At 60.3% G+C, this 54,935-nt stretch carries 56 protein-coding genes and 1 pseudogene (1 of these 57 cut by a window edge); 23 read left to right on the top strand and 34 right to left on the bottom strand.

Annotated elements, in window-relative coordinates; all coding sequences use genetic code 11:
* Positions 1–37: 37 nt before the first annotated feature.
* Positions 38–1,072 carry a dihydroorotase gene (gene pyrC, locus IP81_RS09255; protein WP_054107671.1) on the top strand — a complete coding sequence of 345 codons (1,035 nt, stop codon included), beginning with the start codon at positions 38–40 and terminating at the stop codon, positions 1,070–1,072.
* On the opposite strand, the gene rarD is transcribed toward pyrC, so the two are convergent.
* Complete coding sequence (gene rarD, locus IP81_RS09250; RefSeq protein ID WP_054107771.1) at positions 1,052–1,945, bottom strand: EamA family transporter RarD; 894 nt, start codon at positions 1,943–1,945, stop codon at positions 1,052–1,054. The genes pyrC and rarD overlap by 21 nt on opposite strands.
* A gap of 207 nt (positions 1,946–2,152) precedes the next feature.
* On the opposite strand from rarD, the gene IP81_RS09245 reads away from it, so the two are divergent.
* Together IP81_RS09245 and IP81_RS09240 are read left to right on the top strand one after the other, a co-directional pair.
* Positions 2,153–2,584 carry a glycine zipper 2TM domain-containing protein gene (locus IP81_RS09245; protein ID WP_054107670.1) on the top strand — a complete coding sequence of 144 codons (432 nt, stop codon included), beginning with the start codon at positions 2,153–2,155 and terminating at the stop codon, positions 2,582–2,584.
* Positions 2,585–2,689: 105 nt separating this feature from the next.
* A complete protein-coding gene (locus tag IP81_RS09240; protein ID WP_054107669.1) occupies positions 2,690–2,920 on the top strand; it encodes a hypothetical protein in 231 nt (76 codons plus the stop codon).
* A 3-nt stretch (positions 2,921–2,923) separates the two neighbouring features.
* Here IP81_RS09240 and astD read toward each other — a convergent pair whose 3' ends face one another.
* Both astD and IP81_RS09230 read right to left on the bottom strand, forming a co-directional pair.
* A complete protein-coding gene (gene astD, locus IP81_RS09235) occupies positions 2,924–4,339 on the bottom strand; it encodes a succinylglutamate-semialdehyde dehydrogenase (RefSeq protein WP_054107668.1) in 1,416 nt (471 codons plus the stop codon).
* A 122-nt stretch (positions 4,340–4,461) separates the two neighbouring features.
* A complete protein-coding gene (locus tag IP81_RS09230) occupies positions 4,462–5,871 on the bottom strand; it encodes a protein adenylyltransferase SelO (RefSeq protein ID WP_054107667.1) in 1,410 nt (469 codons plus the stop codon).
* Between the two features lie 84 nt (positions 5,872–5,955).
* Here IP81_RS09230 and IP81_RS09225 point away from each other — a divergent pair, with 84 nt between their 5' ends.
* The 5 genes from IP81_RS09225 (at position 5,956) to IP81_RS09205 (ending at position 11,754) form a co-directional block, all read left to right on the top strand.
* Positions 5,956–6,813 carry an alpha/beta fold hydrolase gene (locus tag IP81_RS09225; protein ID WP_054107666.1) on the top strand — a complete coding sequence of 286 codons (858 nt, stop codon included), beginning with the start codon at positions 5,956–5,958 and terminating at the stop codon, positions 6,811–6,813.
* A complete protein-coding gene (locus IP81_RS09220; protein ID WP_054107665.1) occupies positions 6,810–7,964 on the top strand; it encodes a glycosyltransferase family 4 protein in 1,155 nt (384 codons plus the stop codon). Before IP81_RS09225 ends, IP81_RS09220 begins: the two co-directional genes overlap by 4 nt.
* A 149-nt stretch (positions 7,965–8,113) precedes the next feature.
* Positions 8,114–8,881 carry a tetratricopeptide repeat protein gene (locus IP81_RS09215; RefSeq protein WP_054107664.1) on the top strand — a complete coding sequence of 256 codons (768 nt, stop codon included), beginning with the start codon at positions 8,114–8,116 and terminating at the stop codon, positions 8,879–8,881.
* Positions 8,882–8,901: 20 nt separating this feature from the next.
* The gene (locus IP81_RS09210) at positions 8,902–10,248 is read left to right on the top strand and encodes a PQQ-binding-like beta-propeller repeat protein (protein ID WP_054107663.1); all 1,347 of its coding nucleotides are present in this window, start codon (positions 8,902–8,904) and stop codon (positions 10,246–10,248) included.
* 171 nt (positions 10,249–10,419) lie between these two features.
* Entirely contained in the window at positions 10,420–11,754 is a 1,335-nt protein-coding gene (locus IP81_RS09205; protein WP_054107662.1) for an isoprenylcysteine carboxylmethyltransferase family protein, read from the top strand.
* Between the two features lie 3 nt (positions 11,755–11,757).
* On the opposite strand, the gene IP81_RS09200 is transcribed toward IP81_RS09205, so the two are convergent.
* The 3 genes from IP81_RS09200 to IP81_RS09190 all read right to left on the bottom strand — a co-directional run bounded on the left by IP81_RS09200 (position 11,758) and on the right by IP81_RS09190 (position 14,272).
* Entirely contained in the window at positions 11,758–12,057 is a 300-nt protein-coding gene (locus IP81_RS09200) for a putative quinol monooxygenase (RefSeq protein ID WP_054107661.1), read from the bottom strand.
* Positions 12,057–13,430 carry a glutamate--cysteine ligase gene (locus IP81_RS09195; RefSeq protein WP_054107660.1) on the bottom strand — a complete coding sequence of 458 codons (1,374 nt, stop codon included), beginning with the start codon at positions 13,428–13,430 and terminating at the stop codon, positions 12,057–12,059. The genes IP81_RS09200 and IP81_RS09195 overlap by 1 nt, the downstream gene beginning before the upstream one ends.
* Before the next feature lie 89 nt (positions 13,431–13,519).
* On the bottom strand, positions 13,520–14,272 hold the full coding sequence (locus tag IP81_RS09190; protein WP_054107659.1) for a 16S rRNA (uracil(1498)-N(3))-methyltransferase: 753 nt from the start codon (positions 14,270–14,272) through the stop codon (positions 13,520–13,522).
* A 47-nt stretch (positions 14,273–14,319) separates the two neighbouring features.
* On the opposite strand from IP81_RS09190, the gene ubiA reads away from it, so the two are divergent.
* Positions 14,320–15,234, top strand: a complete 915-nt coding sequence (ubiA, locus tag IP81_RS09185) for a 4-hydroxybenzoate octaprenyltransferase (protein WP_082356060.1) — start codon at positions 14,320–14,322, stop codon at positions 15,232–15,234.
* Here ubiA and IP81_RS09180 read toward each other — a convergent pair.
* Positions 15,213–16,046, bottom strand: coding sequence for an arylamine N-acetyltransferase (locus IP81_RS09180; RefSeq protein ID WP_082356059.1), 834 nt, complete (start codon positions 16,044–16,046; stop codon positions 15,213–15,215). The two genes, ubiA and IP81_RS09180, sit on opposite strands and share 22 nt — an antisense overlap.
* Before the next feature lie 142 nt (positions 16,047–16,188).
* On the opposite strand from IP81_RS09180, the gene soxR reads away from it, so the two are divergent.
* Positions 16,189–16,629, top strand: coding sequence for a redox-sensitive transcriptional activator SoxR (soxR, locus tag IP81_RS09175; protein ID WP_054107656.1), 441 nt, complete (start codon positions 16,189–16,191; stop codon positions 16,627–16,629).
* Here the strand turns inward: soxR and IP81_RS09170 are convergent.
* From IP81_RS09170 to IP81_RS09150, 6 genes are all read right to left on the bottom strand, one after another.
* On the bottom strand, positions 16,626–16,907 hold the full coding sequence (locus IP81_RS09170; RefSeq protein ID WP_054107655.1) for a BrnA antitoxin family protein: 282 nt from the start codon (positions 16,905–16,907) through the stop codon (positions 16,626–16,628). The genes soxR and IP81_RS09170 overlap by 4 nt on opposite strands.
* Positions 16,867–17,139 carry a BrnT family toxin gene (locus IP81_RS19620; protein WP_082356058.1) on the bottom strand — a complete coding sequence of 91 codons (273 nt, stop codon included), beginning with the start codon at positions 17,137–17,139 and terminating at the stop codon, positions 16,867–16,869. The genes IP81_RS09170 and IP81_RS19620 overlap by 41 nt, the downstream gene beginning before the upstream one ends.
* 108 nt (positions 17,140–17,247) lie before the next feature.
* Positions 17,248–20,688, bottom strand: coding sequence for a chromosome segregation protein SMC (smc, locus tag IP81_RS09165; protein WP_054107654.1), 3,441 nt, complete (start codon positions 20,686–20,688; stop codon positions 17,248–17,250).
* A gap of 30 nt (positions 20,689–20,718) precedes the next feature.
* Complete coding sequence (locus IP81_RS09160; RefSeq protein WP_054107653.1) at positions 20,719–21,468, bottom strand: thioredoxin domain-containing protein; 750 nt, start codon at positions 21,466–21,468, stop codon at positions 20,719–20,721.
* Between the two features lie 126 nt (positions 21,469–21,594).
* The gene (locus tag IP81_RS09155; RefSeq protein ID WP_054107652.1) at positions 21,595–22,311 is read right to left on the bottom strand and encodes a thioredoxin domain-containing protein; all 717 of its coding nucleotides are present in this window, start codon (positions 22,309–22,311) and stop codon (positions 21,595–21,597) included.
* Between the two features lies 1 nt (position 22,312).
* Positions 22,313–22,891: a DUF721 domain-containing protein gene (locus IP81_RS09150; protein WP_082356057.1), complete on the bottom strand. Its 579-nt coding sequence runs from the start codon at positions 22,889–22,891 to the stop codon at positions 22,313–22,315.
* A 29-nt stretch (positions 22,892–22,920) separates the two neighbouring features.
* Between IP81_RS09150 and IP81_RS09145 the strand changes: the two genes are divergently transcribed.
* From IP81_RS09145 to nudC, 3 genes are read left to right on the top strand one after another with little or no spacing between them, the layout of a single operon-like run.
* Positions 22,921–23,985, top strand: a complete 1,065-nt coding sequence (locus IP81_RS09145) for an A/G-specific adenine glycosylase (protein ID WP_054107651.1) — start codon at positions 22,921–22,923, stop codon at positions 23,983–23,985.
* 4 nt (positions 23,986–23,989) lie between these two features.
* The gene (locus tag IP81_RS09140) at positions 23,990–25,288 is read left to right on the top strand and encodes a serine hydrolase (protein WP_054107650.1); all 1,299 of its coding nucleotides are present in this window, start codon (positions 23,990–23,992) and stop codon (positions 25,286–25,288) included.
* Positions 25,288–26,169, top strand: a complete 882-nt coding sequence (gene nudC / locus IP81_RS09135; RefSeq protein WP_197274579.1) for an NAD(+) diphosphatase — start codon at positions 25,288–25,290, stop codon at positions 26,167–26,169. The genes IP81_RS09140 and nudC overlap by 1 nt, the downstream gene beginning before the upstream one ends.
* 266 nt (positions 26,170–26,435) lie before the next feature.
* On the opposite strand, the gene IP81_RS09130 is transcribed toward nudC, so the two are convergent.
* Complete coding sequence (locus IP81_RS09130; protein WP_054107648.1) at positions 26,436–26,963, bottom strand: hypothetical protein; 528 nt, start codon at positions 26,961–26,963, stop codon at positions 26,436–26,438.
* Between the two features lie 241 nt (positions 26,964–27,204).
* Here IP81_RS09130 and IP81_RS09125 point away from each other — a divergent pair, with 241 nt between their 5' ends.
* Positions 27,205–27,453, top strand: a complete 249-nt coding sequence (locus tag IP81_RS09125) for a type II toxin-antitoxin system ParD family antitoxin (protein WP_054107647.1) — start codon at positions 27,205–27,207, stop codon at positions 27,451–27,453.
* Positions 27,453–27,755: a type II toxin-antitoxin system RelE/ParE family toxin gene (locus IP81_RS09120; RefSeq protein WP_054107646.1), complete on the top strand. Its 303-nt coding sequence runs from the start codon at positions 27,453–27,455 to the stop codon at positions 27,753–27,755. Before IP81_RS09125 ends, IP81_RS09120 begins: the two co-directional genes overlap by 1 nt.
* A 375-nt stretch (positions 27,756–28,130) precedes the next feature.
* Here the strand turns inward: IP81_RS09120 and IP81_RS09115 are convergent, their stop codons facing one another.
* The 8 genes and pseudogenes from IP81_RS09115 to mgtE all read right to left on the bottom strand — a co-directional run bounded on the left by IP81_RS09115 (position 28,131) and on the right by mgtE (position 32,504).
* Positions 28,131–28,682, bottom strand: a complete 552-nt coding sequence (locus tag IP81_RS09115; protein ID WP_054107645.1) for a hypothetical protein — start codon at positions 28,680–28,682, stop codon at positions 28,131–28,133.
* A 332-nt stretch (positions 28,683–29,014) separates the two neighbouring features.
* A pseudogene (locus IP81_RS09110) lies at positions 29,015–29,290 on the bottom strand (type II toxin-antitoxin system RelE/ParE family toxin); the annotation flags it as partial.
* 22 nt (positions 29,291–29,312) lie between these two features.
* Entirely contained in the window at positions 29,313–29,558 is a 246-nt protein-coding gene (locus IP81_RS09105; RefSeq protein ID WP_054107769.1) for a type II toxin-antitoxin system ParD family antitoxin, read from the bottom strand.
* A 96-nt stretch (positions 29,559–29,654) separates the two neighbouring features.
* On the bottom strand, positions 29,655–29,987 hold the full coding sequence (locus IP81_RS09100; RefSeq protein ID WP_197274578.1) for a helix-turn-helix transcriptional regulator: 333 nt from the start codon (positions 29,985–29,987) through the stop codon (positions 29,655–29,657).
* A 5-nt stretch (positions 29,988–29,992) separates the two neighbouring features.
* Positions 29,993–30,313: a type II toxin-antitoxin system RelE/ParE family toxin gene (locus IP81_RS09095; protein WP_054107642.1), complete on the bottom strand. Its 321-nt coding sequence runs from the start codon at positions 30,311–30,313 to the stop codon at positions 29,993–29,995.
* Positions 30,297–30,563, bottom strand: coding sequence for a type II toxin-antitoxin system ParD family antitoxin (locus IP81_RS09090; protein ID WP_054107641.1), 267 nt, complete (start codon positions 30,561–30,563; stop codon positions 30,297–30,299). The genes IP81_RS09095 and IP81_RS09090 overlap by 17 nt, the downstream gene beginning before the upstream one ends.
* 68 nt (positions 30,564–30,631) lie before the next feature.
* Entirely contained in the window at positions 30,632–31,039 is a 408-nt protein-coding gene (locus tag IP81_RS09085; RefSeq protein ID WP_054107640.1) for a DUF1489 domain-containing protein, read from the bottom strand.
* A gap of 16 nt (positions 31,040–31,055) precedes the next feature.
* On the bottom strand, positions 31,056–32,504 hold the full coding sequence (mgtE, locus tag IP81_RS09080) for a magnesium transporter (RefSeq protein WP_054107639.1): 1,449 nt from the start codon (positions 32,502–32,504) through the stop codon (positions 31,056–31,058).
* A 111-nt stretch (positions 32,505–32,615) separates the two neighbouring features.
* On the opposite strand from mgtE, the gene IP81_RS09075 reads away from it, so the two are divergent.
* Positions 32,616–33,071 carry a peptidylprolyl isomerase gene (locus tag IP81_RS09075; protein ID WP_054107638.1) on the top strand — a complete coding sequence of 152 codons (456 nt, stop codon included), beginning with the start codon at positions 32,616–32,618 and terminating at the stop codon, positions 33,069–33,071.
* Between the two features lie 233 nt (positions 33,072–33,304).
* Positions 33,305–33,616: a UrcA family protein gene (locus IP81_RS09070; protein WP_054107637.1), complete on the top strand. Its 312-nt coding sequence runs from the start codon at positions 33,305–33,307 to the stop codon at positions 33,614–33,616.
* A gap of 63 nt (positions 33,617–33,679) precedes the next feature.
* Here the strand turns inward: IP81_RS09070 and IP81_RS09065 are convergent, their stop codons facing one another.
* The 4 genes from IP81_RS09065 to IP81_RS09050 form a co-directional block, all read right to left on the bottom strand.
* A complete protein-coding gene (locus IP81_RS09065; protein ID WP_054107636.1) occupies positions 33,680–34,078 on the bottom strand; it encodes a cytochrome c in 399 nt (132 codons plus the stop codon).
* Positions 34,075–35,667, bottom strand: coding sequence for a flavin monoamine oxidase family protein (locus IP81_RS09060; protein ID WP_054107635.1), 1,593 nt, complete (start codon positions 35,665–35,667; stop codon positions 34,075–34,077). Before IP81_RS09060 ends, IP81_RS09065 begins: the two co-directional genes overlap by 4 nt.
* Positions 35,668–35,719: 52 nt before the next feature.
* The gene (locus IP81_RS09055) at positions 35,720–36,235 is read right to left on the bottom strand and encodes a Rid family hydrolase (protein WP_054107634.1); all 516 of its coding nucleotides are present in this window, start codon (positions 36,233–36,235) and stop codon (positions 35,720–35,722) included.
* 81 nt (positions 36,236–36,316) lie between these two features.
* Positions 36,317–38,812, bottom strand: coding sequence for a TonB-dependent siderophore receptor (locus IP81_RS09050; RefSeq protein ID WP_054107633.1), 2,496 nt, complete (start codon positions 38,810–38,812; stop codon positions 36,317–36,319).
* Positions 38,813–39,167: 355 nt separating this feature from the next.
* Between IP81_RS09050 and IP81_RS09045 the strand changes: the two genes are divergently transcribed.
* The gene (locus tag IP81_RS09045) at positions 39,168–39,680 is read left to right on the top strand and encodes a Rid family hydrolase (RefSeq protein ID WP_054107632.1); all 513 of its coding nucleotides are present in this window, start codon (positions 39,168–39,170) and stop codon (positions 39,678–39,680) included.
* A gap of 50 nt (positions 39,681–39,730) precedes the next feature.
* On the opposite strand, the gene IP81_RS09040 is transcribed toward IP81_RS09045, so the two are convergent.
* The 6 genes from IP81_RS09040 to IP81_RS09015 form a co-directional block, all read right to left on the bottom strand.
* Complete coding sequence (locus IP81_RS09040; RefSeq protein WP_054107631.1) at positions 39,731–41,368, bottom strand: NAD(P)/FAD-dependent oxidoreductase; 1,638 nt, start codon at positions 41,366–41,368, stop codon at positions 39,731–39,733.
* Positions 41,369–41,450: 82 nt separating this feature from the next.
* A complete protein-coding gene (locus tag IP81_RS09035) occupies positions 41,451–42,563 on the bottom strand; it encodes an NADH:flavin oxidoreductase (protein WP_054107630.1) in 1,113 nt (370 codons plus the stop codon).
* A gap of 28 nt (positions 42,564–42,591) precedes the next feature.
* Positions 42,592–43,395, bottom strand: coding sequence for an alpha/beta fold hydrolase (locus tag IP81_RS09030; protein WP_054107629.1), 804 nt, complete (start codon positions 43,393–43,395; stop codon positions 42,592–42,594).
* 25 nt (positions 43,396–43,420) lie between these two features.
* Complete coding sequence (locus tag IP81_RS09025; protein ID WP_054107628.1) at positions 43,421–43,897, bottom strand: nuclear transport factor 2 family protein; 477 nt, start codon at positions 43,895–43,897, stop codon at positions 43,421–43,423.
* Complete coding sequence (locus IP81_RS09020; protein ID WP_054107627.1) at positions 43,897–45,201, bottom strand: acyl-CoA dehydrogenase family protein; 1,305 nt, start codon at positions 45,199–45,201, stop codon at positions 43,897–43,899. The genes IP81_RS09025 and IP81_RS09020 overlap by 1 nt, the downstream gene beginning before the upstream one ends.
* A gap of 21 nt (positions 45,202–45,222) precedes the next feature.
* Positions 45,223–45,975 (bottom strand): SDR family NAD(P)-dependent oxidoreductase, encoded by a 753-nt coding sequence (locus IP81_RS09015; RefSeq protein WP_054107626.1) that lies wholly within the window; start codon positions 45,973–45,975, stop codon positions 45,223–45,225.
* Positions 45,976–46,319: 344 nt separating this feature from the next.
* Here IP81_RS09015 and IP81_RS09010 point away from each other — a divergent pair, with 344 nt between their 5' ends.
* From IP81_RS09010 to IP81_RS08990, 5 genes are read left to right on the top strand one after another with little or no spacing between them, the layout of a single operon-like run.
* Positions 46,320–48,584 (top strand): TonB-dependent receptor, encoded by a 2,265-nt coding sequence (locus IP81_RS09010; protein ID WP_197274577.1) that lies wholly within the window; start codon positions 46,320–46,322, stop codon positions 48,582–48,584.
* Positions 48,585–48,607: 23 nt separating this feature from the next.
* Positions 48,608–49,345: an SDR family NAD(P)-dependent oxidoreductase gene (locus tag IP81_RS09005; protein WP_054107768.1), complete on the top strand. Its 738-nt coding sequence runs from the start codon at positions 48,608–48,610 to the stop codon at positions 49,343–49,345.
* Positions 49,333–50,358, top strand: coding sequence for a phosphotransferase family protein (locus IP81_RS09000; RefSeq protein ID WP_054107624.1), 1,026 nt, complete (start codon positions 49,333–49,335; stop codon positions 50,356–50,358). Before IP81_RS09005 ends, IP81_RS09000 begins: the two co-directional genes overlap by 13 nt.
* Complete coding sequence (locus IP81_RS08995; protein WP_054107623.1) at positions 50,358–52,004, top strand: long-chain-fatty-acid--CoA ligase; 1,647 nt, start codon at positions 50,358–50,360, stop codon at positions 52,002–52,004. The genes IP81_RS09000 and IP81_RS08995 overlap by 1 nt, the downstream gene beginning before the upstream one ends.
* Before the next feature lie 23 nt (positions 52,005–52,027).
* Positions 52,028–52,660, top strand: coding sequence for a TetR/AcrR family transcriptional regulator (locus tag IP81_RS08990; protein ID WP_054107622.1), 633 nt, complete (start codon positions 52,028–52,030; stop codon positions 52,658–52,660).
* A gap of 52 nt (positions 52,661–52,712) precedes the next feature.
* Here IP81_RS08990 and IP81_RS08985 read toward each other — a convergent pair whose 3' ends face one another.
* Together IP81_RS08985 and IP81_RS08980 are read right to left on the bottom strand one after the other, a co-directional pair.
* Positions 52,713–54,641: a PQQ-binding-like beta-propeller repeat protein gene (locus tag IP81_RS08985; RefSeq protein ID WP_054107621.1), complete on the bottom strand. Its 1,929-nt coding sequence runs from the start codon at positions 54,639–54,641 to the stop codon at positions 52,713–52,715.
* 16 nt (positions 54,642–54,657) lie between these two features.
* On the bottom strand, positions 54,658–54,935 hold the 3' portion of the coding sequence (locus IP81_RS08980) for a putative quinol monooxygenase (RefSeq protein WP_054107767.1). The gene runs 19 nt beyond the window's last position; the window shows 278 of its 297 coding nt (coding positions 20–297); the start codon falls outside the window, past its right edge; it ends in the stop codon at positions 54,658–54,660.

Here is a 54,935-nt window from a genome sequence, read left to right as displayed (position 1 = left end):
GCTGGAACATAGGCAGCCAAACCGCTAAGGGGAAGGGATGAGTGAAACGCTGACGATCCGCCGCCCCGATGATTGGCACACGCACTTGCGCGATAATGACCTGCTCAAAGGCGTTGCGCCCTTCACTGCGCGCCAGTTTGCCCGCGCAATCGTCATGCCTAACCTCTCGCCGCCGATGACCGACGTTGCGGGCGTTTCGGCCTATCGTGACCGGATTATCGCGGCTCTCCCCGAAGGCAGCGATTTCACGCCGTTGATGACACTATACCTGACCGACGACACCGATCCTGCCGAAGTCGAACGCGGCTTTGCCTCGGGCACATTCGTTGCGGCCAAGCTTTACCCTGCCCATGCCACCACCGGTTCAGCGCATGGCGTGACGGATATCCGCAACATCTATCCCGTGCTGGAAAAGATGCAGGCAATCGGCATGCCGCTGCTGATCCACGGCGAAGTGACCGACAATCATGTCGATATTTTTGACCGCGAGGCCGTGTTCATCGAACGCACGCTGGTGCAACTTGTGGCAGACATGCCCGCGCTAAAGATCGTGTTTGAACACATCACCACGCAAGAAGCGGCCGATTTTGTCGAAGGATCGGGCGAAACGATTGCGGCCACGATTACGCCGCAGCACTTGCATATCAACCGGAACGCCATGCTTGTCGGAGGAATTCGCCCGCACGCATTCTGCCTGCCTGTGGCCAAACGCGAAAAGCACCGTCAGGCTTTGCGCAAATTGGCGACATCGGGCTGCACACGTGTGTTCCTTGGCACTGATACCGCGCCCCATGCCAAGGACCTGAAGGAATCAGCCTGCGGTTGCGCAGGCATTTTTAACGCGCCTTTTGCGCTCGAAAGCTATGTCACCGTGTTTGACGATGAAGGCGCGCTCGACAAGTTCGAAGCCTTCGCCTCGCTTAATGGCCCGGCCTTCTATGGCATGCCCGTGAATGAAACCACGATCACGCTCGAGAAAGCGCCTGTCACCGTGCCCGACAAGATCGATGCAAATGGCACGATCATCGTGCCGTTCCATGCAGGTGAGACGCTACGCTGGCGTCTGGCGTGACCGACGCAGCATGTCCCAACTATAAAGCGCGATTGCGGCCCAGATCAGGGTAAAGCAGGCCATCCGCGTTTTATCGAGTTCTTCGCCGAACACCGTCACCCCCAGCAAGAAGCTGATCGTGGGCGAAATGAACTGGACGAAGCCTAGCGTAGATAGCGGCAGCGCGCGAGCCGCAGTGGCAAACAGCATCAAGGGTACGGCCGTTGCAAGCCCCGCACCTGCGATCAGCGCAGCGGTTTGTCCGCCGCGCAAAAGGCTCATACCTTCTGCAGAATTGGCCGCGAACACCAAAATGATCACGGCTGGGGCCAGTAGCAGTGTGGTTTCAATGGTCAGTCCGTTTACCGCGCTCACTTGCGTATGTTTGCGCACATAACCATAAGCGGTGAACGTGATGGCCAGCGATAGGGCCACGACAAGCGTCTCGATCGCGCCCGCCAGCAGAAGCGCAATTCCCATGCCAGCCAGCGCCACTGCCATCCATTGCGGCTTGGTCAACCGCTCACCCAGCAGCATTGTGCCAAGCAGCACGTTCAAAAGCGGGTTGATATAATAGCCAAGGCTGGTCGCCAAGACATGACCGGACTTGATCGCAATCAGGAAGATCAGCCAGTTTGAACCGATCAACAGAGCGCTGATCAGCAATTGTCCCAGTAAGCGCAGGTCTGCAAAAGCCGCGCGCAGTTCAGTTGCTTGCCCGCGCGCCCAGATAATGCCGAAACACACTGGTATTGTGAACACCACGCGCCAGCCGACCAGTTCGTGCGGCGGCACGTCGGTCAACGCATAAAAATAGAGCGGCAACAAGCCCCAAACGATATAGGCGGCAAGCGCTGCGGCAAGGCCCTGCCGGATCGCGGGGGTAAGGTTCATAGCCAGGCCTTTGCCAGCATAGAGTGGTGCCGCCAAGCCCTTCAATGCTCAACGGCTTGTCGCAAGCAGGAGCCGTTTTTGTCGCATGTGCTGTTTCTGACACTCTGGTTGCGGCCTGTTCAGGTTTCTCTTTGTAAACATGAACCAACGAAAGCTTCAGGACGATCCCGGAATGGCCGGTGCGTCCTCATAAAGAGGAGAAGGCCCATGTTCAGCTTCAAGAATGCAGCGCTTGCACTCATTGCTGCCTCGACCGTTGCCACCGCGGTTCCTGCCGCTGCCGCCACGGCATCACATGGCTCTTCGGCTATTGTTGCTACGCAATGGCAAGGCTGGGATGATAACCACCGGGACGACCGCCGCGATTGGCGCGATGAGCGTCGCGACTGGCGCAGTGATCGTCGCGATTGGCGCGATGACCGTCGTGGATGGCGTGGTGAGCGCGCATCGTGGCGTGGTGACAACCGTCGCTGCTCCAACGGCACCACAGGCCTGATCGTGGGTGGCGCAGCCGGTGCCCTGCTGGGTCGCGAAGTTGCGGGCCGTCGCGGTGACCGGACGCTTGGCGCAGTTTTGGGTGCTGCTGGTGGCGCACTGCTGGGCCGCGAAGTGGATCGTGGTGGATCACGCTGCCGTTAAACAGATTGGCCGCCCTTCGGGTTGCATCGCAAGGCTGGTAAAGGAGCGCTTTCTTTTAGGGGAGCGCTCCTTTTTTATTAACCATACTTAGGTAAAGACCACGGCATGAAGTGGCCGCGCTCCATCATGCCGATCCTGATACTGCTGCTAGCGGCATGTGATTCCGCACCTGTCTATCAGGATGGGGAACCGCTTGACCCTGTGATGACCGAAGCCCTCGAAGGGCAATTGCTGGTTGATCCCGATCTGACCCAGCAGAACATGCGCAACTTGGGCGTTGTGCCTGGCGGCCCTATAGACCCGGCGCTGCCGTTCCCCAATCCGCCTGCCAAATAGCGCTCAGTCGCTGCGCAGGCCCACGCCGATGCTGGCGCGCGGTTGGTCCATCTCGGTCGAGGCAACCGGATATGCGCAGTAATCCGCCGCATAATAAGCACTCGGACGGTGATTGCCCGATAGGCCGATCCCTCCAAACGGTGCTGCAGAGCTGGCGCCGTTGGTTGGCCGGTTCCAATTGATCACCCCTGCGCGGACGTTGGCCCAGAAGCGGTTGTAGTCCTGTGGCGTGCCGCCAATCAACGAAGCGGACAGACCAAAGCGGGTACTGTTGGCCTCGGCAATCGCTTCGTCAAACTCGTTCACTTTAACCACTTGCAACAGCGGGCCGAACAATTCCACATCGGGCCGCTCCGCGACGCCGGTCACGTCGATGATCGCGGGCGATAGAAACGGCAGGTTATCGCGCAGCCGCACCATATGCTTGATCGGGCGGCCACCGGATGACAGCAGATAGACAAAGCTTTCGGTCAGGCCGTCAGCGGTGCGATTGTCGATCACCGGCCCCATATAGGGCGGCGGATCATCGAATGGCGCGCCGACGATGATCCGGTCGGCAAGGCGTTTCACCCCGTCGATCACTTCGTCATAGATCGATGCCTTGACGATCAACCGCCGCGCGGCGGTGCACCGCTGGCCCGCGCTGGTAAACGCCGATTGTGCGATAAGTGCAACCGCATCCTGCATTTTGGGCGTGTCCCACATCACGATGGGATTGTTGCCGCCCATTTCGAGCGCCACCATCTTGCCCGGATTGCTGGCCAGCTTGCGGTTGATCGCGATGCCGACATGGGCAGAGCCGGTAAACAGCACGCCGTCCACGCCATCATGCGCGACCAGTTCCTGCCCCGTTTCAGGCCCGCCTATCAGCACTTGCACCGCCGCTGCGGAAATGCCCGCACGGTGGAAGCATAGCGCCAGCAATTCGCCCGTGGCAGGCGTTTTTTCGGATGGCTTGAAGATCACCACATTGCCGGCAATCAAAGCAGGCACGATGTGGCCATTGGGCAGATGCGCCGGGAAATTATATGGCCCGAGCACCGCCATCACACCATGCGGCTTGTGGCGCAGGGCTGCGGTACCCTGAAGCGCGGAATCAAATTTGCGCTGCGACGTGCGATCCGCATAAGCGCGCACAGACACCTCTACCTTGTTGATGACGCTTTCAACTTCGGTTCGCGCCTCCCACATCGGCTTGCCCGTTTCGCGCGCAATCATCGTGGCCAGTTTGTCGGCTTCCTTGCGCACTTCATTGGCAAAGCGGCGCACGAGTTCGATGCGTGTGGCCAAAGGTTGCGCCGCCCAGACCGGCCATGCCCGCCGCGCGCGCGCCACCACGTCGTCGACGTCGCCGACTTTGCCGCGCCACATTTCCTCGCCGGTAGCGGGTTCATAAGATACGATTTCGGCAGCTGCCACAGATCAACCTGACTTCTTCTTGGGTGTTGGGCGTTGTAACACAAATCCCTAACGCGGCTTTTAAACACTTTGGCTGCAAATTAAGCAATATTCCTTTGTCATGCCAGTGTCTGCGCAAGTTGTTAGCGGGGTAAGTGCCCCTGAGGTGAGGGTTTTTCTCCCAACGCCTCGCCCATCCGCCGGATCGCTGTGACTTTGGCATGCATCCCCGACCAATCGTCAGCTTCGGCAATCGGCTGCCAAATCGCCTCCACTTCATCGATCAACATGGACTGTGGTGCCTCGTCAGCCCAATACTCATGGGCCGCATCGGTAGCTGAATAAGGTGCCAGCGCGGCCTTCAGAGATGCGTCTTCCGCCGTGTCGGCATAGGCCCCGCGCCTGCCGCGACGGGCAAAGAAGAATGCATCCGGCCCCATGCCACTGGCCGCCATCGCCGCCTCGCACGCGCCGATCATGGCGGTGTCTTCCTCCAAACCGCGCGACACTACGCCCAGCCGCCAGCACCACCGCCGGGCCATCGCTTGGCTGTACAGTTCAGGGTAGCGGTTCAGCGCCTCGATCAGGGGTGCTGCCTCCACCAATGAGCGCAGCGCCACCGCCAACTGCCCGCAATTCCAATGAATGGCCTCAGGCTGGCGGCCATAGGCATAAAGCCCCTGATGATCGAAATAGGCGGCGGTAAAGCCGGGCTCCCAGCGCGGTAGCCAGCGCCATGGTCCATAATCAAAGCTTTCGCCGGTCACGTTCATGTTATCGGAATTGAGCACGCCATGAACGAAGCCTGCCACCATGTAACTCGCGGCCATATCCGCCATACGTTCAACCACTTGATTGAAAAACCGCACAGCAGGATGGGGCGCATCGGGAAATTCGCCCCCCGGAAAGCTCTCAAGACAATAGGCGACCAGTTGCGCCATCTCGTCTTCAAGCTGCAACGCGCTTAGCCGCTGAAACGTACCGATGCGGATGTGGCCGTGGCTCAGCCGAACCATCACCGCAGACCGCGTCGGCGAAGGCTCGTCCCCGCGATAAAGCGCCTCGCCGGTTTCAATCACGCTGAATGTGCGGCTGGTGTTAACCCCTTGCGCGCCCAGCATTTCGGTTGCCAGAATCTCGCGTACTGCGCCTTTCAGCGTCAGCCGCCCGTCACCCTGCCTGCTCCACGGTGTTTGTCCTGAACCCTTGGTGCCAAGGTCCATCTGTCGCCCGTCGCGATCCAACATCTGCGCAAAGGTAAACCCGCGCCCGTCACCAAGATCGGGATTGTACACGCGGAACTGGTGCCCGTGATAGCGCTGCGCCATTGGTCCCGGCATGTTATCGGGCAGCGGCACGAACCGGCCAAAGTAACGCACCCAATCCTCATCGCTCAAATGCGCAAGGCCGATGTCCGCTGCTGCACGGTCATTTCGCCAGCGCAAACGGGTTTCGGGAAAGTCTGCTGCTTGCACCGGATCGCCGATCCAGTCTGCCAGTGCCATGATGCGTGGTGATGCGCGATAGATCGCGTCTTGCGGGAGCGGCTGCATCCCTGCAATAGTGGGCAAAGCATAGCCTGTCTGCAAGCGGGTTTGTTCAATCTTTGGCCAAACAGAGGCGGTTTCATCACGATCATGACGGATTTCGAAGATCGTTACTGGACCAGCGGCGATGGGCTGCGGCTGCATTTCCGGCTTTATGACGGCGATTCCACCCGTCCACCGGTGATTTGCCTGCCCGGTCTCACGCGCAATGCCCGCGATTTTGAAGACCTTGCCGCGCGTCTTGCGGGCAAATGGCGCGTGCTCTGCCCTGAAATGCGCGGGCGCGGCGATAGTGATTATGCCAAAGACCCGATGACGTATCAGCCCCTGCAATACTTGCAGGATGTGGAAGCTCTGCTGGCGCAAGAAGGCATCGAACGCTTCGTTGCCATCGGCACATCGCTCGGCGGCTTGTTGACGATGCTTCTGGCTATCCGCAATCCGGACCGGATCGCAGCTGCCGTGCTCAACGATATCGGTCCCGAAGTGTCCGCCGCCGGGCTTGAAAGGATTCGCGGTTATGTGGGGCAGGGGCGTAATTTCGAAACGTGGATGCACGCCGCCCGCGCGCTGCAGGAAAGCAGTGGCGATGTTTATCCCGATTGGGAAATCACCGATTGGCTGCGCTATGCCAAGCGGATCATGGCGCTCGGTACCGGTGGGCGCATCGCTTTCGATTATGACATGAAGATCGCAGAACCATTCGAGGCTCCGCAGGGCGCAGCTCCGCAAGTGGATATGTGGCCGATGTTTGATGCGCTCGCCATGCGGCCCTTGCTGGTTCTGCGCGGCGAAACGTCGGATATTCTCGAACCGCACGTTGCCGCAAAAATGGCCGCGCGCCCCGGGGTGGAATTGCTCACGCTTCCGCGCATCGGCCATGTCCCCACGCTGGATGAGGCCGAATCTATCGCTGCAATCGAACGATTGCTCGAACGCGTGGTATGAAGAAGCCGGTCAAAGGAGCGCCCATAAAGGTGCTCCATCTCCATTCCACTTTCGATGCAGGCGGCAAGGAACGCCGCGCGGTCGCGCTGATGAACCGCTTTTATCGCGGCATCGAACATCACATCGTCTCGGCCCAGCCTGGTGCGATGGGTGCCAAAGGCCTGATCGATAAGCGCGTTGCCGCCTATTTCCCGTTCGGCTTCCCCCCGCTCGCCGGAAAGCTGCGCATCGCCCGCCTGAAAAAGCTGGCACGCGCAATGCAGGGCTTCGATCTTGTCCTGACCTACAATTGGGGCGCGATGGATGCCGTGCTCGCCCATGCGGTATTCGGCCCAACGATGGGCCTGCCGCCGCTGGTTCATCATGAAGATGGCTTCAACGCCGATGAAGCAGGCGGGCTGAAGCGCAGCCGTAACTGGTATCGCATGGTCGCGCTGTCGCGCGCCTCGGCCTTGGTTGTGCCTTCGCGCCAGTTGGAAGAAATCGCGCTCAAAACGTGGCGTCAGCCCGCCGCGCGCGTCCACCGCATCGCGAATGGTATCGATACCAGCGCCTATGGCCGCAAACCCCGCCCCGATGTGCTGCCGCGCGTGGTCAAGCGCCCGGGCGAAAAGTGGATCGGCACACTGGCAGGCTTGCGCGCGGTCAAAAACCTGCCCCGCCTTGTCCGGGCGGTTCCGGGGCTGCCCCCCGAATGGCACCTCGTCATTCTGGGCGAAGGGCCGGAACGCGAAACGATCATGGCCGAAGCCACCCGACTCGAAATTGGCCACCGCGTCCACTTGCCCGGTCACGTTGCCGATCCCGCTGCCGCTGTGGGCTTGTTCGATGTGTTCGCGCTATCCTCCGATAGCGAACAGGCCCCGCTCTCGGTGATCGAGGCTATGGCGGCGGGCTTACCCGTGGCCAGCCCCGGCGTGGGCGATATCGCTGAAATGGTCAGCGAACCCAATCGCGCGTTCATCACCGCACCGGGCGATGATGCCCCGCTTGCCGCAGCTATCGCCACACTGGCCTCGGATGAAATGCAACGCCGCCGGATCGGCGATGCCAACCGCATCTGTGCGCGTGAACATTATGATGAAACCGTGATGGCCGCGCGCTACAGTGCGCTTTATGCACGGGCAATGGGGCGGCCCTCATTCCCGTAAATCCGTTTCATGCTCCCTGAATTTGCTTAACACAGGGTTCACGCGTGAAGGTTACAGAATCAATTCCGTTGAAAAGGCGGTCCCATTCGCTAAACAGCCCGCCAGACAAACGCTAGCAATGTTCAACCGACTTATCTGAAAGCGCTGACTTGGCTCTCCGTCCCGACAGTTCGAAGCCCTCATCCGATCAACTTCCCGCCCCCGCCGATGGGCGTGAGGGCGCGCAAGCTGACGCGTTCCTGCGCGAGGTTGATGATGCGCTGCGTGAAGATCAAGTGTTCACCGCGCTGCAACGCTATGGCAAACCGGTTGGCGCAGCGATCATCGCAGGTCTGATCGGGCTGGCCGGTTGGCTATGGTATCAAAACCACACCAACACCGTTGCGGGCGAACAGGGCGAGGTTCTCACCAAAGCGCTGGATCAACTGGAAGCGCGCAATCTTAAGGGCGCAAACACCGAACTGGCTCCGCTTGCCAAGGACAGTGGCGCTGGTTACCGCGCTTCGGCCAAGCTGCTCGAAGCGGGCATTCTGGCTGAACAAAGCAAGACCGACGAAGCCGCCAAGGCATTTGCGGCGGTTGCCGCCGATGCCGATGCCCCGCAGGCCTATCGCGATCTCGCGTCAATCCGCGAAGTCGCACTGACGTTTGACAAGATCGGTCCTGAAAAGGTTATCGAACGGCTCAAGCCTCTCGCCGTACCGGGCAACGCCTGGTTCGCCAGTGCCGGAGAAGTCGTCGGCACCGCTTATCTCAAGCAGGGCAAGAACGACTTGGCGGGGGCGCTTTTCGCCCAGATCGCCAAGGACAAGACCGCCCCGGATTCGCTGCGCCGCCGCGCCCGCCAGATGGCTGGCCTGCTCGGTGTCGATGCTGTCGAAGACGCCAGCGAAACCGCGATGCCGGCTGCACAATGAACACGCAAGGACGACACGCCATGAAGTCTCAGCCCACCCTTCGCCGCGCCACCGTTGCCAGCGTTCTGGTCCTCGCGCTCGCGTTGGGCGGTTGTGGCATTCTCGGAGGCAAGGACAAGGCCAAGACCACGCCAACCGTGGGCCAACGCACCCCGATCCTGTCCAAGATCGAAGCGGGCACCAAGGTTGATGAAACGATTGGCCTGACCGAGGTCGTCCTGCCCTTGGCCGAAGTGAACGCCGAATTCGCGCAAGGTGGGGGCAACGCCAGCAAATCCTATGGTCACGTTGCGCTGGGCGCGTCGCCACGCAAAGCGTGGAGCGTCGGGATCAAGGGCTCGTCCTCGGCACGCCGCCTTGCCGCATCGCCGGTTGTCGGTGGCGGAAAACTCTATGCTATGGACACCGAAGGCATGGTCCATGCGTTTGATGCCGCCTCCGGCGCGCGGGCATGGAACACGGCTGTCGAAGCAGAAAAGAAAAACTCCGGATCATCCTTTGGCGGCGGCGCTGCCTATGATGATGGCATTGTCTATGTCACCAATGGCGTTGGCGAAGTGGCAGCGCTTGATGCCACCAATGGCGCTATCAAGTGGCGGGTAAAGCCTGCCGGTCCTTTGCGCGGCTTCCCCACAGTCGCCTTCGGGCAAGTCATGGTGATGACGCAGGATAACCAGATCCTCGCGCTCAACGCCACCGATGGCGTGGTGCTGTGGAATGAAAACGCCTCCGTCGGCCAGACCAACGTGTTCGGCGTTGCTGCACCGGCGGCAGGGCAGGGCACTATCGTTGCGGGCTATTCCTCGGGCGAATTGGTGGCCTATCGCTATGAGAATGGCCGCCAGCTTTGGGCCGATGCCCTTGCGCGCACCAGCATCGCCACCAGCGTTTCGACGCTAACCGATGTTGACGCCGATCCGATCATTGAACGCGGCCGCGTCTATGCCTTGGGGCAGGGCGGGCGCATGGCCGCTTATGAACTGGTTACCGGTCAGCGCATCTGGGAATTGAACCTTGCGGGCATTTCCACCCCCGCCATCGCGGGCGACTGGATCTTCACGCTTACCGACGAAGCCAAATTGCTCTGCATCGCCAAAGCCAACGGCAAAGTCCGCTGGATGACCCAGCTTCAGCGCTTCAAGAACGAAAAGAAGAAAAAGAACCCCACCTTCTGGACCGGCCCGGTGCTTGCGGGCAACCGCCTGTGGGTCGGCAATTCGCGCGGTGAAGTGATGAGCGCCTCGGTCACCGATGGCACTGTTTCCGAATTCACCAAAGTCGGCGCGGCGATCAGCCTTGCACCCATCGTCGCCAACCAGACGCTCTACATCCTAGACGACAGCGGCAAAATTACCGCATTCCGTTGATTGGCGGGGTTGCACGGCCTGCCCCCTCCCGCTTGCGGGAGGGGAGCGAGACTTGATGAGCCGCAGGCGAATTTAGTCGCAGCGAAGTGGGCATTCCAACCGATCGGCAAAACCCCCACTCACCAAAATCACAACGGAATGCTAACCGTTTCGCGCTAAGACCGGCGCACGATGACCACACGCACCTCTCCTCCGCCGTCCGATGTCTCCGCAGGCGTCGGTATTGCCGGCCTTGTCGGCCTCGCCTTTTGGGTGCTGGTCTGCCGGTATTGGCCCGCGATTGGCGATGCTTTCGGAATACCCGGCCCGCGCGAAGTCATGGACGGCTCCACCGCCGCCATGTTCGCGATGGTGTTCTCGGGCGCTGGCATGGTTGGCTGGTCGCTGATTGTTGATAAAGTCCATCGCCGCGCTTCCACCGGCATTGATTGGTCAAACCCGCGCCCGTTGCGCGATGTGATCGAAATTTCCATCACCAAGATCGCCGGGCTGTGGGCCACGTGGGCGCTGATCGGCTTCGCTTATTGCGTCGCCCGCTGGTACTGGCGCGGGCAATATGTCTTCGCGATGGAAGTGCTTGAAGGCAGCGTGCCATTCCTGTTTATCGGCGCGGTCCCCTATGTCCTGTGGCTTGATCGCGTTCTGGTAAACCCGCGCGATGGCGCTTGGCACTTCGGCGCGATGCTGATCGGCCGCGAACCGTGGGACGCTGCTGAAGTAAAACGTCACTGGCTGTCATGGGCGGTCAAGGGCTTCTTCTGTGCCTTCATGATCTCGATCGTCCCCGGGGGCTTTGGCGCCGTAGTGCGGTTCGATTGGGCCTCGGTTACGCATGATCCGGTGGCGCTGGCCGGCCTGTTGATCGAAACGATGTTCATGGTCGATGTGCAGATCGCGATGGTCGGCTATCTCCTGACGATAAAGCCGCTTGATGCACAGATCCGCAGCGCCAACCCGCATCTCGGCGCATGGGTGGCTGCACTGATGTGCTACCCGCCGTTCATCCTGATGGGTGATGGCGACGTGCTGGATTACCGCCATAACGGCGCTGAATGGGCCTATTGGCTGCAAGGTCACGACACCCTCCTGTGGCTCTGGGCATGCGCACTGGTGTTCCTTACAGCCATCTACGCATGGGCAACTTTCGCGTTCGGCCTGCGCTTTTCAAACCTCACCTATCGCGGCGTGCTCACCAACGGCCCTTATGCCTTCACCCGCCACCCGGCTTATCTTTCGAAGAACACTTACTGGTGGCTGGCATCGCTGCCCTTCCTCGTCACCAGCGGCTCAATGGTCGATGCCATTCGCAACACCGTGATCCTTGCCCTCGTTAGCGGCATTTACTATTGGCGCGCGCGGACAGAGGAAAAGCACCTTCTGGCAGAAGACGCCAAATACCGCGAATACTACGCCTGGATGGAAGAACACGGCCCGATCACGCGGGTTCTGCGTTGCTTGTCAAAAGGCATCATGCCAAAACAGCCGGTGATCCAGCCCGCCGAATAAGCGCTAAACTGCAACGCCTTCGTCGCTGTCGAACACCATGATGTCGCGCTCTGTCAGGCCAAGCGTAGCGCGCTCCTGCGCCCACACTTTCATGTGGGGAGTCTGGAAATGCGCATCCAAAGCGGCCCGGTCGCGCCACTTTTCCGCCACGCGCACCAGTCCTGGATCAACCATGTCGCGCGAATAGGCATAGAGGATGCAGCCATCCTCGGTGCGCGTGGCTGCGATCACCTTCTCCATCATTGGTTGAGCCGCTGCAAAAGCCTCCAGCGGAAGCCGGAAGCTGCCCATCACGATAATCATCAGAAGCTCTTTTCTGCGTAAATCCGCGAAAGATCGCCGCCCCATTCGCCGTTATACAAGTTCAACAAGCGCTCTGCCGGGGTAAATCCGGTCGCAATGATCTCGTCGAGCGGTTGGAGATAGCCGGTTTCGTTATCGCCCGCTTCGTTCAAGCGATTGCGCGCCGAAAGCCCGCTGCGCGAAATCGCCAGCACTTCTGCCGCAATGTCGCGCAACTTGCCACCACCGGGCAGCGCTGCGTCCAGTCCCAACTTGGGCACCTCGGCGCGCAATTTCTCGCGCCCGTCCATGTCGCAGTCCTTCACCAGATCCCATGCGGCATCCAGCGCAGTCTGATCATACAACAGCCCCACCCACAGCGCAGGCAGCGCGCAAATGCGGTTCCAAGGGCCACCATCGGCCCCGCGCATTTCAAGGAACGACTTCAGCCGGACCTCAGGAAACGCGGTGGAAAGATGGTCTACCCAATCCGAAGCCCTTGGCTTTTCACCCGGCAGGACTGAAAGCTTGCCATCCAGAAAATCGCGGAACGAAAGCCCCGAAGCGTCGATATACTTGCCATCGCGATAGACAAAATACATCGGCACATCGAGCATGTAGTCCACATACCGCTCGTACCCGAAGCCTTCATCGAACACGAATGACAGCATGCCCGTGCGCGCCGGATCGGTATCGGTCCAGATGTGGCTGCGATAGGAAAGCATGCCATTGGGCTTGCCTTCCAGAAACGGCGAATTGGCAAACAGCGCGGTCGCCAGCGGTTGCAAGGCCAGACTGGTGCGGAACTTCTTCACCATGTCGGCTTCGCTCGAATAGTCGAGGTTGACCTGAATGGTGCAGGTCCGCAGCATCATGTCGAGACCCATTGATCCCACGCGCGGCATGTGCCGCAGCATGATGTCATAACGGCCCTTGGGCATGATCGGCAGCTCTTCGCGGGTCTTGTCCGGCCACAGGCCAAGCCCCAGATAACCAAGTCCCAGCTTGTCGCCGATGGTCTTGACTTGCGCCAGATGCCGCCCGGTTTCCGCGCAAGTCTGGTGCAGGTTTTCCAGCGGCGCGCCCGAAAGTTCAAGCTGTCCGGCAGGTTCAAGGCTGATTGCGCCGTCCCGCCCGCTCATCGCAATAACATTGCCGCCTTCCAGCACCGGTTCCCAGCCGAACTCGGTCATCGCCATCAACAAATCGCGAATCCCGCCCTGTTCGGTATAGGACGGCGCGCGCCGATCCTGCGTGCGATAGACGAACTTCTCGTGCTCCGTGCCGATGCGCCAACGCTCTGCGGGCTTTTCACCCTTTTGCATGGGCGCGACCAGCATGTCGCGGTTCTCGATGATGGGATCGTTGCGATCTGAAACTTGCCGCGTGCTCATGGCCGTTGCCGATAATGCCCCGCAAGGCTTTACACCAGCAGAATCCTCATGGCCTCATGGGACTCACCTTTGCGCAAAAGGCAGCAATTTTACGCGGCCCAATCGCCCTGCAACCCCATCCAGAGCGCGGTTCCTGCAATAGAGGCGGTTTCCCCGCGCAGGATACGCGGCCCCAGCGCAATCGCCACCGCAGCGGGATGCGCGCGAATCAGCGCGCGCTCGGCCTCGTCAAAGCCGCCTTCCGGCCCCACCAAAAGTGCTGCCGGATCCTTGCCCGCCTGCAAAAACGCCGCCGCCACCGGCATCCCGCCGTTCTCGTCGGCAAAAAACAGCGCGCGCCCTTCCGGCCACTCGCGCAGCAGATGCTCTAACTTCAATATATCGCCAAGCAAGGGCAAGGCGGTCCGCGCGCATTGCTCTGCTGCCTCGGTCATGATCGTCCGCGCGCGTTCGGGGTTCAGCTTGTCCGCCACGCAACGCCGCGTCACCACCGGCAACACTTTGGCCACACCCAGTTCGGTTGCCTTTTCCAGCACCAGATCAAAGTTCGGCTTCTTCAGCAGCGCAGCACACAGCCAGAAATCGGGCACATCCTCGCGCGGGCGGCTCATCCGCTCCACTTCGACCACCACCGCGCGTTTGTCCACTTGCGTAACCCGCGCCACCCATTCACCGGTCACGTCATCACACAGGATCACCGCATCGCCTGGCGCAATCCGCATCACCTTGCCCAGATAATGCGCCTGCCCGCCTTCGATCGGCAGCCGCATACCTTCGGCAAGCGTCATCTCGATAAACAAGCGGGGCGCAGACTTTGGCGGCCATGCAGGAGTAGCAGTCATCAACAAGCGCCTAGCGGATTTCGCCACAGACGGTAAGGCTTCACGCTATGGACCCGGCAACTTCCGCACAGATCGTCCCCGATAGCGAACACAAGGGCCTCGTTGCCCGCCTGCCGCAGCCCTTGCGCGATTATGCTTTGCTGGCGCGGTTTGATCGGCCCATCGGCTGGTGGCTGCTGTTTTGGCCGTGCGCGTGGGGCCTTTTCCTCGGTGGAGGCACCGCGCGCTTGGGCATTCTTGCATGGATGCTGCTGGGGGCCATTGCCATGCGCGGCGCGGGCTGCGTCTATAACGATATCGTCGATGCGGATCTCGATGCCCGCGTAGCCCGCACGGCGTTGCGTCCCGTCGCCAGTGGTGCGGTTTCCAAGCGCGCGGCGTGGGGCTGGTTGCTCTGCCTGTGCGCGGTCGGCCTGATCGTGCTGCTGCAATTGCGGTGGGAGGCGCAAGTTGTCGCGCTTGGCAGTCTTGGCCTTGTCGCCGCCTACCCGTTTATGAAGCGCATCACCGGCTGGCCGCAAGCATGGCTCGGCCTCGTCTTCACATGGGGCGCGCCCGTTGGCTGGATCGAGGCGACCGGCTTTGACCATATCGCCCCGCTCGCCCTGCTTTACGCAGGCTGCTGGGCATGGTGCATGGCTTATGACACGATCTACGCCCTGCAAGACCGCGAGGATGATGCGGTCGTCGGCATAGGATCGTCGGCGCTCTCGTTCGGGAAATACGTGAAGGCTGGCGTTGCGGCACTTTACGGCATGGCGCTCGGCTGCTGGGCTGGCGCTGTCTGGCTGGTCCGGCCCGATCAACTGGCGCTGCTCGCACTCGCGCCGATAGCGCTGCACTTTTGCTGGCAAGTGCTCACCCTCAAAGAAGATGGCGTCGACCCCCTCGCCAAATTCCGGTCAAACCGCTTTGCCGGATTGCTGATGGCCGCTGCCTGCTACGTGGTCGGCGCGGCCTGATCCCCGAACAGCGCTTCGTGGCGTGCGCAGATTGCGGGCCACAGCGCGGCTGCTTCGGGTGCATCCAGAAGAAACACCTCGCGCAAACACGCCACCAGTTCATCGGCGGAACCAAGCTCGTGCCGCACTTCGCCTTGCGCGGTAATCTCTGACAACACTCTGCCGCGCAGCATGAAATAGCGTTCGCCATCGCGCCGCTGCGCTGTCAGATTCTGCACGAACACCGATGCCGGATCAGTGCATTGCCACTGGCACAGCCGCGCAAGTTCTGCCTCATCGGCAAGCACGGCATGAAAGTCATAGGACATCGCCACCGGCACCACCGAAAGCCGCCACATCCGGTCATCTGTCCGCGCCAGGCTCACTGGCAGCGGTGCGTGCAGCCATTCGCCCTCCTCCAGCGGCACTGGCGCACCGATCCAACTGCCAAAGCCGGCATCCACCAGCCACTTGCCCTCCACCAGCAGGCACAAATGCGATCCCATTGCAGCATTGCCGCGCACCTGCCGCGTCACGCCCGCGCTGATCCGCACCACGTCAAAACCGATGGCGGCCAAGGCCGCGCCCAGCACGCCATTATGTTCGTAACACCAGCCGCCCCGCCGCCGCTCCACCAGCTTGGCGAAGGCCTCGTCCGAATCGGTGCCCGGTTTTGCCCCCAATTGCACATCGATGTTCTCGAACGGGATTGCCTGCACATGGCCGCGAACGATCATATCCAGCGTCCCGAAGTTTGCCATGACCGGCCCGGAAAAACCGACCCTCTCCAGATAGTTCCTTAATTGCATGGGGTTAAGTGGAACAATCATCATTGCACCCTTCCTGCGGACGCAGATATTCTGTCCTGTCGAGGGACTTTTGACAATCAGCGCTTGCGGATTCTAAACCTCAAGTTAACTTCATTAAACAGTAATAGTACGTAACTATTCATGTTCAAAAGTCCGCGGGGGCCGCATGAATCGCAATGATATTATACCAATTGGCGTGTTGGCGCAGCGCACGGGCCTCGCGGTCTCGGCCATCCGCTATTATGAAGAACGTGGTCTGGTCACGTCGATGCGCACGGGCGGAAACCAGCGGCGCTATCTGCGCTCGGATATCCGCCGCCTCGGCTTTGTCCAGATCGCGCAGAAGCTGGGCCTCGGCTTGCCCGAAATCGAGCGCGAACTGGCTGCACTTCCCCAGGGCCGCACGCCCACGGTGATGGATTGGCAAAAGATCAGCCGCTCGCTCCGCAAGGAAATCGACAGCCGCATCCAGTTGCTCACCCGCGCCCGCAACAAGCTCGACGAATGCATCGGTTGCGGTTGCCTCAGCCTCGACCGCTGCCAACGCTTCAACAAAGATGACCGCGCAGCCGCAGCAGGCCCGGGGCCAAGGTATGTGCTGGATTAAATCCCGAGGGCCTTGCGCAGTTCCGCATTGATCCGCGATTGCCAGCCTTTGCCTGTCGCCCGGAACTTCTCGATCACATCAGGATCAAGCCTCAGCGTAACCTGCTTTTTGGGGTTTTCCGAAACGGGGCGGCCGGGACTTGTCCATGTGCCCACCGCTTCGCGAACAACTTTGCCGCCTATTGACAACTGTGCATACCGGAAATGCTCTTCTGTCCATTCCGGTGGATCATCAGGATCAACCCAAGGTTCTTCGGTAAAGGGCTTGCTCTCGATCATTTGCTTTTCTCATAGATATGATGCGTCTCGCACCATTTCGAGGCGTCCAAGTGATTGCAACCAAGCGACCATCTAGCAAACCAAAAGTGTTGTATCTGACTTCGCCGTAATCGATCCGATCATCAATCCAAGTGAACTCGGCCCCATCAAAGACTTCGCTTGCACGAGCAAAATCAACACCTCGACGCTTAAGGGTCAGTTGTCGTTTCTCATTGTCAAATTCAATCCGCATTTATCCCTCGCTTTGGACGCCGGGGAAATTTCGGCCTTCTCACAATAAATGCTATGGGTTGGAATCCATAGCTACTCACCATTTAATGTAACTACAAAAACGCAAAAGTCAACCCGCCGCCTCCAGCAGCTCAACCGCCCCGCCCAGATCCACGCTTACCAGCCGCGAGACGCCGCGCTCGACCATCGTCACGCCGAACAGGCGATGCATGCGGCTCATGGTAACGGCATTGTGGGTGACGATCAGGTAGCGGGTCCGGGTTTCGGCGACCATCACGTCGAGCAAGTCGCAGAAGCGTTCGATATTGGCATCGTCCAATGGCGCGTCGACTTCGTCGAGCACACAGATCGGCGCAGGGTTGGTCAAGAACAGTGCGAAGATCAGCGCGACGGCGGTCAGCGCCTGTTCGCCGCCTGAAAGCAGCGTCAGCGATTGCAGTCGCTTGCCCGGTGGTTGGGCGAATATTTCGAGGCCCGCCTCAAGCGGATCGTCGCTATCGACCAGCGCCAGATGCGCCTCGCCCCCGCCAAACAGGCGGCTGAACAGGCGGCGGAAGTGGCCGTCCACCGCTTCAAACGCCGCGCGCAACCGCTCGCGCCCCTCGCGGTTCAGGTTGCCGATAGACCCGCGCAGCCGGTTCACCGCCTCAGTCAATTCGGCTTGCTCGTTCACGCTCGTGCCGTGGCGCTCTTCGGCTTGGGCCAGTTCATCGGCGGCCACAAGATTGACCGGCCCGATTCGTTCCCGTTCTGCCACCAGCCGATCCAGCGCCGCTGATTCATCGCCCGCCGAGGCCACTTGCGCGGAATCGAATTCAAACCGCTGCGGTAGAAGCGGGGGAGGGCATTGGAACCGCTCGCCCGAAATGCCCGCCATTTCCTGCCGCCGCGCGTTCTCGTTCTCCGCCCGCGCCGATGCGCCCGCGCGGCCCTCGCGGGCTGTTGCCAAAGCCTCATTTGCGTCGCTCAATGCCACATCGGCGGCTTTGGACGCCACATCACACTGCGCCAGCGCCGCCTCTGCTGCGGCAAGTTCGCTCGTCAGCCTCGCGGCGATCACCTCGCCGCCCTCGATCTCGGCAATCAGGCCCGCCGGTTTGGCCGCCGATATTGCACGCTCGGCCTCCAATTCCTCGCGCCGCCCGGTCATTTCGGCCAGCCGCTTGGCCGCATCGCCCGCCCGCGCAGACCACGCCCGCGCATCGCCCTTCAGCCCCGCCAACCGCTCTTTGCCCACCGCAATGGTCTGCTCAAGCGAAGCCATCGCCGCTGCCGTTGCTTGCAATCCCTGCCGCGCCGCATCATTGCGCGCGCGTGCTGCGTCCAGCGCCGCGCGTCCCGTCCCAGGATCGGGCAGGCTGGCGCGCTTGTCCCGCGCTGCCGCAGCCTCCGCTTCAGCCGACCGGCGCTGCTCGGCCAGATCGGCCTGAACCCGCGCGATCTCAGCCTTGCGCTGTTCCAGCCGAAGCCGCGCCGCATCGGCTGCGTCAAGTGCGCGCAACGCAGCGCGCTCGGCATCGGAAGTTGCCGAAACTGCTTTCTCGATCGCGACCAGCCGCGCCTGCACTTGCGCTGAGGCATCACGCGCCGCGCCAAACGCAGCCTCGGCCAGTGCCAAGGCCTCACGCCGCGCAGGCAGTAGCGCTTGGAGCTCCGACAGCCGGTTCTCCGCTTCCAGAGCAGCCGCCTCTGCCGCACCTTCACCGCGCGCCACAAATCCGTCCCACCGGCGCAAATGCCCAGCCTTGGTCACCAACCATTCACCCGGTGCCAGCGCTTGCCCCTCATCGCTGTCCACAACCCGCACCAGCGCCAGCCGCGCGGCGAGTTCGGGCGGGCACTGCGTCACATGGTGGGCCAATGAATCCACGACCGGTGAGGGCGCCTGCGCCCCGGTCCAGAACCGCCCTTCGGCTGCGGCAGGAGCCAACCCCACTGGCGCTGCCGCATCGCGCCCCAGCACTGCGGCCAAAGCCCGCTCATACCCCGATGCCACCCGAGTTCCCGCAATCGCCGAAGCGCCGCGCCCTTTGGCTGCCGCCGCCTTCTCACGCGCGGCTTTGTCCCGCGCCAAAGCATCGGCTTCGCGCTCAACCCCTGAAAGCTCTGCCCGTGCCTGCGCCAGCGCATTGCTTGCGGCATCACGCTCGGTTGAAAGCGCCTCGCGCCGCGCCGTCAGTTCTGCGCGTTCCGCCTCTGCCGCCGCCAAGGCCGCCGCCGCTTCGGCCCGCCGCGCTTCTGCTTGCGCAAGCTGTTCTGCCGGATCGGCCTCGCGCGCCAAAGCTTCTGCCTGTTGCGATAGCCGCGCGGCATCGCTTTCAACTCGCGTCAAACGCGATTGCGCAGCGCCAACCGCGGCCTCGGCCACGCGCCATTCGGCATCTATCCCGGCCTGTTCGGCCACACGTTGGGCCAGTGCAACTTCTGCCGCGCGTGCGGCGCGATCGGCTTCATCAGCCGCTGCCACCAAAGTCGGACGCTGCGCTTCATCAGCCTTAAGCGCCACCTCTGATGCCGTCAGATCACCTTCGAGCCGTGCGATGGCGGCTGCTGCATCTTCGGTCAGGCGGTCGGCGCTGCTGCGGTCCTGTTCAATCCGCGCAAGCTGGCGCTCGATGTCTGCCACCCGTTGCTCGGCTGCCTCAAGTTGCGCGCTTAGCGATGCCATACGCTGGCCATGCGCGGCGGAATCCTGCCGCCGGTCAAACAAGTCATCACGCGCTTGCGCCAAAGCCGCGGCTGCTTTGTGCTGCGTTTCCTGCGCGGCCTTTGCCAGCGCTTGTGCCTCGCTCACGCGCTCATCTGCCGCGCGTGCTTCCTTGCGTGCCGCATCCGCCGCCGCCGCCGCATCACGCCAGCGCGCAAATACCAGCCGCGCTTCGGCCAGCCGGATTTTGTCGCTGACAGAGATATAGCGCTCTGCTGCGCGCGCCTGCCGCCGCAGCGTGGAAATCTGGGATTCAAGGCCCGATAGCAAATCAACCAAGCGTTCCAGATTGGTCTCGGTCGCGCGCAGTTTCTGTTCGGCATCGCGGCGACGCACATGGAGGCCTGCGATTCCCGCCGCTTCCTCCAGCATCATCCGCCGTTCGGCAGGCTTGGCCGCGATCACCGCCGCGATGCGTCCCTGGCTTACCAGCGCGGGGCTGTGCGCGCCCGTGGCGGCATCGGCAAAGACCAGCGCCACGTCCTTGGCCCGCACATCGCGCCCGTTCACGCGATAAGCGCTGCCCGCGCCGCGCTCGATCCGGCGGACGACTTCCAATTCGCCGCCAAATGGCCCCGATGGATCGGTTTCGGCGGTCAGCAGCACTTCGGCAAAGGCGCGGGCAGGGCGGGTGGCCGTGCCTGCAAAGATCACGTCCTCCATGCCCCCGCCGCGCATGGATTTGGCCGAGCTTTCGCCCATGACCCAGCGGATCGCCTCAAGCAGGTTGGATTTGCCGCACCCGTTGGGGCCAACAACGCCGGTCAGGCCGGGTTCGATGCGCAGTTCGGCAGGCTCGACAAAGCTTTTGAAGCCGGCCAGCTTCAACCGCCTGATCTGCATCGAACGCGCGCCCCAGCCCCGGTATTGCGCTTAGCGCGCGCCAGCTTTTTGCAGCAGCGGCTCAAGCTCTTCCCATGATCCGACGCCGGTCTTGCTGCCGTTCAGGAAGAATGTAGGCGTGCCGGTGATCTCGTATTCCTTGCTCCATTGCTCGGTTTGGGCAGCCAGCTTTGTGGCCTTGGCCGTGTCGGCAAGGCATGCCGAACCTTGCGCTGCGGCAATACCGCGCGATGCGAAGAACTCAGCCATGCCCGAAAGCTGCGCGATCCCGGCAAAGCGCTGGTCAACTGGCAGCGTCGAAACGCGCTGGAAAGCAGCTTCATCCTTTTGCAGGTTGGCGAACATGTTTTTCTGCCAGCCCCAGAACTGTTCCGAAAGCGGGATCGTCGCGTCGGGCGATCCGCAGGTTGCCAGAAGCACAGCGGGCATATCGAGCCCGTTCAGAAGGAACAGCCGCAATTCATAGCTGACCCGGCCCGAAGCGATGTAATCGTCACGCATCTTCGCAAAGCTTTTTTCGGCAAAATCGGCGCAATGTGAACATGATAGCGCACCATATTCGATCAGCTTGATTGGCGCATCGGGATTGCCCATCACATAACCGCCCTCTGGTGTAGCGGCGAATGTCTCTGCCCATGATTTGCCAGCAGGTGCTGCGATTTTGGCAAGGGGCTCAGCACTGGCGGTTTCGCCAGCGGCAGCGTCGGTCTTCTTGTCACAAGCGGCAAGGCCAAGCGTCAGGGGAAGGGTTGCAAGAAGCACGGCGCGGGCAAATTTCATCGGTTCAGGTTTCCCATATCTGGATTTGTCGCAACGCTAGCCGATTGCCGCGCCGGTTTGAAGGGGGCCAGTTTGAATAGGGCCAGGTTGAAGGGTGGGGGTAGGGTTTAACGACAAAACCGGCAATTACCGTATCCGCGCATCCAGCTGCGGCTTCAGCGAAGCCCAATCGTGCGTTCCCGCCAGCAGCACTCCGTCCATCACAAAGCTTGGCGTGCCATTGACCTTGACCTTTTCCACCGCTTCTTGCGTTTGCGCAGCCAGCTTCTTGGCCAGCGCTTCATTGCCAAGGCAGCGGTCCACGGCGATGCGGTTTACGCCGCGCGCTTCCATGAATTCATAGAACTTCAAATCGCTGGCAATGGCGCGGGTGCGGGTGGTGAACGACCCTGTGTTCCAGCGCTGGCGCTGTGCTTCAGTGGACGAAGAGGCAGGTGCCAGCCATTTGGCTTGATTGCGCATGAATGCTGTATGCAGCGGGAAAAACCTGCTGGGCGAAACGCAGTTGGTCAAAAGTGCCACGGTCATATCAATCGGATCGCGCACAAAATTGCGGACCTCGATGGCGCCCTTGCCCAGTCCAACCAGGCCGATTTTCAACTGCGCTTCGGATTGCACTTCGAATTGCGCACAATGCGGGCAGGTATAGCTGACATATTCGATCAGCCGCAGCGGCGCGGCCTGATTGCCCAGCACGTGATAGCCCTCTGGCGTCAGCGCCGCGGTTGCCACCCAGTTGCCGCGCGCCACCGGCTTGGCAGGCTTGCCAGCCCCAGACCCTGCACCCGTTAGTGTAACCAATGCGCCCAATGCCAGCGCTGCCGTTGCAATCAACCGTTTCACGTCAGTTCCGTCCCTTGCTCACCTCGTCCAGACTGCGGGCGAGGCTTTCCAATACTGTGCGCAATTCAGGATCGCCAATATCGCGCAATGAATCCCCCAGTTCGAAGGGGATCGGCTTCAACGATGGCGGCGCAGTGCGCGGCGCTTCTTTCGCTTTGGGTGCCTGAACCACACCTTGCCGGATTTTTACCCGTGCCACTGCTCGATAGCCGAAAAAGCGGTTCACCCGGTCCATGATTTCGGGAACCACATGCTGGATGATTGTGGCGTGCGCGGGGGTCACCACCAGTTGCAGGATGCCATCGGCCTTTTCCCCGGGCGGAAAGCGGATGGATTCGGGCATACAATGCCGCGCGTGGCGTTCCCCCACAATCTCGGGCCAGCGCGTGACGACGCTCGACTGCACAAAGCCGAAGCGGCGGAATGCGGTGCGCCCGATTGCGGGCATCAGATCGGCAATCTGGCGCGCTTCTCCACCGCGCGGGCGCTCATATGGCTTTCCGGCATAAGGCTTGGCTGCCGCAGCTTTGGCAGGCGCGCGGGTTTTGCGTTTCGTGATGTCCGAAGGTGGGCTTTCCATATCACCAGTGCTCATGCCATAGCGCTTCGATGCAAGCCAGTGCGCAACCCACCCCTATTTGCGATCCCGCACAAGTCGCTCCGATCCTGCTCGGCTGGTATGATGCCAATGCCCGCCACCTGCCGTGGCGGATTGTTCCGGGCGGATCGGGCGCTGATCCCTACAGAGTATGGCTTTCGGAAGTCATGCTCCAGCAAACCACTGTCGCAGCGGTCGGCCCCTATTTTGTCAAGTTCACCACCCGCTGGCCTACGGTGACTGATCTTGCCGCCGCCGATGATGCCGATGTCATGGCGGCATGGGCCGGCCTTGGCTATTATGCCCGCGCGCGCAATCTGCTCGCCTGCGCCCGCGCCGTGGCGGAACGCGGTGGCACATTCCCCGATACCGAAGAGGCTTTGCGTGCGCTCCCCGGCCTTGGCGAATACACTGCTGCCGCCGTCGCCGCTATCGCGTTCGGACGTCGCGCCGTGGTGGTCGATGCCAATGTCGAACGCGTCGTTGCCCGCCTCTTTGCCATTGAAGAGCCGCTGCCCGCCGCCAAACCTGCCATCCGTTTAGCCACAGGCCAGATCACGCCCGATAGCCATGCCGGAGATTTCGCGCAGGCCATGATGGATCTGGGGGCAACGATCTGCACCGCGCGTTCACCGCGCTGCATGCTCTGCCCCTTGCGCACCCATTGCCGCGCGCAAGCCGAAGGCGCCCCTGAACGCCTCCCTGTCAAAGCAGCGAAGAAGCCCAAGCCCACCCGCACTGGCCATACCTATTGGATCGAACGCGATGGCGCGGTCCTGCTGGTCCAGCGCCCCTCGCGCGGCATGCTGGGCGGGATGCGCGCGCTGCCCGATGATGGCTGGTCGGCCCGCAGCGATGGCAATGGTGGACTCCCCGGTGCTTGGCAAAAGGGCGGCGTTGTCCGCCACAGCTTCACCCATTTCGATCTTGAAATGCAATTGATGCTTTGCGGCCCCGCAGAATTGGATAATCTGCCAGCCGGAGAATGGTGGCCAATCGAGCAAATTGAAGCCGCCGGATTGCCCACCGTGTTTGCCAAGGCAGCACGATTGGCAATAGCGGAGAGGGATACATAAGTTAATGACGACAATGACTATTTCGCGCCGTGGGTTGCTTGGGTCGCTGGGCGCGCTGGCGGGAAGTACCGTGCTGCCACGCCTGTCATGGGCCACTGCCGCCGCTGCCGAAGCGCGCTTTCCCACCGTCACCGGCATGATCGATGCATATGTCAGCACAGGCAAGCTGCCCGGCATGATCGCCGCGCTGGGGCTGGGCAGCAGCGCGGCGCCGCTTGGCATCGCGCGCGGTACGCTTGCCAAAAACAGCACTGCGCTGGTCGATATGGACAGCCTGTTCCGCATCTATTCGATGACCAAGCCGATTACCGGTATGGCCGCGATGATGCTGGTTGATGAAGGCAAAATGCGGCTGGATCAGCCCATCGCCGATTTCATCCCCGCCTTTGCCAAGATGCAGGTGCAAGTCACGCCTGATGGCTCGATCATCGATCTGCGCCCTGCCACAAAGCAGATCACCGTGCGCCACTTGCTCACCCACACCGCCGGGCTTGGCTATTCGATCATCCAGAAAGGCCCGATCAAGGACGCCTATAATGCAGCAGGGCTGGTCCCTGCACAGGCCAGCCGCACGCCTGTTCCCGGCCTTGATGCGATCAAGCCCTTGCCCAGCCTTGCCAAATTTGCCGAAGTCCTGGCCACCATGCCGCTGGTCTATGAACCCGGAACCACATGGAGCTATTCGCTCGGCCTCGATCTGCTGGGCCGCGTCATCGAAGTCGTCTCGGGCCAGCCTTTTGACCGGTTCCTGCAAGACCGCATGTTCGGCCCTTGCGGGATGAATTCCACGTGGTTCCGCGTGCCCGAAGCGCAGGCCACACGGCTGACCACCAATTATATCGTTGCAGGTGGCTTGCTGCTCCCCATCGATCCGGGCGCAACCTCGGTCTATCTTGATCAGCCCGCCTATCCGTTCGGCGGCGCGGGCCTTGTCTCATCGCCGCGCGATTATGACCGCTTCCTCGCCATGCTGGCAGGCTATGGCACCATTGATGGACGGCAAGTGATGAGCGAATCTGCCGTGCGCATCGGCACCAGCAATCTGCTTCCCGCAGGCGTCAGCACCGCAGGCACGTTCGTTAACGGCAGCGGTTTTGGCGCAGGCGGCTCGGTCGGTCTGGGCGAGGATGCGGGCACATTCGGCTGGGCGGGGGCTGCCGGAACGGTGGGCTTTGTCAACTTGCGCGCTGGCGTGCGCGCCGGGATTTACACGCAATATATGCCGGCGGATGCCTATCCCATCCACCAGGAATTTTCCAAGGCCGTGCTGGCCGATTACCTGAACAAGAAAGCTGCTGCCTGATGGACACGACAATCGCATTTGCAGGCGAAGGCCTTGATCGCGCCGATCACATTCGCGGCGATGCGGAAAAGCTGGGCGCGCTGATGGACTGGCGCGCGCGGCTGCTGAAGCTGGAGGGCATCGATCCGGTCATCGCGCCCGATGGAGGCCTCGATTGGGGCACACTGGCCGATGCCGATCCTGCTGCCGAGCTCGTTTTCCTCGGCCTCAAGGACGATGGCCGCGCTTGCTTTGCGCAAGTCACCCCCGCCATCATCGGCAGCGTCGCTCCGCCAAACCCGCGCCTGTGGTCCGCGATGGGCTTGCTCTCTGCGTCTGACCTTGCGATCTATGGCGGCGCGCGCAGCCTTGTCGATTGGCACGCCCGCCACCGCTTCTGCGCCCGCTGCGGCCATGCCACCGTCCTCGCCAAGGGCGGCTGGCAGCGTTCGTGCAGCAACGATGCGTGCAAGGCCGAACACTTCCCCCGCGTCGATCCGGTCACGATCATGACCGTGGAATGCGAAGGCGAGCTTCTGCTGGGTCGCCAGCCGCGCTTCCCCCCGCGCCGCTATTCCGCGCTGGCAGGCTTTGTCGAGCCCGGCGAAAGCCTTGAAAGCGCGGTCAAACGCGAAGTCCTTGAAGAAGCGGGGGTAAAGGCCCGCGCGGTCGAATATGTCGCCAGCCAGCCCTGGCCGTTCCCGTCCTCGCTGATGATCGGCTGCCACGCCTATGCCGACGACAAGACCATCGTGATCGACGAAACCGAGCTTGATGATGCCCGCTGGTTCACCCGCGAAGAAGTGGCCTATGCCATGAGCGGAGCCGAAGACGGCGCGTTCATAGCGCCGCCGCCGTTCGCCGTGGCGCATCATCTGCTGAAGTGGTGGCTGGAGCGTTAAGGCCGCCACCCGCCTTCCTGCCCGATTTTGTTCAGGTTGGCGGCGCTGGACCTGAACAGGTTTACACAGTTTACACTGTTCAGGAGAAAAACTCGGAAGGCCGGAGAGGGCGCGATTTTCAGGGCCGCACCGCTTCGCGCGCGCAGCGCAAATGCGCTGCATCGCCAAGGGATTTGCCGGGGTTTCACGGGTTCAAGGAGCGGCTGCGAGGTTAGGGATTTGGCGGCGTGTAGGACAGCGGTTTTCGCACCTGTCGCCAGAGCGTTCTAGTGCAAAGCCCGGGCTGGCTTGTCGCTGCCGACATCTGCCACCCAATCCGGAAATTTTTCACAGTGCCATTCCATTTTGGAGTAGCTGATGTGCAAGATATCCAGTGTGCTTCTAAGGTGTTCGTCCGTCAGGAAAAACCTTGCTTCACAGCCTGTTGCTCCCTGCAATACCCAGACAAAACCTTCGCCGTGGGGCACGAGTTTCATTGTCGATGCCAACCACGGCACCCCGTCAGCAGGGGCAAGAACAGGTTCGGCCCTGCTCGTTTCACGTTGATCGCGGAGTTTCTGCTGCGACACCGACAACCCGAACCGGGCCACCACGGACGACCCGGCCTTCTCCTCAATTTTCGTGACGATGATGGGCAGGAAACGGTCCAGCAACCGGCGTGTCAGCCAAATGGCTTGGACGCCGGCGTTCGCGTTAAACGCGTTCATCCTGATCCGGTCCTCGACCAGATCGAAGGCCATTGTAAACTTTTCGATGATGAACGGCGCGGCGGTTTCGGGTTCGGAATGGATCATGGCAATCTGACAAAAACACAGGTGAGCGCAACGGTGTATGTCCTGAGGGCGAAACTGGCAATGGATGCCCGCGTGCTGGCCCGGTGGCCTCACCTTTTGGCTATAGCCCTTGGCGTCGTAGCGTCTTTGCCCGAGAACTCTCCGCGCCTCCGCGCGTTCAGGCTTGTTCTGCCGATAGCGGGAAAACTGGACTTTTGGTAACTATTCATATATAGTGAAAATGAATACAGGAGATTGCGGCATGGCCAATACAAGCCTGAGCCTTGGCGAGCACTGGGAAGTCTTCATCCGCAATGAAGTGCGCAGCGGGCGCTATGGCTCGGCCAGCGAAGTCGTGCGCGATGCTTTGCGAACGCTTGAAACACAAAAGACCCGGCTTGATGCCCTGCGTACCCATCTTGCGGAAGGTGCGGCACAGGCGAGGGCAGGCGTGTTCGTCGAAGATTACTCCGTTGAGAACGTCATTGCTGCGCTGGATAACGAGGGGTGATGGCGTCCTATCGCATCACCCCGCGCGCCTTCGAAGATCTCAAGAATATCGGCCGTTACACGCTCCGGCATTGGGGCAAAAAGCAGCGCGATATTTACCTGCGCGCGTTGGACGCCCGCTTTGCGTGGCTGGCGCAGAACGCCAACGCCGGGCGCAGCCGCGATGAAGTTGCCCAAGGCTATCGCAGTTTCCCGCATGAATCGCACGTCGTGTTCTATCTCGTTCGCGAAGGCGGCATCGACATCATTGGCATACCGCATCAGGCGATGGACGTGCCCGGATTTTTTGGCGTAGCGGAGTAGCGCAGCTGCCATCGCGGGTATCGCGCGGAGACGCGGAGGCGCGGAGAAGGATTGATCGCGCAAAGGCGCGAAGGCACGAAGATGGTGTGCCAGTCCTTTGCGTCGTCGCGTCTTTGCGCGAAAACTCTCTGCGCCCTTTGCCGTCTCTGCGCGAACCAACTTCTTTGTGGAATCGCACAGCAATCACAGAATTAAGTATACTGTCCCCAGAATTCCTGTCCCCAGAATTCCGCTGTCCCCAGAATTCCGGCAATGATATACTTGAGTGAGCAACCGAGATGTGCGAATCCGATCAGCGACAGGTCGATGTATCTCAAACTGAAGTAACGTCAGAGATGATTGCCGCTGGCCATGATGTGGCCGATCTCTGCGAGCTTAACGTGAGTTCGAAAGCGCTTGAGCTAATTTATCGATCCATGGCTGGAGCCGCTCTTTGTCAATCTGGCCCGATGCATATAGCCCCGCATGAAACAGGAATTGCAATATAAACCGGTCGCCTTCGATAATTTTAGGTGACAGGGTTTCTGGCGATTTTGGTTTCTGACGCCCCGAACTCAGGGCGTATGGTCGTATGCGGACTTCCCCCGCTTCCGTGTGTTCAAACACACTGTGCGCATAGAGATTGCGCCGCGCGTTAGCCTTCCGGGCCATGTCGATGACGGAATCAAGCAGCGGTCGCCACACATCTGAAAGTTTAGCAGTTTGGATCGCGGCCTCGAGCATGTCGAGTTTAGCGGAGTTACTCTGGATTTTACCCATGATCGCAGACGCCATCTCACGATCCTGGCCTTGACCCAGCGCGCGGGCGAAGCACATGGTAATGCAGAACTCGATGTTCGGGGTTTCGGCGAAGTAGCGTCCTAAGGCTGAAGTGACCGGATGATCGGTGTCCGGTGCTCCGAGATACCAAGTGGGATTAGATGTCATGGCAAAGTCCGACCAAGAAGAAACCTACTCCGTTGCGGAGACGGAAGCCCGTCGAGAGGCGGCGCTAAAACGCATGTTTGCCACCCCCCACAAGCCTCACAAGGCTAGCGGGAAGCGGCCCAAAGAGTCGAGTCAATCAAAGTAGCGTTTACGCTTTTCGCCGGAAGTTCCGGGGACAGTATACTAATTAGCTTCAGTCCATTCTGCGCCCGTCAACCAAACTCGAACCAGATCATCAATCGCAATCCCCAGCGACTGAGCCAACTTGCGAGCGGTTTCGAGTGAGCCCCTGCGGCGGCCTGCTTCGATGTCGGCGATCTGGACGCGCGCCCTCAGCTTTCAGGTGTTGAAATCCAGTCTTCCCGGCCATGCCGAACACGCAGAACGAGAATGCCATCGTCTGTTTCATCATAAACGATGATATGCGCTTTGAACGGGCGGGCGCGGACTGGCGGGTTTAGCTCTTCACGCATCCGCGCGACGCGTGGCGTTTGGGCCAGAAACGCAAACATCCGCTCCAAGCCATCATGATAGCGGTCGGCTTGCGCAACGCCGAACTGTTCCAATCCCGCCAGATAGATGGCTACAAGATCGTCGGTTGCGGCCTTCGTAAAGCGATATGAGGGGACCTCAGGCGGTCAGTCCGGCCTGTTTCAGGGCAAGGGCGCGGATGTCGGCCATCGTGAGGTCACTTATGCCACTTGCCCGTGCCTCATCAACAAGGCGCTGCATTTGGGCGATCTTGTCGCCGCGCTCTTGCTCGCGCCGAATCAGATCGCGCACATAGTCGCTGACATTGCTGTAGCGGCCTGTCTCCGCCTGCGCTTCAACCCATTGCTTCATCGGATCGGGCAGTGAGATATTCATGGTTGCCATGGCAAGCCTCCTGACGAAAAATTGCCATAGATTGGCAAAGATTGTCAAGTTCAACCCCTGCATCGGTGGCGTTAGAATAGCGTCCGCCCGCCAAACTCAAACCAGATCATCAATCGCAATCCCCAGCGACTGTGCCAACTTGCGCGCGGTTTCGAGCGAGCCTTTGCGGCGGCCTGCTTCGATGTCGGCGATCTGGACGCGGTTTACGCCTGATGTGCTGGCAAGGCCCGATTGGGTTAGCCCGCGCAATTCGCGCCATACGCGTAAGGGGACTTCACCTGCCAGCAACCGCTTGAGCGTTTCGGCAGGGACCAGTTCATCGTCACCCGTAGCAAGTGCGGCCTTGGCCCGGTCAAAAGCGCGCAGATCGTCCAGTTCCCCGGCGGCTTGGCGCAACGCCTGATATTCGCCCAGCGGGATCGTGGTCATTTGACTCATCCTTCGCGATCCAGATGCCGCCCGTGGTCCATGCTCTCGTGCAGGATGCGCAGGATGTAGAGTGTTGTGTGGCCTTCAAGCCGGTAGAAGATGACGTGGGAACCGGCCTTGCGCCCTTTGATCGCGGGGGGAACGCCAAATCGGGGTGTGCCTGATGCGGGCTGGTCGGCAATCGCGCGAATGGTCTGGTCGATCCGGGCGAGATAAGTGCGGGCCTGTGCCTCTCCCCATTGGCTGACGGTATAGGAAGCGATATCCTCGATGTCGGCAAGGGCGGGGGCGGTGATTTTCAGGCGGGGCTTATCGCGCTCCGGCATCGGGTTTCCGTGCGGCCTTCACGCCACGGTTCACGGCGCTTTCAAAAGCGGCTGTGTCGTAATCGAACACCTGCCCGTCACGGATGGCCTGCTCGCCCGCTTCCAAAGCAGAGAGCAAGTCCGATTGCTCGCGTTCCCGCTGCTTGCGCACCATGTCGCGGATCGCTTCGGACACGCTGCTGTAAAAGCCGTTTTCGACCTTGCTGCGCAAAAAGGCCTCATCGACTTGGGCAAAAGAAACCTTCAACATGACGACATCTCCATGGCCCGATTATGCCCCAAGTTGGGCCATCGTTCAATGCCTGAAGAGTATCGTTCCTACACCAACCCCAGCTTCGCCAAGTCCGCCGCAATCTGCGCGGGCAGGACTTCGCCGGTTTCGCCATCGGCCAGATCGCGGGGGGCGTCGGCGTCTTCGAGGTAGCGCCAGCCCTGGTGGGCGCGTTTGGGGCGGGGGTGGACGTCGATCAGTTTGGTGGAGATGACGATGTTGGTGCGCCCGCCTTCGGCCTCTTCAAAGCCGAGGATTTCGGAGCGCGCGACGAGCTGGTGTTTGTGAATCCAGAACAGCGAGCTGCCGATCATTTCTTCAAAGCGTTTGGGGCGGTTCTTGGTGGTCAGCCGCGCTGCGCTGGCATCGCCGCGCCGTCCGCCTGCCGAGAACCATTCGTGCAGTTCGGCCAGCGATTGCGCGCCATAGGCGACTTTGGTCATGTGCAGTGGCATTTCGGAATTATCCAGATCAGGCGGCAAGCCCGCTCAACACCGCGAGGCCGAGGAACGAGAAGAAGCCCATGACATCGGTGGCCATCGTCACAAATACGGCAGATGATACAGCCGGGTCGACGCGCAGCCGGTCAAGCGTGACGGGAACCATGATCCCGGCAAGGCCCGCCACCAGATTGTTGATCACCATCGCGGTGCCGATGACCGCGCCGAGCAGCGGATTGCCGAACAGCAGCGCGGTGCCGCCGCCGACCAGTGCGCCGAGCGTCAAGCCGTTGGCGGTGGCGATGCGCAATTCGCGGAAGATCATGCGCAGCGTGTTCGAACTGGTGAGCTGGTTGGTGGCAATGGCGCGCACGATCACCGCCAGCGTCTGTGTGCCCGCATTGCCGCCCATGCCCGATACGATGGGCATCAGCACGGCGAGGAGGGCAAACCGGGCAATCGCGCCCTGGAACATGCCCACGACCGATGCCGCGAGCAGCGCGGTGCCAAGGTTCACCACCAGCCATGTGAGGCGCGTGCGCACCGTGAGCAGGATCGGCTCGTTGATGTCGCCATCACCGGCACCCGACAGGCGCAGGATGTCCTCGCTCGCCTCTTCCTGAATGATGTGCACGATATCATCGACGGTGATCTGGCCGACGAGCCGCCCGCTTTCATCGACCACGGCGGCGGAAATCAGCGCGTATTTCTGGAAGCGCAGCGCCACTTCTTCCTGATCCATCGTGACCGGGATCAGCGTCTGGTCGCGCTTCATCACATCGGCCAATGCCACATTGCGCGGCGCGCGCAAGATCCACGATAGCTGGCAGGTGCCGACCGGGTGATGCTTGGGATCGACGATGAACACTTCCCAGAATTCGGTGGGAAGATCGTCGTTGCGGCGCAGGAAATCGATCAGATCGCCCACGGTCATCGCCTCGGGCACCGCGATCAGATCGCGGCTCATCAGGCGGCCGGCGGTTTCCTCGGGGTAGGACAGCGCCGATTCGATCGCCGCGCGGTCTTCCGGCTCCATTTCGGCCAGAATCGCCTGCTGGTCCTCTTCGTCGAGGTCTTCGATCAGGGCGACGGCGTCATCCGTCTCCATCTGCTCGGCGAGCTCTGCCACTTCATCGGGATCAAGCTCGTCCACCAGCAGTTCGCGGACGTGGTCGTTCAGTTCGGCGAACACTTCGCCGCCCATAAGATCGTTGATCGCGCGGGCAAGGCCGACGCGTTCGTCACGGTCGATCAGCTCGAACAAGTCGGCGATGTCGGCGGGGTGCAGCGGCTCTACAAGGTTGTAAACACGCTCATGATCGCCGCTTTCCAGCGCGTCCTGCACCTTGCGGACAAAGCCGGGGCGCAGGGTATTGTCCTCGGCATCAAGGCTTTCAGAATTGCGCGCGGGTTCCGCCGCCGGAACAGGATCGTCCGCGTCGGGAAGCAGTGTTTCGGCAAGGTCATCGTCGCGCTGCATTGTGGCGGGGTTAGCCTCCTGACCGATAAAAGCAAACTGCCTTGGCTAGGTATGCGTGACTTTCTTTTTTAACGCCCTATATCGGCGTCAAACAGGAAGGAATTGCGACAAATGGCTGACGAAAATCTCGTACTTTCGCTCGATTCAGGCGATGTAGTAATCAAGCTGCGTCCGGACCTCGCGCCCGGTCACGTGGAACGGATCAAGGAACTGGTCGGCGAAGGCTTCTACGACGGCGTAAAGTTCCACCGCGTGATCCCCGGCTTCATGGCGCAGGGCGGCTGTCCGCAGGGCACCGGCATGGGCGGTTCGAGCAAGCCTGACCTCAAGGCCGAATTCAACGCCGAACCGCATGTGCGCGGCGTTTGTTCGATGGCGCGCACCAGTGCACCGCACTCGGCCAATAGCCAGTTTTTCATCTGCTTTGATGATGCGCGCTTCCTTGATAAGCAGTATACCGTCTGGGGCCAAGTCGTCAGCGGCATGGAACATGTCGATGCCCTGCCAAAAGGCGAGCCACCAGCGAAGCCCGGCGCGATCAGCAAGGCGACCATCGTAGCTGCCTGATCCCATCGCGAAGCATTGAAAAGGGGCGGGGCCAAGCGGCCACCGCCCCTTTTTGCTGCGCAATATAGTTAAATCCGGCCTGCAACATTTTGCAAAACGTCACCCCTTGCAGTGATACAATCAGGGGTATATCTTGACGATTGTCCGGAATGCCGGCGGGCTATCAAACACGCTGGCAGTCGGGCGAAAAAACAGGGCCAAAAATGGTCCATATCCTTCGCAGGAGAGTAGACATGAAGACCTTTGTTGCAGTCCTTGCGGCTGCTGCGGCGCTGTGCACCGCCCTTCCGGCTTCGGCCGCATCGCAACGTGAAACCTTCGATCTTGCTATTGCCAGCGATGGTTACGATCTCAGCAAGCCAAGCGACCTTGCCAAGCTGAACCGGCAAATCAATCTGGCGATCATCGAAGCGTGCAACCCCACCGATCGTCTCAGCAAGGGGCCGCAACCCAATCTGCAATGCCGCAAGGAAATGCGCGCAGATGCAGCCGTAAAGATCGCCGCCCTGACCAAAGACGCCAACAAGCGCATGGCAGGTCTGTAATCCAGCTTATGCCAGCTCCCGCCCATCCCGAGCTTGTCGAAGGGGTCGGGTGGGAGAGGGCCTTTACAATGCAGCCAAGCGCTCGATATCGGCGACGGTGACCGGATCTTTGTAATCGTTAAAGTGGCTGCGCACATAGGTGAGCACGGCGGCCATTTGTTCTGGCGTCAAAATGTCCGAAAACCAAGGCATCCCGCCCCGGCCTTTCAGCAGGATGGTCGTGCCGAAATCCTTGTCGGCAAGGCGCGGATTGCCGGCCAGCGCGGGGATCGCCGCGCCTGCGCCACTGCCGCCTTTGGCATCTGCCATGTGGCAGGCTTGGCAGATTTGTTCATAGACTTCCCTGCCTTCGGACGCGACTTCCACCGCCGTAGGGCCACCACCCGGCCCATCTTGCGCGCGCAACCCCGTAGCGGCAGCAAGCGTCAATACGCCAACACCCAGAACCAGGCGTGCCTTCACGCAGCGCTCGCCTTTTTATGGATACGCTCGACGGCATCCAGCGCGGAAAGCATCGAGCCTTCCATCCAGCCACCGTAGTAGGTCGCGTGTTCACCGGCGAGGACGATCCGTCCGTCAATGGCGCACAAGTTCTGATAATGCGCGGCGCGGCTTTCCTCGGTCCAGCGCGAGGTGCAGCCCATGATCCACGGCACGCGGCTCCATGCCAGCGATACGCCGGAGATGAACTCCTTGCGATACTCTGCCGGATGGAACACCGAACCTTGCGCCAAGGCTGCCTCAATCCGTTGTTCCGGTGTCATTCCGGTCAGTTGGAACGCGCCTGCTCCGTTGGCAAATGCGCCCAGAAGCACGGCAGGGCCATCACTGAACATGTTGTTGTTGGGATAAGAAATCAGCCCAATCGCCTGATCTGTGAACGAATGCCCGCCATAGATTGAATAATCGTCCTCCCAGAATCGGCGCTTCATTTCGATGCCTATTTTAAGCTGGCCGTTAAACGGCACGGCCTTGATTGCGGCCTGAAGCTTGGGGCCAACTTGCATTGGGATTTGGTTCAGCACGGGCAGGGGGATTGTGTTGACCATCCATGCGGCGCTTGTGCTGGCCTTTTGCCCTGTCTTGGTATCTTCCCAGACGGCGGTCACGCCCGTTTCGTTCTGGGTGATCTCGGTGACTTTGGCATTATAGCGGATCATCTTGCCAAGCCGCTTGGCGAATGCCTTGCCGATCATGTCCATGCCGCCTTTGGGCTGGAACATCGTGGTTTGCATCACATAATTGAAATAAAAGCCCATTTGCGTCCAGACGTTCGAAGACAGAACATCTGACAGGCCGTTTACCTGCGAAGGCGTTGGCGCGCCGCCGACACCGCCACCGGGGGCTTTGTCATACCCGCGCTGGCCCGATACAGCCAAGTTGCTGGTATAAGACATGTTTTTGTCCAGCACGCCCCATTCGCGCATTGCAACAAGCAGCTTGTCCTTGTCCTCCTTGGTCAGCTTGTCGTCCAAAGACCCGGCATTCAGCGCCTTGCCCATCAATTCGGCCACGTGGCCTTTGAAATCAACCGCCACATCACGATAGCGTTGCGGTTTGCCACCAAAGGCCTTGCTCCGGTGGACAAAGGCGTTGTGGTTCATCTGGATAAACGGCTCCAGTTCCACCCCGAACGCCTTGCAATAATGCAATAGTGTGCGGTGGTGGTGCGGGATGCGCCATGGGCCGGGGTTGACGTAATTGCCCGGCGCAAAGGTGCAGGTTTGCGTCGCACCGCCGACCTCGACGATCTTGTCTCCGCCGCGAATGGTATAGTTCCGCCCGCCCGGACGGTCCTGATATTCCAGCACGGTTACCTTGTATCCGGCCTGCATCAGTTCATACGCTGCCAGCATTCCGGCAAGCCCTGCACCCAGCACCACGACACTGGAGCCCTTGGGGGCTCCGCTCAACCGTGGCGGACCGGTGAACTGGGTTTCGGCAGCGTGGCCAAGCGTGGTCATCGCCTGATACATGGCGGCACCGCCACCTGCTGCACCGATCATTTTGAATAGATCGCGCCGGCTTTGAGGAAAGGAAGGGTCGGTCATCGTCTGGTAAATCCTCGGGCTGGCGCAACAGGTGGTATCGAAGTGGCCGCAATCAGGGGGCCTTTGCAGCAATGCCCTCAATCTCGACCAGCACATAAGGGCGACCGAGCGCGGCCACCTGTACGGTCGAACGCGTTGGCGCGTTGGGTTGTTCGGGGGTGCCGAAGAAGGTCTTGAACACCTCGTTCATCGCAGGCGCATCCATCCGCCCGCCATTTTCGGGTGTGCCCACCAGAAATACGTTCATTTTGACCAGATCGCCCATGCCAAGACCGAGCGATTCCAGTTGCGCCTTCATCTTGGTCAGGATGTTCAGCGTTTGCTGGCGCGAATCTCCTAATTCTTCGGGCTTGGCCGGATCGATCGGCGATGCGGTCGCTCCTGAAAGGTAAATGATCGTGCTGCCCGGCGGGATTGTGGCTGACGACGAGATCAGCGAATTGGGGTTGCTCTTGGTGCGGGTCACCGCAGGCTTGGCCTTTGCCTTGGCAGGGGCGGCCTGCGTGGTGCCCATGCTGCCTGCCAATAGTGCGGTGGCAATCGCCAGTGCCTGAAGTTTCCTCGACATATCAAATCCTCGTGTTGTTTTTTCCGGCTTGAAAAGGAGAAGGGCGGGGTTGGCCTTTGCCAACCCCGCCCTACAATTGCATCAGAACTTGAAGTTCATACGGGCGTAATAGAACCCACCATTGGTCCCGTACGTGCCGTGATTGAACGGAGCGTTGATCGTCGTTGTGTTGTTTATGAACGGAGAAACACCTGCACCCACCGGCACTGGCAGCACGCCCGGAATTTCGGGTACTTTGTCAAACAAGTTGTTCGCGCCCATCGCAAACGTCAGCGAATCCGTGATGTCATATGACAATTCAAGATCTGTCAGCGGGGTTGCCTTCACCACGGCTGCAAACGGTCCGAAACCACTGACGCCCGGAAGAACCTCGATGCTCGAAGCTCCTTGATAGGATTGACGCAAAGAGGCTGTGAAGCGGCCTGATGTGAAGATCGTATCAAGAATTGCGCGGTACTCGGGCTGTGCTGTTTCAAGGAAGCTTGCAGCCTGCGAATTGAACAGCGCTCCGATATTGTTTTTTACGACATCGTTCTTGTTATAGTTCGCGCTCAGCGTGAAATCGAACTTGCCGAAGTTTGTTTCGACGGGATACTTCGCCTGGAAATCGATGCCCCATGTGCGGGTATCGATGCCGTTGGTGAATGTCGCCACGCCGATTGTGTTTACGGCGCTATCAAGTGGAACATTGCGGGCAGCAATCGCGGCGTTCACAGCGGCAAACGCGGTCATGCCGTTGATGATGTTCAATTGGGGCGTACCGTTTGTGATGCCGCGGATTGTCGATGTTCCGGCAATACGGTCCTTGATCTTGATGTAGTAAGCATCAAGCGTGGCGACAAACTTGCCACCGGGGCGGAAAACGACACCGCCCGAGAAGTTCGTCGATTTTTCAGGACGCAGGGCGCCAAATCCAAGTATCGCCGATGCGGTCGAGCTAGGCGGCAATTGCACCGTAGCGCTGTTTGGCGCCACGTTTGTTGCCGAATAGCTTGATTCTGCAAGCGTTGGCGCGCGGAAGCCTGTGCTGGCCGTGCCGCGCAAAGCAAACGATGGGCTGAAGTCATACCGAGCAGTGATCTTGCCAATCGCCGTATCGCCGAAATCGCTGTAGTCTTCATAACGTCCGGCAAGGTCGACCGTGAAATTCTCGACCGGCTTGGCGATGAAGTTCAGGTATACCGCCTTGGCCTTGCGATTTGTTTTGGTGGCGTCGCTTGCCCTGAAACCCGGGAAGGATTGCCCGCCTTCGACAAATGTCGAAAGATTGTCGCCCTGGCCGATTTCATAGGTTTCCTTGCGATACTCAGCACCGAATGCAACCGTAAGCGGCTCGGCCATGCCGGCGTCGAATTCCTTGGTCAGGTCCAGCGTGGTGACAAATTGGGTCAGCTTGAAGAAGCCGTTGTAGAATGACGTCGGGCTTTGTCCGGTCTGGATAAAGAGTGACCGGTTGACGGATTCTGTTGTGTAGATGTTGTTGATGTCGCTGCCGTATGCTGCGGAGATATCCCAGTTCCATCCGCTCACTTCGCCGCGCAATCCGCCGTTCAGGGACCATTCGTCCTGCGTCACTTCTTGTAATGGAACGAACCCGGTGAAGCCGGTGCGCTGGAAGCAGCTATTTGGATTGCTGGATGAGGTGCAAACGCGGTTTGGCGGACGATAGCCTTGCTTGGCCGAACCATCACGCCGCGCGATATCGCCGAAGAGATAGGCCTCAACCCCGCCAAAATCATATCCTGCGTTGAAGAATGCGATCGACAAGGACGATTTGGGCTGGCCGCCATTGATATTGGACGTATCAAGACCGGCATAGATGGTCTGGAAGGCGGCCGGCACCGACGTGTTTACGCCGCCGTTGACATTCTGCACTGTAATCTGGCCATCGCCCACGAACGTAAAATCGTTGCGGCGGTGGAACAAGGACAGGTTGAAGAAGCCGTTGTCACCCAAGGCATAGCCAAGATTACCGCTGACGCTGTAGGTTTCGCCTTCACCATCGTAGAATTGCCCGGCTGTCGCGCGCATGCTGGCACCCGTATCGGCTGACTTCAGGATGATGTTGATCACCCCGGCAATGGCGTCCGAACCATATTGCGCTGCTGCACCTTCTTGCAAAACTTCGATCCGCTGCACCGCATCTGGCGGGATCAGATCGATGGATGGTGCGGCAGAACCCTGAAACGGCCCAGGGATGACCTGGAGGATAGCCGACCCGTGACGGCGCTTGCCATTGACCATGACCAGCGTGTGGTTCGGGCTGAGGCCGCGCAGACGCGCGCTCAGCGAGAAGCTCGACATGTCGGTGCCCTGCGTTTGCGCGGTAAACGACGGAACAAGCTGGGCTAGCGCCTGGTTAAGGTTGGGCTGCGCCACACGTGCCAGCGAATCTGCGCTCAGCAGCGTTACCGGTGCGGCAGAATCGGCTACAGCGCCGCCCGTTGCGCGCGATCCGGTAACGATGATTTCGTCACCAGCGGGTTGTTCTTCTGCTGGCGCTTCTTGCGCGAAAGCCGAAGTAAAAGCTGTGCTGGCCAGCAGAAATCCGCAAATAGTCTTGGTTACGGTCGACATAAGGTTCCCCCTGAATTGTATCGACCTCTCCCACCAAGTGGCCGGGATCTGTTCCTCGCAGTAATGCAGGCTGACCCGGTCCGTTGTCATGGCTATGCCCGAAACCTCCCCTTCAGGTGTGCCCGGACGTTGCATGAAAGCACGCCTTATCGCGGATGTAAGACATACGCCTTTTGACGTAAGGGGGGTGACGGAAGCGTAAGGTTCCTATTTAAGGCACTGATAAGCATGGGCTATGTTCTGAAGCATGGATGCAACAAAGGAGTCAGCGCCACCTTTTGCGCAAAACCCGGGTTGCGCCTTTCGGCAAGGCCGGTCAGCTTGGCAGTTGCACGTGCAACACAAGGAGTCCCCCATGCTGTCCATCCCTTCCATCGCTACACGGCTTTTCGCTTCTGCCGGTCTTGCTGCAACGGTGCTCGCATTTGCGCCTGCCGCATCGGCGCAAGTGACCAAGATCCAGTCGAATCCTTCGGCGCTCATCCTTGATGCTGCCGATGTGAAGGCGGGGACGGACATGATCTTCCTGTCCGGCCAGCTCGCCTCACCCGTCGGGCCAGCTGTGGCCGGAGCCACGCCCGATTTTGGCGACACGACGACGCAGACGGTCAGCGTCCTGAACAAAATCAAGACACTGCTGGCGGCACGCGGTTATACGATGGATGATCTGGTCAAGCTGACGCTGTTTGTCGCAGCCGATCCCAAGCTTGGAAAAATGGACTTCGCCGGTGCCAATGAAGGCTTCAAGATGTTCTTCAAAACGGCTGACAATCCCTCAACCGTCGCCCGTTCGACGTTTCAGGTTGCCGCGCTCGTCGCCCCGCAATTCCTGATCGAAATCGAAGCGATCGCCGCCAAAAAGCGCTGATAAATCTGCAAGGCGGGGGAAGGGCGACAGTGCCGCTTCCCCCGCTCATATCATGCAGGCGTCTTTTCAAACTCCAGTTCAGGAAAGCCTGCGCTGGCGGACTGGTCCAGGGCATCGTAATAGGCGTTGGCTCCGCCGAAATAGATGAGCACGCGCGCGGGTTTGTCGTCGCGGTTGGCACCCATCATCCACGAATGGACCTTGTCGCCTTGCGCCATAAGCGTCTGGCCGTGGATATCGGCGGTTTGCGCGGTCCATGCCTTCTCGGCCTCTGGCTTGGGCTTGAACACGGCAATGCCTTCGTTCTCCATCTTGTCGATACAGGCCGAAATCCAGATTGCATTCTGTTCGATCGAGGTGGGCAGGTTGGCAAAGGGGGCTTGCGGGCCGGTTACCACGAACATGTTGGGGAAATCGGCAACGCATACGCCCATGATGCATTCCGAAACCGTCTGCCACTTCTCGCGCAAGGTCTGGCCGCTCGCGCCGATGATCGGGAAAGCTTCCAATGCGCCGGTATAGGCCTTGAACCCGGTTGCCAGCACGATGATGTCGAACTCATATTCGTTCAGCGTGGTGCGCACGCCGGTTTCGGTAATCTCGACCAGCGGCTCCTTGTCCTTGATGTCCACCAGATGGACGTGGTCTTCGTTATAGGCCTCAAGATACCCGTGATCGAGCGGCGGACGCTTGGCAAAAAGCGGATAGGTTTCGAAAGTTGGCGCGATCAGATCGGCGATTGCAGGATCTTTCACCCGCTCCTTCATCTTGGAGATGATGAATTCCGAAGCCATGCGGTTGGCTTCGGGATTGACCAGCAGATCGTCAAACGTCTCGAACACCCAGCGGAAGCTGCCCTTCCAGTGCTCTTCAAAGATGCGCTGGCGCTCTTCAGCGGGGGTATCCACGGCGTTGCGGCCGACCGGGCTATCAAAGGCCATGCCGAAGATGTGATTGCGGCACTTGGCGACAATCGCATCATAATTGTCCTTGATTTCCTTGTCCCACTCGGGCGTCATTTCCTGCTGCATCGCGGGCAGGATGTAGTTGGGCGTGCGCTGGAACACGGTCACGCTCGCGGCGGTCTTGGCCAGTACCGGCACCATTTGTACCGTGGTTGCGCCTGCACCGATGATGCCAACGCGCTTGCCGGCATAGTCCAGCCCCTCTTGCGGCCAGCGCGAGGAATGGAACAGCGGGCCTTTGAAGCGGTCCATTCCGGCGATCTTGGGGATTACCGGTTCGGAAATCATGCCCATGCCGCTGATGAAGTACTTGCAGGTGAAGGTTTCGCCACCGCCGGTGGTAACCTGCCAGATCGCGCGGTCAGCCAGATAGCGGGCTTCGACGATTTCGGTGTTAAGCTGGATGTGCGGCCACATGTCGCACTTGTCAGCCACAAAGCGCATGTAGTTCTGCGTTTCTTCACGACCGGGGTAGCGCTTGGTCCATGACCATTCCTGCAAGATCTCCTTGGAGAAGGTCAGGCAGTAATAATAGCTCTCGCTATCGGTTGCGGCGCCGGGATAACGGTTCCATGTCCAGGTACCGCCGATGTCTGAAGCCCGGTCAAAAATCTTCACCGAACGGCCTGATTTGCGCAGGTAGTGAATCAGGGCAAGGCCGGCAAAACCGGCACCGATGCCAATTGCATCAAAATCAACGGCGGCAGATCCAGAAGTGGTCATCGCTCAGGTCCTCTTTGGTAGCGGGCGGGACCTTGGCTGGTCCTCGCTGTTTATTGGGCAAATTCTATGCAGGCGGCGCGGCTCAGTGCAGCACGTCCATGCATTCGCGCGAGTATGGCTTGAGTTCGCTTACGGCCCCGGCGCGCACTTTTTGCAGCCAGTTGGGATCGGCCAGCAACACGCGGCCCAGCGCGACCAGATCAAAATCGCCGCGATCAAACCGGCGGGCCAGTTCATCCAGCGATTTCAAGGCGGGCACCGATTGTCCGGCGACGAAATCTTCCATCAGATCGCGGTCAAGGCCAACAGAGCCCACCGTGATCGTGGGCTTTCCGGTGATGCGCTTGGTCCAACCGGCCAGGTTCTGATCACCATCAGCGGGGAAGGCCGCTTCCCAGAAGCGCCGTTCCGAACAATGGAAAATGTCCACTCCGGCATCAACCAGCGGCGAGACCCACCGTTCCAGCTCGTCCGGATCGCGCGCGATTTTGGCGTCGTATTGATAGGTCTTCCACTGCGAAATCCGGAAGATCAGCGCAAAATCAGGGCCAACTGCGCTGCGGATCGCCGCTACGGTTTCAGCGGCAAAACGCACCCGCTCGGCAATATCAGCCCCGCCAAAAGCATCTTCGCGCTGATTGGTGGCGTCCCAGAAGAACTGGTCGAACAGGTAGCCATGCGCGCCGTGCAGTTCGATGGCATCGCAGCCCATCTTCTGGGCATCGCAAGCGGCCCGCACAAACGAGGCAATCACGCCGTCGATGTCTTGGGTGGTCATCACTTTGCCGCCGGGAATTTCCGGTCCGGCAAAGCCCGATGGACTTTCCAGCGGCGGGTGAGGGGAATCGGGATAGTTGAAGTCCTCGCAGCCGCCAACGTGCCACAATTGCGGGATGATCGCCCCGCCTGCGCCTTGTACGCCAGCGCGCGCAGTGTCCCACGCCGCCAGCGCTTCTTCGCCGAAGAAATCGGGCACGGTGTTGGCCGCAACCGATCCGGGCCGGTCAATCGCGACCGCTTCGGTAATCACCGAGCCAACGCCACCTTCGATGCGGCGCCGGTAGTAATCGGCGGATTCCTGCGTGAGGACGCCGCCGGGCGAGAAATAGCGCGACATCGGCGCCATCATGAAACGGTTGGCAAGCTTTAGGGACTTGCATTCAAACGGCTTAAAGAACGGGTCCAGCAGGTGCATGGGCTAACCTTATTGAGTTGTGCTGATGTCAAAGGCCCGCAAGAAAGCGGCGCACGACAGCGAGATAGGCCGGGGCATCTTCGATAAACGGTGCATGGCCGCAGCCATCGAACACCTCGAGCGAACCATTGGCCGCCATTTGTGCAGCCGCCATGCCGACTTGCGGATCGAGGATCGCGTCGGCCCCGCCTACGATGGACAGCACCGGAACCGTCAGGTCTGCCAGCAATCCGCGCTGATCCACATTGCCAAGATCTACAAGCGACTCGATGACACCCGGCCCGCTGTCGACAAATGCGCTCCACATCCAGTCGATCATCTGCGGGCTGACTGCGCGTACGCAAACGCCTTCGGCCAGCCCACGGAAGAAGGCCGCGCGATCGCCCGCCAAGGCCGCAGCGCTGGCCGCAAGCGATTCCGGATCACCGCCATAGGGAAAATCTTCACACTTGGTGAAGCGGGGCGATGCGCCGCAGGTCAGGATAAGCCCGGCCGCAGCGCTGCCCAGCAAATGCGCCGCTTGTGCCGCCACCGCGCCACCCAGCGACCAGCCGTTCAGAACAACCGGTCCGGTGCCGCAATGGCGCACAATTGCGGCTACGTCGCCTGCCAGCGCGTCAATCGACATGTCTTCAAAATCGCGGTCGGATTGGCCGCAGCCGCGATGATCGATCGTGATCACCGCATGGCCATCAGCCTTCAGCGCCTCGACCGTGCCCGCCCAGATCCTGCCGGACATTGCCCAGCCATGGATCAGGACAATCGGCGTGGCTGCGCCGCGATGGTATTCGTAATAGACAGACCGGCCATCGCCGCAGTCAAAACGGGCCATTGTTCACTCTCCCTGATGCAGCCCGTTATTGCGGTGCTGCCAACGTGATTCCGACCAACGGGCTAAAGTGGTGCATCGTCACTTTGCGGTGGGCGATTTTCCACATGCCTTCGCGCCGTTCGAACCGGTCGGTATAGGTCGCCGCCACGGTCTGTGACTGGCCGTCGCTGGTGTTGCCGATGCAATAGACATCACACACACCCGATGCGGTATCCGCCCCTTCGGGGGTAACGCGCAAGTTGGTGGTATAGTGGGTGGACTGCTGCCACGCGGGCCACAGGATATCGGCCACCGCATGGGTGATACCATCATGGCCTGAAAAGCTGCCGAATGGCGGCCCGATGTCCCATACGGCATCGGCCCACCAGATGTTCATGAACCGCGCAAAATCGCGCTTGTCAAAGCCATGGCAATAATCGCTGGTCAGGTCGAGCAGTGCCAACCGGGTTTCAAGCGCCTCCAGCCTTTGCTCAATTGGCCGTTGTTCAAGCGAACGACTCATTATGATGCCTCCTGATCAAGAAACGCTGCGAATTTTTCCTGTGCTTCGACGCGGCGGAACGGGGTGAAATAGCTTGGCCATTGCCCTTCGGCGGGCTTGACGTTGCGCAAGATATCGCGGGCCACGGAAACCTTGTGGACTTCGGTCGGACCGTCGACGATCCCCATCTCGGGCACATATTGCCACATATCCATCAGCGGCATTTCGTTCGACATGCCGAGCGAGCCGTGCATGTGCAGCGCGCGATAGATCACGTCTTTCAGCACGCCGGGCATCGCTGCCTTGATTGCCGAGATTTCGCGGCGGACGCGGTGTGAATAGCCCTTGTCCTGATCCATCAGCCAAGCGGCATAAAGCACGTGGAGGCGGAACTGGATGATCTGGGTGTAGCTGTCGGCGATGCGTTCCTGCACCATCTGCTTGTCGGCCAGACGTTCGCCTTTGGTGATGCGTGACACGGCGCGTTCGCACATCATGTCCATCGCCTTGTTGAGCATGCCCACCGTGCGCATGGCATGATGGATGCGGCCACCGCCAAGGCGCGATTGCACCACGGTAAACCCGCCGCCTTCCGCGCCCAGCGCATTGGAGCGAGGGACGCGGCAATCGGTAAAGCGCAAGTATCCGTGAACCCCGCTGCCGATCACGTCCTTGGGGCCGACGGCGGTATTGCGCACAATCTCCATGCCCTTGGTATCGCGCGGCACGATGATCGTGGTGGAGCCTGCATGCACCGCCACGTCGGGGTTGGTGATGCACATCACGATCAGGAATTCGGCCATATCGGCATGGCTGGCGAACCACTTTTCGCCTTCGATCACCCATTCATCGCCATCTAGGCGGGCGGTGCAGGTGAATTCGCCGGGATCGGCCCCGGCTTGCGGTTCGGTCATCGAAAAGCACGAGACGATCTCGCCATCAAGCAACGGCTTGAGATAGCGTTCTTTCTGTTCCGGCGTGCCGAAGCGGGCGAGAATCTCGGCGTTGCCCGTATCAGGGGCCTGTGTGCCGAACACGGTCGGAGCAAAGCGGCTGCGGCCGAGAATTTCGTTCATCAGACCGAGGTGCAACTGGCCATAGCCCTGGCCGCCCAGTTCAGGCCCCAGATGGCAGGCCCAGAGGCCCTTGGCTTTGACGATTTCCTTCAGCGGCGCCATCGCCTTGGCTGCGGGCGAACGCGGATCGAAAGGATCGCCGGGGCCACGGAAAACAAGGTCCATCGGTTCGATTTCGCGGGCGACGAAATCCTTCATCCAATTCAGTGTTTCTTCAAATTCCGGTTCAGTGGAAAAATTCCAACTCATAACTCTTATGCTCCAATGAGATCAGCAGCCGGCATACCAGCCGCCATCGATCCACAGTTCTGCGCCGGTGATGTAGCGGGCCTCGTCCGAGGCGAGGAACAGCGATCCGTTGGCAATATCCATGGGATCACCGACCAGCCCCATCGGGATCGAGGCCTTGATCGCGGCGTCTTGTTCGGGGGTAATGTCGCCCAGAATGGGTGTGCGGATCTGGCCGGGGAAAATCGTGTTCACGCGGATGCCCTGCTTGGCAAATTCCAGCGCAGCCCCTTTGCCCATCACCCGCACAGCAGCTTTTGAGGCATGGTAGCTGATCGCATCAGGACTGCCGATCAGACCATACAACGACGAGATGTTGACGATGGCGGCATTGCCGGCCTTGAGCAATTCGGGCGCGGCGGCCTTCATGCCATAGAACACCCCGGTCTGGTTGATCGCTACCATGCGATCCCATCCGGCCGTGGTCTCTGTCTGGACCCCGCCGGGGTGAAAAATTCCGGCGTTGTTCACCAGATTGGTCAGCTTGCCAAAAGTTGCAACGGTCAGGCTGACCGCCGCGTGCCAGCTTGCCAGATCGGTCACATCAAGGCGCGTGAACGCTGCCTGCCCGCCTGCGGCAATGATCTTTTCGACCACACTTGCGCCCAGCTCTTCCTGCAAATCGCCGATCATCACGCATGCACCTTCTTGTGCATACAAGATGGCCTGAGCCTCTCCGAGGCCGCTTGCGCCGCCCGAAATGAGGGCGACTTTACCTGCCAGTCTTTGGCCCATGCTCCAGCTCCCTGTGATCGATCTTGTTGGCCTTAAATGGATCACATTTACTAGTTCGAGACAAGCAAAAAAGTAATTTATTGGCATTTGGGGCAGAATGAAAAATCGCGTGAAATTTCGATTATATATAGGTTTAGCGCAAAATCCCCAAACCCCCGCCCCACGCTAAACCGGTGCAACTAATTATACTTGCTCGCGTATAGCAAGTTTGATAGTCCGCTGACCAACCAGCCATTCTTCGCGTTTTCGGCGCTGCGTCATGTAGCCGTTGAAAGCGCATCCGACATGGTTTGGTCCGGTTAAATGGTCACGACGACAGAGCGTGAGAGATGGGAGAGTGAATGATGAGCATGTCGGGTAAAGCCGTGCGCGTTCTGTTGGCGGCATCGATATCGGTGGCGGCCTTGGCGGCAACGCAAGTGCAGGCACAAGAAGCAGATGTCGAAGCCAGTTCGGGCCTCGAAGCTATCGTGGTCACCGCTCGCAAGCGCGTTGAGAACCTTCAGGATGTCTCGGCATCGATCAGCGCTTTGGGTGCGACCGATCTTGCCAAGCGCTTCGATTCCGACGTGCGCGATTTCGCCAATTCATCGCCCAACGTGCTGATTGATGATACGCAACAAGGCCCCGGCGGCGTGGCTGCAATCTACATTCGCGGCATTGGTGTTGCCGACGTGGAAAAGTCGGTCGATCCCGCGGTTGGCGTCGTGATCGATGATATCTACCTCGGACAAAGCTCGGGCAGCTTGCTCAAGGCGATTGACGTTGATCGCGTCGAAGTGCTGCGCGGGCCACAGGGCACCGTGTTTGGCCGCAATGCCACCGGCGGCGTTATCAACCTTGCGCGCTCACGCCCGACGCAGGAGCTCACCGGCAAGGTGCGCGGGTCATACAGCAGCTTTGAAACTTATGACCTGCAAGGCGTTGTCAGCTTCGGTCTTGCGGAAAACGTCGCGCTGAAGGTTAGCGGTGCGTACAATTCCACCGATGGCTACATCTTCAACCGGACGCAAAACCAGCCCGGCCAGAAGTCTGATTTCCGCGCCATTGGTGCGCAGTTGCTGCTTACGCCCACCGAAGCGTTGGAAGTGAGTGTCAGCTATGATCGCCAGTTGACCCGCCAAGACCCAGGTCAGTTGCAAGCCATCACCAAGCCGACCGATCTGTTCTGCGTGCTCGGCTATTGCTCGCCTGCTCCGGGCGTGCCGATTTCAGGTGACCGCTATGTGTCTGTGGGCAACGCCCCTGTCGACAAGAGTGCGCGCTTTGAACTCGATATGGCGATCGGCAAGGTCAAGTATGACCTCGGCGGCGATTTCGATCTGCAATATATCTTCGGCTATCTGAAGACGAACGAGTCGATCAATCAGGACTTCGACTCGACCCCCGAAACACTGTACCACACCGACCGTCCAGCCCGCTGGCGCCAGATTACCAATGAAGTGCGGCTCAGCATGGGCGGCACGGGTCCGCTCACTTTCGTGCTCGGCGGTTATCACTGGGATTCGCGCTACACGATCAACCTGAAGAACTACATCGGCTTTGCCGGTGCGCCCTTGCTCACCAGCGCGCAGGACGTGACGCAGACGACGAAATCCTACGCGGCGTTCTTCGAAGGCGATTACCGCATCACCGACAAGCTGAAGCTCACGCTCGGCGGTCGATATACGCACGATAAGAAGACCACGATCGTCAATGATGGCAGCATCTTCATCTATGGCACCCTGGCAGAAGCCAATCCTGTTGCCGTCATCGCGCCAAGCCCTGCTGCGGGCCTGATCGTCATGGCCAATCCGGTCGGGGCCGATTGGTCGAAGTTTACGCCAAAGGTCAGCCTCAGCTACAACTGGACTGACGATGTGATGACATACGGTTTGTGGTCACGCGGCTATCGCGCTGGCGGCTTCAATGGCCGTCCGGCAACGCTCAGCGCGGCGACCACGCCTTACAATCCTGAAACGCTCGACAACTTCGAACTCGGCTTCAAAAGCCAGTTCCTTGATAACCGCGTCCGCCTCAACGGCGCGCTTTATCTGATGAAGTATTCGGACATGCAGCAGGATCTCGATGTTCCGGCTCCCGGCACATCAACCGGCCGTGAAAACCGCACGATCAACGCGTCAGAAGCCGAACTCAAGGGCTTCGAACTCGACCTGACCGCGCAAATCACCGAAAACTTCACGCTCAGCGGCAACGTCGGCTATCTTGATGCGAAGTACAAAAACTTCGTTGGCGATATCTACAGCACCGGCAATCCTGTCGATGCCACGTTCCTGAAGATCCGCCGTGCGCCACGTTGGACATGGGATCTGCGCGCTGCCTATGAACGCGAAGTCGGGCCGGGCACGCTGATGCTCAACGCCGAACTGCATCACATCGGCGGGCATGAAATCACGTTCCTGAACAACCCGAACTTGCGCAACGGAGCGCAGAACATGCTGGATGCCTCGATCAGCTACAAGATCGACAACACCATGATCAGCGTGTTCGGCAAGAACATGCTGGACGAGAACGGCTGGACCATCGGCTATGACGTCCAGAATGTCTGGAGCTATGCCGCGCCGCGTCCACCGCAGGCGTTTGGCGTGGCCATCACCCAGTCGTTCTGAACAAAGGGCTGATGGAAATGGCAATGGTTCCTGCACAGACCGGAACTGCCGCCCGCCGTTGGCTGGTGACGGGGGCATCGCGTGGCATTGGCCACGCGATTGCCGCCCTCGCCAGCGGGCGGGGTGATAAAGTGTGCCTGATCGGTCGCAGCCCTGATATTGTCAGGGTTGCCGCCGATCTGGGCGATGATGCCATCGGCATTGCCGCTGATGTGACCAAGTCTGATGATCTGGCGCGGATCGGTGAAGAAATCGGCGCGCGCTGGGGCGGGCTGGATGTGCTTGTAAACAATGCCGGATTGCATCGTGGTGGCACGCTTGATCGTGTGTCCGATCAGGACTGGGACGAAACGCTGGCCACCAATCTGACCGGCCCGATGCGGGTGATCCGCGCGATGCTGCCGCAGATGTCTGCGGGTGGCTCCATCGTCAACGTCGGTGCCGTAGTCGGCTTCCGGGGGTTCCCAGGCGATAGCTGCTATGGCGCTTCCAAAGCAGGCCTCACCGGCTTGACCCAAGTCCTCGCTGCCGAACTTGCGCGCCGCCAGTTGCGTGTCAACATGGTGGTGCCGGGCTTTGTCATGACCGAGATGACGTCAGGCGTTTCCGAACGCGCGAGCAAGGCCATCGTTTCGCGCATACCCCTGCAACGCATGGGCAAGCCCGAAGAGATCGCAGATGTCTGCTGGTGGGTTGCGGGCTCTACCTATATGACCGGCTCGGTAGTGTTCACCGACGGAGGCCTGATGTGCAACCTGTGAACACGCCAGCGCGGTTTGCAGAATGGCTGAGTGACGCAACCGGATATAGCGACGTTGTGCTCGGCCCGGTGTTGGCGGGCGGCAATTCCAACGTCACACGGCTGGTCGAAACGGCGAAAGGACGGTTGATCCTGCGCCATCCCCCGGTCAATCTCGTATCGGATCGCGCGGCGGCCGGTATCGCGCGTGAATATCGCGCCATCTCGGCCTTGCATGGCCGCGCGCCCGTGCCGCGCCCTGTTGCATGGTGCGATGATCTGTCGGTTCTGGGCCAACCCTTCGCGGTGACCGGATGGATCGAAGGCGTTGCCCTGTCAGACGCGCTGCCAGCCCATTGGGCTGATACGCCCGATACGATCAACACGCTCGGCCTCGAAATGATGCGCGGGCTGGCAACCGTCCACGCCATCGAATGGACCGACGTGTTACCGCCCGATTTCGCCAAGCCCGACGGCTTTGTGAAGCGCCAGATAGAGCGCTGGCTCAAAGTCCGCGCGCAAGATCGCGTGCGGGATTTGCCGCTGTTGGAAAGCATTGGCCAATGGTTGCTGGACAACCTCCCCGCCTCCTCGCGTGCCAGCATCATTCACTGCGATTTCCACCTCGACAATTGCCTGATGGCCCCGGATGCGCCGCAATTGCGCGCGATACTCGATTGGGAAATGGCAACGCTGGGCGATCCGCTGATCGACTTGGGGCTGTGCCTGTTCTTCTGGCGGCGCGATTCCGCGATCAAGCCGGGATTTGCGCATGTGCAGGGTCTTTCGAACCGGGCAGACGTTTGTGCGCCGCAGGTCCTGGCCGATGCATGGTCGTCGCAAACCGGCTTTGGTCATGATGACCTTGCCTATTACATGGTCTTTGCCGCGTGGCGGCTGGCCGCGATTGTCGAAGGCGCTTGGGTGCTTTGCCACCACGGCAAGGAAAAAACCCCTTACGCGCGCGGGCTGGAGCATGATGTGCCTGCGCTTCTGCGTGAAGCGGCTGCCATAATCGACAGGGGGCCGATCTGATGGACAGCACGATGATGGATCATCCGCTGTCTACGCAGATGATCTTTGAACGCGGCGAGCGGCTCTTTGCCGATAGTCAGGTCGTCAGCTTTGATGGCATTGCCACCTCCACCACCAGCTTTGCCCAAACTGCTGATCGCGCGCGCCGCCTTGCTGCCGCGCTGGCGGCGCTGGGCCTGCGTCCGGGGGACGTGCTGGGGAGCTATTGCTGGAACATACCCGCGCATCTGGAAGCCTATCTTGCGGTTCCTGCTATGGGCTGCGTGCTGCACACTCTCAACGTCCGCCTGCCGCCTGCGCAACTGGACTATGTGATCAACCACGCCGATGATCGCATGCTGCTGGTCGATGCATCGCTCTTGCCGGGCCTTGCCGCGATAGTGCCGGGGCTTGAACGGGTCAGTGATATCATCGTCGTCGGCCCTATTACCGAACCGATCGAGGGCTATCATGGCAGGATACACGATTACGAAAGCCTGATCGCCGCGCACGATCCGGTAAAGGCTTGGCCTGTGCTGGTTGAAACCGATGCAGCTGTGGTATGTTATACATCGGGCACCACCGGCCTGCCCAAGGGCGTGCTCTATAGCCACCGCTCGGTATTCCTGCACAGCCTTGCCTCGATGGCGGCAGACAGCTTTGCCATCTCCAATAATGATCGCATCCTTATGGTGCCGCCGATGTTCCATGCCAACGCATGGGGCATGCCGTTTTCCGGCTGGTTGGCTGGCAGCGACATGATCCTGCCGGGGTCTTTCCTGCAACCGGCGCACCTTGTTAACCTAATAGAGAGCCAGCGCCCCACCTTGATGGCTGCCGTGCCGACGATCCTCAACGATCTGCTGCAAGCCCATGCCCGCAGCGCCATCGATCTTGGCTGCTTCCGCACCATCGTTTCGGGCGGATCGGCGGTGTCCACCGTGTTGATCGAGCGGGTCAAGGCGGCATGGGGCGTTGATATTGTGCAGGGCTGGGGGATGACCGAAACCAGCCCGATGTGCGTCCTTTCCTTCCCGCCACGCGGCGTGAGTCCTGAAGATTCTGCCGAATGGCGGGCCAAATCGGGACGGCCCGTGCCCGGCATGCATGTGCGGATTGTCGATGATAACGGCCAGCCACTCGCCGAGGACGGAAAGACCGTGGGCCACCTGCAATTGCGCGGGCCATGGGTGGCTAAAGGCTATTTCCGCGAACCACCCGAGGCCGCACCGCTCAGCGATGATGGCTGGCTGCGCACCGGCGATGTCGGGCGGATTGACCGGCTCGGCTATGTGCAAGTGACCGACCGGGCCAAAGACTTGATCAAGTCGGGCGGAGAATGGATTTCGTCGGTCGATCTGGAAAACGCCATTTCCGCGCTTCCGGGTGTGGTCGAAGCGGCCGTTGTGGCGATCCCCGATCCGCGCTGGGAAGAACGCCCGCTTGCCGTTGTTGTGATGGCTGCCGATGCCGCCGCATCGCCATGTGATATGCGCGCGGCCCTGTTAACCCAATTTGCGCGTTTCATGATACCCGAGTATTGGGCAACACTCGAATCCATCCCGAAAACGAGCGTTGGCAAGTTCGACAAAAAAACAATTCAGCAACAATATAATGAGGGGGTCCTTGTAGCGGTGATTGAAACAGGCTTTGGTTCCGGAGAATAAGATTGCACACAAACCCCGCCAGCATGCGAACGCTGCCCGCAGAACGCCCCCGGCTCAAGCAGGTTGAGCGTACGGCCCTGTCCGATGCGCGGATGTTCGAAGCGGCGATGCATCTGATCGTCGAACGCGGAACCCACAACACCACGCTCAAGGAAATCGGCGAAAAGGCAGGCTATAGCCGCGGCCTTGCCAGCAACCGGTTCGGCTCGAAGGAAACCTTGTTCAGCCACATGGTGCGCGATTTCAACGAAAAGTGGGCGTCGGAACTGCGCCGCTTTGTTGGCGGCAATACTGGCCTGTCCGCGCTTGAAGGGGCGTTGGATGCGGTTGAATTCTTCATGCTGAACCGCACCATGCAAATGCAGGCGATGTATATTCTGTGGTTTGAATCGATCACCAGTTACGCGGTCGTGCGTCGCCGCCTTGCCGCCAATCATATCGCCTATCGTCGCGATACCACCCGCTGGCTCACACAAGGGATCAACGATGGTGAAGTGCGCGCCAACATCGATCCCGAAAGCTTTGCCGTGGAATTCAGCGCGTTCATTTTCGGGCTGGTCTATCAATGGCTGGCAAATCCCACCGCGATCAACCTCCATACCGTGCTGCAACATTATCGCCAGAACACCATCGCCCGCCTCTCTGTCGGCGGGTAACTCTCCGGCCAAAACATAAGGGGAGCGCGGGGTCGCGCTCCCCTTTGTCATGTCATTTTGCCGCAGTCGGCTTTGGCTTGGCAGCCTCTTCGGGGGCAAATACCATCAGCGCGTTGCCTGCCATGTGGCTATACATGCCATAGCCCGAATTGACGAAGACCTTGCCCTTCCACACGGCTGCGCCAGGGCCGCTCATGCTGCCACCTTTGACCGTGCCGCCATCAATCGATGGCATCGGTTGGGTCGTATCGGTCTGCCACAGAATCGCGCCGGTCTTGCTGTTGTAAGCGCGGAACATACCGTCAAGGTGCCCGGCAAAGACCACATCGGGGATCGCTGTCACCGCCGCAGAAATGCCCGGATCACAGAACTTGGCCCCGTTGCACTTGGATGGTGCGCGGGCAAACCAGCGCACTTTTCCGGTGGCAGCATCCACCGCATGAAGGCCGGCGCCGCGCTGGTTTTCGTCATAAACACGCGCGTCATATGTGTCGGCCATATCGTTCACCGGCACAAACACGGTGGAACCTTCTGCGGCCATGCCAAAGTGAATGCCACCTTGCGTGCCGCCATGGCCCAGACGCTTTTCCCATGCGATCTTGCCGGTTTCGGGGTCAAGTCCCCAAGCTTGGCCCGATTTCTGGCCAACCACCAGCATTTGGCTGTTAGGCCCGGTGCTGACCAGCAGCGGCGATGCGGCCACATCATAATCCGGCCCGTTTTCGGTCGGGCAAGATTCGTTGCCGATCATGCAGCCGACATTCCACGCGTCATTCGCGGTCAATTGCGTGCGCCAGATTTGCTTGCCGGTGCGCGCATCCACCGCAAAGATTGCATCCGAATTCAAGTCTGCCGGGCTCGAATAGTTCTCGCCCGAACCAAAGTAGACGCGGTTGCTCTTGGCGTCGTAGCTCGGGCTGTTCCAGACAGGGGCGCCCGATGGGCCAAGGATCAATGTGCCCACAGCGGTCTTGCCGGTTTCCTTGGGCTCACCTGCTGTCCACGCACGCCACACTTCCTCGCCCGTTGCAGGGTTCACCGCAACGACCGATCCCCGGAACGTGCAGCAGGCATATTTGGCATCGCCTGCCTGCACCACTTCCAGCGAAGATACCGGCACATAGAGCAGACCTCCGCCCAGCGTTGGCGTGCCCGTGATCGTGGCGTCGGCATGATCGCTCATGCGGTTGGCCCACAGTTCCTTGCCGGTCATCGCGTCGAGCGCATGGACCTTGCCCAGCAGGTCGCCAAAATAGAGGCGCTTGGTTTCAGGGTCAGCCACAATCGCGGTGCGCACTTCAGCGCTTAACCGCGTGGTCCAGCGGGTGCAGCCCGTATCGGGATCAAACGCATAAAGGGTGCCGTCCTGGCTGCCGACAAACAGCGTGCCCCATGCCAGCGTCGGCTGCGAACGCGCGCGATTGGACGCGGGATAGGCAAAGGCCCATTTGAGCTTCAGGCGCGGCACATCGCCCACGCCAAGCTGCGCAACATCGCCGGGCACAAACCGCCGGTTGTCGCGTCCCCAGCCAATCGGCGCAGGCGTATCGCCCATGTCGAAGTTTGCAGCCGTTCCGGTGCAAACCTTTGGCGGTGCGGGCCGTTTGTAGGAATCATAGGGCGTGCGCGTGATATATTCGGCCAGCGCGATCTTGTCTTGCTGGCTCAGGTTCGCACCTTGCGAACGCATCACGCCATGCGTCAACGAATTGACGATGGAATCGGGTGGCAGCATGCCAAGGAACGCGGGCGAGGGCGCTTTGGGAACGCCGCCCATGTGGCACATCGCGCAGTTCTGCTCGAAGATCGGCCTGCCCGGTGCGGTCGCCGGATCAATCCGCGGCGTGTCGTAAACTTGCAGCTCTTCGTGCGATTTGATCCGCTGCGGGGTGGCCGCATTCAGCAGCGATGCCAGCGATATCGTGCCCAGCGCAACCGCAGGCAGACACAGCGCCAGCGCCCGTTTGATGGTGATGTTCATGCAAACTCCCCTTGGCTCAACCGTGTGAACGGTAAAAAGCGATGGTCATATCTTCGGCCAGGCATTCGAGGATCGGCGGCACCAGCCGGTCATGGAAATCGATATGCATGTGCTTTTCGAAAGCGGCATCATCGCGGAACGTGGCCACGCACTGGAACAGGTCGGGATCATCATCTGATTGGAAAAGCTCGTAAACCAGGGCGTCCGGCTCGTTCGCAAACACCAGTTCCTTCAGTTCGGTTTGTAGCGCAATCAATGCGTCGCGCTTTTCCGGCTTTGTGCGCAATTGCGCGA

Origin of the sequence: Novosphingobium sp. AAP83 (assembly GCF_001295795.1) — a bacterium.
In the GTDB taxonomy this organism is placed as follows: domain Bacteria; phylum Pseudomonadota; class Alphaproteobacteria; order Sphingomonadales; family Sphingomonadaceae; genus Novosphingobium.
The sequence above is the reverse complement of the archived record's forward strand: the minus strand, read 5'-3'. Positions and strand labels throughout refer to the sequence as shown.

What these genes read in the sequence shown, in the direction of transcription:
- pyrC (WP_054107671.1), top strand. Translation starts at nt 38, where the DNA reads ATGAGTGAAACGCTGACGATCCGCCGCCCCGATGATTGGCACACGCAC.
- rarD (WP_054107771.1), bottom strand. Translation starts at nt 1,945, where the DNA reads ATGAACCTTACCCCCGCGATCCGGCAGGGCCTTGCCGCAGCGCTTGCC.
- IP81_RS09245 (WP_054107670.1), top strand. Translation starts at nt 2,153, where the DNA reads ATGTTCAGCTTCAAGAATGCAGCGCTTGCACTCATTGCTGCCTCGACC.
- IP81_RS09240 (WP_054107669.1), top strand. Translation starts at nt 2,690, where the DNA reads ATGAAGTGGCCGCGCTCCATCATGCCGATCCTGATACTGCTGCTAGCG.
- IP81_RS09230 (WP_054107667.1), bottom strand. Translation starts at nt 5,871, where the DNA reads ATGCAGCCGCTCCCGCAAGACGCGATCTATCGCGCATCACCACGCATC.
- IP81_RS09225 (WP_054107666.1), top strand. Translation starts at nt 5,956, where the DNA reads ATGACGGATTTCGAAGATCGTTACTGGACCAGCGGCGATGGGCTGCGG.
- IP81_RS09220 (WP_054107665.1), top strand. Translation starts at nt 6,810, where the DNA reads ATGAAGAAGCCGGTCAAAGGAGCGCCCATAAAGGTGCTCCATCTCCAT.
- IP81_RS09210 (WP_054107663.1), top strand. Translation starts at nt 8,902, where the DNA reads ATGAAGTCTCAGCCCACCCTTCGCCGCGCCACCGTTGCCAGCGTTCTG.
- IP81_RS09205 (WP_054107662.1), top strand. Translation starts at nt 10,420, where the DNA reads ATGACCACACGCACCTCTCCTCCGCCGTCCGATGTCTCCGCAGGCGTC.
- IP81_RS09200 (WP_054107661.1), bottom strand. Translation starts at nt 12,057, where the DNA reads ATGATTATCGTGATGGGCAGCTTCCGGCTTCCGCTGGAGGCTTTTGCA.
- IP81_RS09195 (WP_054107660.1), bottom strand. Translation starts at nt 13,430, where the DNA reads ATGAGCACGCGGCAAGTTTCAGATCGCAACGATCCCATCATCGAGAAC.
- IP81_RS09190 (WP_054107659.1), bottom strand. Translation starts at nt 14,272, where the DNA reads ATGACTGCTACTCCTGCATGGCCGCCAAAGTCTGCGCCCCGCTTGTTT.
- ubiA (WP_082356060.1), top strand. Translation starts at nt 14,320, where the DNA reads ATGGACCCGGCAACTTCCGCACAGATCGTCCCCGATAGCGAACACAAG.
- IP81_RS09180 (WP_082356059.1), bottom strand. Translation starts at nt 16,046, where the DNA reads ATGATGATTGTTCCACTTAACCCCATGCAATTAAGGAACTATCTGGAG.
- soxR (WP_054107656.1), top strand. Translation starts at nt 16,189, where the DNA reads ATGAATCGCAATGATATTATACCAATTGGCGTGTTGGCGCAGCGCACG.
- IP81_RS09170 (WP_054107655.1), bottom strand. Translation starts at nt 16,907, where the DNA reads ATGATCGAGAGCAAGCCCTTTACCGAAGAACCTTGGGTTGATCCTGAT.
- IP81_RS19620 (WP_082356058.1), bottom strand. Translation starts at nt 17,139, where the DNA reads ATGCGGATTGAATTTGACAATGAGAAACGACAACTGACCCTTAAGCGT.
- smc (WP_054107654.1), bottom strand. Translation starts at nt 20,688, where the DNA reads ATGCAGATCAGGCGGTTGAAGCTGGCCGGCTTCAAAAGCTTTGTCGAG.
- IP81_RS09160 (WP_054107653.1), bottom strand. Translation starts at nt 21,468, where the DNA reads ATGAAATTTGCCCGCGCCGTGCTTCTTGCAACCCTTCCCCTGACGCTT.
- IP81_RS09150 (WP_082356057.1), bottom strand. Translation starts at nt 22,891, where the DNA reads ATGGAAAGCCCACCTTCGGACATCACGAAACGCAAAACCCGCGCGCCT.
- IP81_RS09145 (WP_054107651.1), top strand. Translation starts at nt 22,921, where the DNA reads ATGCAAGCCAGTGCGCAACCCACCCCTATTTGCGATCCCGCACAAGTC.
- IP81_RS09140 (WP_054107650.1), top strand. Translation starts at nt 23,990, where the DNA reads ATGACGACAATGACTATTTCGCGCCGTGGGTTGCTTGGGTCGCTGGGC.
- nudC (WP_197274579.1), top strand. Translation starts at nt 25,288, where the DNA reads ATGGACACGACAATCGCATTTGCAGGCGAAGGCCTTGATCGCGCCGAT.
- IP81_RS09130 (WP_054107648.1), bottom strand. Translation starts at nt 26,963, where the DNA reads ATGATCCATTCCGAACCCGAAACCGCCGCGCCGTTCATCATCGAAAAG.
- IP81_RS09125 (WP_054107647.1), top strand. Translation starts at nt 27,205, where the DNA reads ATGGCCAATACAAGCCTGAGCCTTGGCGAGCACTGGGAAGTCTTCATC.
- IP81_RS09120 (WP_054107646.1), top strand. Translation starts at nt 27,453, where the DNA reads ATGGCGTCCTATCGCATCACCCCGCGCGCCTTCGAAGATCTCAAGAAT.
- IP81_RS09115 (WP_054107645.1), bottom strand. Translation starts at nt 28,682, where the DNA reads ATGACATCTAATCCCACTTGGTATCTCGGAGCACCGGACACCGATCAT.
- IP81_RS09105 (WP_054107769.1), bottom strand. Translation starts at nt 29,558, where the DNA reads ATGGCAACCATGAATATCTCACTGCCCGATCCGATGAAGCAATGGGTT.
- IP81_RS09100 (WP_197274578.1), bottom strand. Translation starts at nt 29,987, where the DNA reads ATGACCACGATCCCGCTGGGCGAATATCAGGCGTTGCGCCAAGCCGCC.
- IP81_RS09095 (WP_054107642.1), bottom strand. Translation starts at nt 30,313, where the DNA reads ATGCCGGAGCGCGATAAGCCCCGCCTGAAAATCACCGCCCCCGCCCTT.
- IP81_RS09090 (WP_054107641.1), bottom strand. Translation starts at nt 30,563, where the DNA reads ATGTTGAAGGTTTCTTTTGCCCAAGTCGATGAGGCCTTTTTGCGCAGC.
- IP81_RS09085 (WP_054107640.1), bottom strand. Translation starts at nt 31,039, where the DNA reads ATGCCACTGCACATGACCAAAGTCGCCTATGGCGCGCAATCGCTGGCC.
- mgtE (WP_054107639.1), bottom strand. Translation starts at nt 32,504, where the DNA reads ATGCAGCGCGACGATGACCTTGCCGAAACACTGCTTCCCGACGCGGAC.
- IP81_RS09075 (WP_054107638.1), top strand. Translation starts at nt 32,616, where the DNA reads ATGGCTGACGAAAATCTCGTACTTTCGCTCGATTCAGGCGATGTAGTA.
- IP81_RS09070 (WP_054107637.1), top strand. Translation starts at nt 33,305, where the DNA reads ATGAAGACCTTTGTTGCAGTCCTTGCGGCTGCTGCGGCGCTGTGCACC.
- IP81_RS09060 (WP_054107635.1), bottom strand. Translation starts at nt 35,667, where the DNA reads ATGACCGACCCTTCCTTTCCTCAAAGCCGGCGCGATCTATTCAAAATG.
- IP81_RS09055 (WP_054107634.1), bottom strand. Translation starts at nt 36,235, where the DNA reads ATGTCGAGGAAACTTCAGGCACTGGCGATTGCCACCGCACTATTGGCA.
- IP81_RS09050 (WP_054107633.1), bottom strand. Translation starts at nt 38,812, where the DNA reads ATGTCGACCGTAACCAAGACTATTTGCGGATTTCTGCTGGCCAGCACA.
- IP81_RS09045 (WP_054107632.1), top strand. Translation starts at nt 39,168, where the DNA reads ATGCTGTCCATCCCTTCCATCGCTACACGGCTTTTCGCTTCTGCCGGT.
- IP81_RS09040 (WP_054107631.1), bottom strand. Translation starts at nt 41,368, where the DNA reads ATGACCACTTCTGGATCTGCCGCCGTTGATTTTGATGCAATTGGCATC.
- IP81_RS09035 (WP_054107630.1), bottom strand. Translation starts at nt 42,563, where the DNA reads ATGCACCTGCTGGACCCGTTCTTTAAGCCGTTTGAATGCAAGTCCCTA.
- IP81_RS09030 (WP_054107629.1), bottom strand. Translation starts at nt 43,395, where the DNA reads ATGGCCCGTTTTGACTGCGGCGATGGCCGGTCTGTCTATTACGAATAC.
- IP81_RS09025 (WP_054107628.1), bottom strand. Translation starts at nt 43,897, where the DNA reads ATGAGTCGTTCGCTTGAACAACGGCCAATTGAGCAAAGGCTGGAGGCG.
- IP81_RS09020 (WP_054107627.1), bottom strand. Translation starts at nt 45,201, where the DNA reads ATGAGTTGGAATTTTTCCACTGAACCGGAATTTGAAGAAACACTGAAT.
- IP81_RS09015 (WP_054107626.1), bottom strand. Translation starts at nt 45,975, where the DNA reads ATGGGCCAAAGACTGGCAGGTAAAGTCGCCCTCATTTCGGGCGGCGCA.
- IP81_RS09010 (WP_197274577.1), top strand. Translation starts at nt 46,320, where the DNA reads ATGAGCATGTCGGGTAAAGCCGTGCGCGTTCTGTTGGCGGCATCGATA.
- IP81_RS09005 (WP_054107768.1), top strand. Translation starts at nt 48,608, where the DNA reads ATGGTTCCTGCACAGACCGGAACTGCCGCCCGCCGTTGGCTGGTGACG.
- IP81_RS08995 (WP_054107623.1), top strand. Translation starts at nt 50,358, where the DNA reads ATGGACAGCACGATGATGGATCATCCGCTGTCTACGCAGATGATCTTT.
- IP81_RS08990 (WP_054107622.1), top strand. Translation starts at nt 52,028, where the DNA reads ATGCGAACGCTGCCCGCAGAACGCCCCCGGCTCAAGCAGGTTGAGCGT.
- IP81_RS08985 (WP_054107621.1), bottom strand. Translation starts at nt 54,641, where the DNA reads ATGAACATCACCATCAAACGGGCGCTGGCGCTGTGTCTGCCTGCGGTT.